This is a genomic window from Mycoplasma sp. 6934, from assembly GCF_055523595.1.
The window spans coordinates 519,043-576,713 of sequence record NZ_JBVFVE010000001.1 but is presented as its reverse complement, the minus strand read 5'-3'; the positions used below and the strand labels follow the sequence as shown (position 1 = coordinate 576,713).

Here is a 57,671-nt window from a genome sequence, read left to right as displayed (position 1 = left end):
CGAAAATGGAGCAGGAAAGACAACCACAATCAAAACAATTATTGGTGCATATATTAACCATACTGGTGAAGTATTTATTAATGGGATTAGCATTAAAGACCATAAAAGCCGCCTTGCACTTGGGTATATTCCTGAAAATGCAATTTTCCCCAAAGAATTAACCGTCTTAGATTACTTAATGTACCTTGGACAATTAAATGGAATTGCAAAAGAAGAATTATTACAAAAAATTGATCAATATTTAGAAGAATTTGAAATTAGTGATTTAAAACGCAAAAAACCATTTAATTTCTCTAGTGGTCAAAAGAAAAAAGTTTTATTAATTCAGGCTTTGCTAAACAACCCTGAAATAATTATTTTAGATGAACCAGCTGCCAACTTAGATCCAACGGCCCGCTACCAATTGTTTAACATACTTCAAAACTTACGTGAAAAAGGAATTACAATTTTTATTAGCTCACACATTTTAAGTGAAATTGATAAATTTGTTAATACTTTAACCTTAATTCATAAAGGTAGAATTGTATATTCAGGTGAAAAATATGCAAGCCTTGAAGAAATTTTTTATGAAAAAGTTATTAAGGTTTAATTTATTAACAGTAAGTTTTGTAAGTATGCCTTTAATTATTTCATGTTCAGAACATAATAAGCCAACAACTTCTCCTTACCAAGATTTAATCCAAGAAGATTACCAAATTAATGAAATTATTGAAAAGTTTGTTAAAGATAATTTAAAGCAAGATGATCCAAAAAGATTAAAGAGTTTTTTTAATGAACAATTAAGAGTGGAAGAAAAATTTAAATCAGAATTGAATATGTCTTTAACTTTTGCACCTTTATTTATACCTAAAATTGAGGAAATTGCAGAACGTTGAAAATTAAAAACAGCTCTTAATTCAGTTAAAATAATATCCTCAACCTTGAATGATCGTTGGTTTTGGTATTTACAAAATATTGGTAATTTTACATATGTTTTTAATAATTGAATGCCAAATTTTAAAGAACATAGAGCCCAATACCAAGAGGAATATTTGAAAAACCAATCAAGTTTTGAAGCATATTATGCAAACCAAAAAACATTAAGCAAAACATTTAAAGATTACCAAATAGTTGAATTTAGCAACTCATTTAGTTTATGACAAAATCCAACAAATAAATTTTTTAATCATAAAATTACTTTTTTAAGATTGAAAAACAAACAAGATCATAACATTCTAATTCCTATTTTTCTTTTTGAAAAAACTAATAATAGTTCACAAAGAGAAATCTTTTTAACTGGGGAAATATTTACTTTTCAAAATACGATAAATAATTTTGAAATGTTATATCAAACTTTATCATCATATATTTCAAAAGGAATGGAGTTTTATCCACAAAAAGAATTAGATTATTACCAAAAACTTAATTCTAATAATAATTTTAATCCTAATCCAATTTTAAGTGAGTTTAATGATGAATATTTTTTAAATCATTATCATAAAAATAATTATGCAAATGCATTTTATTATGCAAATGAATTATTTGATAAAGAAATACCAAATAATAAAATGTATCGCTATACCTGGGGGTTTATCGATGAGAAATAAGAAATTTAAATATCTTTTTTTTACTTTAAGTATGTTACCTTTTGCTACAGTTTCATGTGTAAATTATTCAAAGCAACCAGAATTAAATAAAATAATTAATAACGTTGATGCAATAACTTCAGTTTCAGATGATAATAAAAACAAAACTCACAAAACTATTATCGATACAATTTTAAATAATGCCTACCGGTTTGATTTTATTAAAATTCAAGAATATGTTAATTCCCAAACATCCCCTGATAGTTACCAAAATTTAGTTAATCAATTTAAAGAAATTACAAATAACTTTAAAAATAGCAACGATAAGAAAAAATACGCCTTAGAGCAAAATGACTTTTTTAGTAAAAATTGGTATTTTATATTAAATAATCTTGATAAAATTGAACTTACTTTTGTTGAATTTGTTACTGTTGACTTAGCTAAAAATTATTCAACTAGTGAAGAATACAAAGAAGAAATCATACCTAAAACTAACAGAATAAAAAATGGCATTGATAGAGGAACTTGGGAATTTGAAAATCACTTTTTGGAAGCAATTAGAGAAGGTATTGAATCAACTGAACTAGGTGATGTGGTGGTTTATTATATACGTAAAAATAAGCTTATCTTTAGGGTGATTATTAATAATCTTCGGGCTGAAAATACTCAACCTGAAGTACAATTACGTCCAATTAATTGATATTTTGGTGAATCTAAAGCAAATACAATTTCACCTTCACTAATTTCAAATGTAGTACATCAATTATTTATTCATGGATACGAGCGCGGGCGTCAAGAATTTGAAGTTGAAATGGTAAAAAAACAAAAGTATGGCTCACCAAGCTTTGTGTTCCTAACTTGGAAAGATAAAAATGTTTAGAAAATTAAAAAAATATTTATTTGTATCACCTTTAATGTTAATTACATTTGGGTTAGCTGCGAGCTGTTCTTCAAATAGCCTTGACCAAAAAAATCAAGAAATTAAATCAATTAAAATATCTAACCAATCAAAAGTTGACCAAAATTGAGAAAACTTTATTAACCGTAATTACATCCAAGTAATCTTAAAGTCAATTTATAAAGATGATTTAGAAAATCAAAATAAATACATTCAAACACAAAAAACTTTAAGCCAAGATTATTTTGCAGAATTACGTACCAAGATACGATATTCCAATAATATAATTTATCCATATTTTAATAAAGAAGAAGAAAAATATAAAAATAATCAAGCACATTATGCTGCTTTAAGTGGTAATAATGCTATTGTTGATTTATATACTAAAAATTGATTATTCTTTTTATTTAATTTAGATAAATTTACTTTCTTACAATATACTGAATTGCAAGCTTCTGATGAATCACAAAATGATTTAATTGATGAAATTGAAACTAACAATTTAATTTACGATGCTTTTTATACTCCAGCAAGTAACGAAATAATTGATTTTGTAGTTCAAAAATATTATAGCGAGAAAATTCAAGTAAGCGATTCACAAAATACTAGTGAACCTTATGAAATCAGAATTTACTTATTAACTAAAGATGGACGAATCTTACATTTTGATATCAGCGGAGATCATTCAAATAATTCAATCTCTGAAAGTTCGCCACCTGCTTTGCATAGTTATTTATACTCATATCCCAAACTAATTACTAGTAAAGATAAATTACGTGATTTTGATTTAAAAAAATACGTCGAAGTAGCAGCTGAATGAGATGATGAAAACTACACTTATAGCGATATAAATAAAACTTTATTTACTGATGAATATGGTGCAAAAGAATTTCGTTACATATTAATAAATATCAAAGGATAATATTATGAAAAAATGACTTTTAACTTTAAATATTTTACCAATAATGAGTGTTATCTCATGTACTAACAAAGAGCCCCAATCTGGCAATGCAAATACTAGAGACATTGATTTATCTAATCCTCAAGCAGTTGCAAGAAATGTTAAAAATATTGCCGATAAATTAGGAATTGAGGACCTTGCTGCTTCTGTTAATAACACAAATTTAAAATGAAATGAGTTTACTAAAAGGTTTGATACTTTAAACTATACTGATAGTGATTATGAAACAAAGTTAAATGATTTATTAAATGAAAATTGGGCTTTGTTTCTTTCGAATTTAGATTATTTTGCTTACTATAAATATCCAAATACTAAGTGATTTTTATATCCAGAAAAACCTAATGCAAAATATTCTGATATATATAAACATAGTATTGGATTAATAAAAATTGAAAACGAAGCCATCCCACATAACCACATTAAACAAGTTGATAAAGTTGTCGGTTTTAAATCCTTTAGCGATATATCTGAAAGTTTTACCTCTAAAATAACAAATAATACTAGAGTATATGTTTCGCTGGGTAGAGTAATTATGCAACTTGAAAAAGTTGATAATAAAGTAAAAATTATGCCTCAATTATTGTATTTTATTAATGAACCAGGATCTTATTCAGGAGCGATTAATGGAAATTACTGGGAAGTTGTCAAAGAAGTTTTAAATGTACATCCTGATAATTTTACTGAAACATTAGGCGCAATTATCGATCGCACTACTAAAGAAATTGGTTATCCTGCATATGTCTATTTGGGGAAAAAATAATTTTGGAAAAACCACCTATAAATTTATAGGTGGTTTTGTAATGCTTTTAAATATTAAAGTATTTATATCTTGAATTATCTTTTATGTAAGAAACCATCTTTTAATGAGTCTAATAATATATCAGTATTTGCACGTCCTGTATATCTATCGTTGTAGCCAACACGGTAGTAAACATAGGCTAATAATTGATCTGATCAATAGTTTCAATGACGTGTACTTGAAGCACGGTTTCCTATTATAAAATCGGTATTATAAGATCTAATGCCATATCACGAAGAATAACCACCCATAGCTTCTAATTCTTTATTAGATAGTTGCTTAAACTTATCTGGATAAGTATCTCTAGCATCACCAAAAGCCATGCTTAGAGAATTAACCACCATGGAAACAGCATCTAAACCGATATTTCAGAACCATCCGCCAAGTTCAGCTTTGTCTTTTAAGAATCATAATACAAGTGCTGTTATACGATAAGCAGCATGATATTCTGGATTACCTTTAGGATTATTTATATTATATGTTTTATTTGACAATTTAACTAACATTTGTCTAAAAATTGGACGGTAGAATATTCTTAATAAATCTGCAACTCGATCCCTAATTGTAAGTACACTGTAATCTTGGTAAAAACCATAACCTTCTTCTGTATCAATTGGTGCTTCAGGTGGTGTTGGAGTAGGAGATGGACTAGGAGTAATTGGTTTACCAGGATCCACTGGTGGTTTAGGTGGATCAATTGGTTTACCTGGTTTTTCGTGTTCTCATTCTCCATTCATTAATGTATTTTTTATAAATCCGTAAATACCAGTCATTTTAGTGCGGTCACTTGCTTCAAAAATACGGTTAATAAATCTAACATAATTATCATCCCCTAAACTATCAATTAAAGCCTTTAAAAAGGGAATATTCTCATAAATTTTGCTAAGTTGGAATGTTTTATAATCTCATGCTAATAGAAAGTGGAATGCTCCATCAGTAATTGCACGAATTACGATTTTTGGATCATCACGTTTTAGTTTTGAAAAATCAATTAACCTAATTCTTTCATAGATTTTATCAATCATACCCTTTAATTCGTTGCGGTCAGCAATAAATTTAAAGAAATTACCAACCATGTTATTAACCATCGTGGCATCTTGGCCTGTAAAACTAAACATAACATTTGAATCTCTTAGTTTTGAAATTAAAACTTGTGCAGCACCTTTAACTAACCTTTGATCAGGATTTTTTAAGGTTGCTTTTATTCAATTATAGAAATTATCTTTTAATTTACTTGAAGTTTCTGTAGGAGCATTTAACAAGGTGTTTAGAGCCGTTAATCAACTGTTATTTTTTTGGTATTCATTGATTCTAGTTATAAAATCACTAATTGAAGTATTTAATGCTTGCCGTAAATCAGGGTTATTAATTGCAAGTATTAACATGTCTTTGACAAGTATTTTATCAATATCTGGATAACTTGCTGTTATTAATTCTACAATGCCAAATTCATCAATTGCAGCCCTTATTCTATTTTGATCATTAATAAAGTTACTAATTGCTTCAAATGCAAAATCAATAATTAATTTTGAATTCTTTTGAATTAATTCATCTTTTAAGAGTTTTTTAATTGTATTAAATTCAGATATCTTTAAATTGCCACTTAATGCATTTGCGATTACGCTAGGAATTTGTTTAAGATTATTTGCACGTGATACTGTTTCAAAAACAGCATTTAGTGCATTTGTAAAGATTTCCTGGCGTACTAAAAAACCACCAAATCCATCAGCAAACTTACGTTTTAGTTCATTTGCTTGCGAAGTATTACGAATATTGAAGAATTTAATTCCTTTGTCAAAAACAGCTATAATAGAATTTTTGGCGTTAGTTTTCTTAAATCCATTTTGTAAAATTTTAACAATTTTAGCTTGGAAGTTTTGTTTGTTATTTGGGTTATTAAAGTAAATTTTAAAGATATCAACTAAGCTGTTAATATTAGAAAATTGTGATTTATTGTTGATAATATAAACCATAATTTCACCAACAACTTCTTTAATTGAACTTGGATCTAAAATATCATCAATAACACCGGTAAAGTGTGTTTTATCAATGAAATTACGGGTAATAAATGCTCTTGAACTACTTGGTAATAAACTTCAAACGAGTTCTCCAAGTTGCACATCTTTTATTAAGATAGTAGTAGCATTTTCAACCACAACAGTTAAATCTAACTTAGCAATTTCAAAAGCAGAATTATTTAAAACTTCTTTAAATAATTGTGCAGCTCTTAAGTCAAAATTATCTTGACTTATAAAGTTATTGACACTTTTTACTAAACTATTAATAATTGAGTTAATTGTAAGTGGGTCTTTTGATTTTTTGAGATCCAAAATTAAATTATCAACTAAGTTATCAGTAAGTTTTAAATTCTTATTAAAAATATTGACAAGTGAAAATGAGTTTTTAACAAAATTTTCAGAATTTGACAATCTGTCAAAGATTTGACTATATTTAGTATTCTTAACTTCATTAACCGTTATTTTACTAATAATGTTGTGAAAATTAGTATTGATTAAAAGTTTGTTTAAGATAGTTTTTAATAAATTTGCAGAACTATTTGAAAAAGAAGAATCTTGCAATAATCTATTTAATAAATCTCAAAAATCATTTGCTGATTTAAATGCATTTCAATTATTAACTGAAGCTCCAAATAGATCTTTAAAATTATTTAGAATCTGGTTATCACTTAAAATAGCTTTTAAAACGCTTTCTAAATCAGTCTCAGGAATTTGGTATTTAACTAATACATTGCTTTGACTTGCAGTATTTACAAAAGATTTAAGTAATTCATTATTTTGGCCAATATTAGTCAAAACACTGTTGAAAATTTGTTTTAAATCATTTTTATTATTACTTAAATTTTCAAAATGAATAAAGAATTTTTTATATGTTTGATATGAACCAAGATTTAACTTGCTAGAAATTCAATCTTGTAACCTACTTATAGCTTGCTCAGTATTAATTGATGAAGTAATTGAATCAAGAGTTTGAGTAAATAAGTTAGGTAATAATTGAATATCTTTTAAATAATTGTTAAGATTATTTAAAAGAGCAGATACTAATGCAGTTTTATTAATTCCATTTAGGTTAATTTGGTAATTTTTAGCTAAATTATCAATTAATCTTAAAGCTATTTCAAGCACCTTAGGATTGCTAGATAATGAATTTGCAAAAGTATTTAAATATGAAATAATTGCATTTTTAACAGGTGCTTTTGTTAAAGCTGTTTTAAGTAATTCAAAAAGATTATTTGTATGATTTAGCCAGTTTGTATCATTAATAAGTTCAGGGACAATACTGGTTAAGGCATTATTTAAACTAGTATTATCTAAAGCTATTTGCCCTAATAATTTTAAGGTTTGTTTATCTATTAAGGTTAAAAATGCTGTATTTTGCTCAATATTATCAACTACTTGGTTAAAAATATTTGCTAAAACACCTTTATTTTTTAAACCAATTAATAGTTGCGAGATTGCTTTTGCTAAAGTTGCTTTGTCATTTTTTAAAAAGCTAAGGTTTAAAATCTTATCGACAAATTGTTTTGGATTATCCTTTAATTTTGATTGAATAATTAATGAAACATCGTTAGTTAATGCTTTAAATTCATCAAGCATTCCAGTTAAATTAGTTTGAGAACTTGCTGATTTAATTCTAATAAAGAATTTATCAATAATTGGTTTTAAAATATCAGCAGCTTCAACTAGTTGATCTAAATTATTACTTATATTCGTAATTAAATTTTTAATTTTTGCATCAGTAACTGAAACCCCATAAGTAGTGAAAGTTTGCATTAAAAAGTCATTAATTGCCTGCTTAACTTCAGTTGAATTTTTTAATAAGTCATTTATTAATCCATTAACGTCGGTTTCAAGTTTGTTTGTATCAATGATACTTAATGTTTTCTTTAAAACATCAAAATATGAAGTAACATCTTTAAATTCGTTGATTCTGGTTATAAAGTTATATACAGTATTATTGAAAATTGAGTTGAAGTGTTGGTTTGCCAGAATGTAATTAAATAATGTTTTAAGGGAACTTAATGGTATAAATTTAGCAATAGTGCTTTTAGCACTTTGAGGTAAGGCATCAAGAGCATTATCAAAAGTACCTTGTGTTTTTAAAATATTTATGATATTAGAAAGTAATTTAGTTAAATCATCTTTATTTTCTGCAAATAATTTTGAATTAGCTAACTCTTTAATTAAAGCAATAACTTTGCTTTCTTGGTTGGTTGAGTCTCCTAAATGTTTTTGTAGTCCATTAAGAATTACATTTGCAGTTTTAGTTATGTTAACTTGGGAACCATAAGTTGCTAAGGCATCAAAAATTGTATTGAAGATCAATTGGCTAAAGTTTAGATGTTTATCAATTATGTTATAAACATCTAAAACATTATCAACAATTCTTTGTTTATTTTCTATTCCTTTGAAGTATTCTGTAAAAGAAGGATTATTCAATAAGTTAGTAAGCAATTCTCTAAATGAAGTTTTAAATTTATCATTTAAGATTGCATCTTTAATAAATTTAACTAAAGGTTGCTCAATTTGTGATTTTAAAGATGGAATTGTAAAAATTGCTTTTACTAAATCATTATATGTTGTTGCTTTTTGTAAATGATTTAAGTTGTCTAACACAGTATTAACAATAGTTTTAAGGATTACTTTAAAATCGTCTTTTACCAAAATATCCGCTAAGGCATTTTTTAAAGTATTGTTAAGAGTTTCAGATCCAAATAAGTTAAGACCAACGTTAGTTAAAATTGGGGTAAGTGTTTCTTTTGTTACAAATTTTTGAATTAATTTTTCAATAATATGTTTTATAAATTCTTTTTCTTTACTTAAAAAGTTTGAATGAATAATTGATTTAATGAAATCATATTCTTGGATATCAACAGCATTAGTAAGATTATTAATTAGTGCTGTTTTTAGAGTCTCTAGATTAGTAATTGATTTAAGTTGCTGGTCACTAAAATTAAGTGTTTTATAAATTAATGAAACATTAGAATCAAAATAAACAACGTCCTGAACAAATTCCTTGAAGTTTTTAAATTGATCTAAGGTAAGTTTTTTACTTTCATCGATAAGTTGTTCACTCACTAGTAATTTATTAAGTGGTTCTAAAAGTAAATTGTAATTATTTAATAATTCTAAACTTGCAAATTCAATAACTTCCAAGAAGTATGTTTTATTTTTAGTAATAACATTAGATTTAACAAATGCCTGTATTATTTGATCAAGCTTAGTTGTTAAATCAGCAAAGATACTATTGGTTAGTTTATTAATACTTAAATCATTATATAAGTCATTAAGATTTTTATGTGAAGAATTTCAAATAGCATTTGAAATATAATCAATAATTTTTTGATTAAAGTTTGCTATTTTATCTATTGCATAATAATCTTTAATTAAGTTTTCAATAAATCCTTCAGTAGTAGATTTTTTGTATATTTTAGGATATTTATTTTCTAAAATTTGTGCTAAAAGTTTAACGATTGAATTGCTTCAAGATGGAGTATTAATCTTACTAAATATATTGGTTAATAATGTTTTTAGTTTAGTATGATCAATTGATTTTAAGGCTGTAAAAATTAAATCTGATAAAGAGTTAATTTGAGCAAGTTTTTGACTATTATTTAAAATTGAGCTAACTAATTCGAAAATGTTATTTTTAACTGCGTTATCACTTAAAACTAAGGTTGTTAAATCTGCAAGGTCTCTTAAGTTTGCATATTCTTGAATTTTTGATTTGATATTTTCGGGTAATATTCCACTAAGCAAGGTTGGGAATTTCTCTTTATCATTAGCAAAATGATTATAAATATTTTTAAAAACTTGTAATATTGCTTGTTTATTTTGTGTTAAATAATTTTGACTTATCGCTTTAATAATTCTAACTAAATTAGTTTCAAGTTTATCAGCTGCAAATTCTTTGAAAAGTTCTTTAATAAAAAATGAGATTAAACTACTAAAATCCAGCGAATCACTACTAATAAATTGTTCTAAGCCACTAAATAAATGTTTAATTAAATTAAGGTTGGTTAACTCACTAATTAAAGTATCATAAGTATTATTTAAAAATGTTTGTTTATCATTAACATTTTCTAATACTCAACTATATGAAGGCTGGTTTAAGAATCCTTGCAATAAGTTAACAACAACTTTTTTAATTGTGTGGTCTTTATGAACTCCACTAACAAAACTTGCTATTTCAGTTCCCAAGCTTTGTAAATTAGTTTTATCATTTAAAACCACTTTTAAAGCTTGAATTAGGGAAGTTGCATTTTTTAGGTTATCAAGGTTATTAAATAATAAATCAATTGCTAAATTAAGGGCTTTATGCAAGTTTTCATTATTGTAAATTAATGAAATAGTTGTTTTTATTTCATCCTTAGTTATATTATAAGGTAAACTTTCAGGTAATAAAGAATTAATAAATTCAGGGAATTGCGGTGATTTTATCTTTGTTAAGAAATCATTTAAAAATTCTTTTAATAAGTCTTTAGTTTCTAAAACTATTGGAGATGTTAAGATAACTTTATAAAGATTTAAATCTTTAAAATCAAAGAAGTCTTTAAATTTATCAAATAAATTAGAGGCAATTTGATCAATACTATTTGCCTCAGATAGCGTATTAAAAATTAAACTAAAGAATTGCTCATATTTATTGGTTGATTTTAAAATATGTTTAATACTTGGAATAACATTATGAATTAATGATTGATATTTTTTATCAATTGCTAAAAAACTATCTTTTGATATTTCAACTAAGGTTTTCGCTAAGGTTTTATTCAGTGAAATATCATTAAAAAGATCAATGCTAATATTTTTTAGGCTATTTTTAATTAACTTTTTAACATCAGCTTTTACTAATAATGTATTAATTAAATCATTCGTATCATTTAGTTTATCTAGTAAATTAGGATCATTAATAATTACTGTAATTGCACTATAAATAATGTTTTGTGTTTCAGGGTTATTAATTAGTGTAATAAATAATTTTTTGATTTCATCTTGGTCAAGGTATTTAGATACATTTGCATTTTCAAGCAATGTAGACAAATTATTGTTCACCAAGTTAACTAATAATCCATTTGCATTTAAATCAGCATAGACAATTTTGGCAATTGTCCCAATAAAATCAACATTATTTTTAATATATGGTTTATTAATAAGTTTTTTAGCAAAAGCAATAGGATCATTAATTTTTGTTTGGATAACGTTTAAAAGTTTATCTGAAAGACCATTAAGATCGCCAAGGATGTTATCTGAATTTTTAATTTCTTTAAGGTGCTCAAAGAATGTATTAATAACTGGTTCTAAAATATTAATATCATCTAAAGTTGGATTTAAATCATTGATTAATGATTGGATAAATTCATGATCTTTAGTTGTTAATTTAATATTTGCAGAACTTACATAGTTAGTTAATGAACTAATTAAAAATTGTTTAAATTCAGATGAATTACGGATTTTATTTAGGAAGCTTACTAAGTTTGTTTTAAATAAATCTAGGTTAAAATTACTAATTATTTTAAGAATTACTTCATTTAAACTTTGAACATTTTTAAAAGTATCATAGTTTTTTAATGTTGCATCAACTGTTGACAGCAACATTTGTTTGGTTTCAGTTAAATTAAGAACAAATTTAAATACATTATTTAAATCTTGTTCATTGAAAAATTTACTCAATGTTTGGTTGCTTCTTATTGCACTAGTTAAGACCATGCTTACAGAAGAAATATTTTGAGAATCTAAAAGGTTATTTAATAGTTGTGAAAGTAAATCTTGGTGGCTAGCTATAAATTTAGAATTAGCTAAGATTTTAATTACTTTTACTATATTACTTTCATAATCATTATTTAGTAAAAATGATTTAAATGAATCAACAAAAGCTTCTGAAACTACTTGAGTTATATTACCAAGGCCGCGAATTGCAATTTTGTTTAATACATTTGCAATCAAGTTATCAACAATTTTAAATTCAATATTTAATTCTTGTAATAAATCAAAACCATTATTAGTTGCTTGTTTCAGTTGTTCTTTAGTAATATTTTTAGTTAAATTAGCTTTTTCTAGTGAACTATAAACAACATTGGTTACTAAGTTTTGAACACCTTCATTATTAATAAAATATTTAAAATTATTATTAATTAATGATGATAATTCATCGTTATTCTTTTTATCTGCGATAAATGCATTAATAAATTGTGAAAGGTTTGAAAGATCACTAAATTCATCAGAATTGTAGATAAAGATATCGATTAACTTGCTAATTAAAGCAACAAAATCTTTAGAACTAATTAGATTATCAAAAATCTTATTTATATCAGTTTTTTGAATATTGTAGTCTTTCAATACATTATGAATTGGATTAACTAATAAATTACTAATTGAATCTTTAAAGAAGCTTAAAATATTTTGAATAACTTCTTTAATTGCTTTTGATAATTCATCTTTATTAAATTTAACTAATTCACTTCGTGCAATTCCGCTAATTACGTATGCTAAATTATCAAGAGATAGAATATTACTTGTGACAATTCGTTTTAAACTTGCAAAATCTAGGTTTTTATCTTTAGTAGCTAAATCAATTTGAATTTGAATATTAGCTAGAATTTGAGCTATTTTTTGTGAACCAAAAATTTCTGAAGTTAAATTGGCAAAATAAGTATTACCTTTAGTTGAAGTTTTATTAAGTAATGTTTTAAGAACACCGTTTGGATCAATTTGTTCGTAAACTGAGCTATTTGTTAAGAAATCAAGAACATCACCAATGTAATAATCAAAGACATAAGCTAACTCTTTTAAACGGCCCATGAAGTTTAATGGTGTTCTTAATAAATCAATTGAATATTCATAATCACTTGTTGTATTAATATATTCATATGAACTTTTTCCTAAAACGCTTTGATCAGGATTATCAACTTGAATTTGATAACTAGCTGTATTGGCATCTAATTTTAAATATTGATCTGTAAAATTGTAATTATCATAATATTTTTGATTTAAATTTGGCTTTGTGATCTTTAAATATAAATCCATTGCCATTTTTTTGTAACCTTTAGTTCCAGGGTGTATATCAAAGAAAATGGCTGATAGATCTTTTGCATTTTCATTCCAAAATTCATTATTATAAGTATTAACGTAATTTACATCTGCATTAATTGCTACTTCTTTTAATAAATCATTAAGGATTTCTTGCAATAAATCTAAAACTTTTAAACTACCTAAATTACCTATTAAGTTAGTATTAATATATTCATTAAGAACATTGAACAACATTAATAATGGCATTGGATATGAAACAATATTAATATTAGCTTTTGGTGCTAATTCTTTTAATTGCTTTGCAAATGCAATTAAACGCTTTCTCATTTCAGGCAGTGCTTTTTGAAATAAGCGGTTAACAAATTTAATTGCATCACCTAAAATTGGTTTATTATCAAAAAAGTTTTTAATTAAGTCTAAACTTTCGGCATCTCCAATTGTGTCAAATAATAGACCAAAGAAGTCATTTGCTCCCAAAGTAAAGGTAATTAAGTTTGAGTTTTGTAATTCATTAATAATTTGTTGTCGTTTATTATTAAGTGAACTAAAAATAACACTTGGATTTGTGCTAAAGCGTTTATTATCTAGTTCAAAATTTAAAAACTTTATTCAGTCCAGAGTTGTAGCTCCAGAAATTGCATAGTTATTAAATGATTCAACACGATTATTTTGATTTAACATTCGTGCTAAAAATGCAGGATATGATAAACCTGAAACACTATTATTAGCTTCGAGTTTACCTTTATAATCTTTTGGTAAAGTACCATCAAATCCCGCAGTAATCGAATCACCAATTGCAACATATCTAATTTTTTGGTCTGAATAAATGATGTTATTAGATATTTTACGTGGTAAATCACCATCTTGTGGTTTTGCAAGTTTTTGGGTATTATTTCCTGCTTTTGGATCACTTGTTACAAACTTTATTTTATCAAGTGAATCACTTGGTTTTTCATCTTCCTTAGGTTTTGGGTCTTTAGGTTCTTGATCACCTGAACGTCCAATTTGAACTGATGAACCTGGTGCCTTGCAGGCAGTGACTACTGATGTACTGATGCCTAGTGCAAAGAGCACTAAAAATAAACTACGTTTCTTATTTTTTGATTTCATAATGCCTCACTTTTTAAATAATATAATATATTAATATATATTATATAAAATTAAATGAAAAATACAACACTTGTAAATGCCTTTCAATCAGTAAAAATATATTAAAAAACAAGCATTTTAATTTGCTTGTTTTTGTTATAAAAAAGTTCTAAAAGTTGCTCAAATACTAGTTTAAAAATATTATTAAAACTTATTTTATACAGAAAAAGGAGGTACAAATGTAACACAAAACAGGGCAGCAACTATATTTAATATATAGTATTAAATAATAAAAGCATTTAAATAACTAAAAATATGCTTAAATTATAATGTTTAAAAATGTAGCTAATATTTTTAAACAAGTTATAATACTAAGTTAATTTAATTAAGTAATGATTTAATTATTGCCTTAAAATAAATATTTAGTTTATTTTTTTAATAAGTTTATCGTATTAAATGTGCGCACAAATAAACTTTAAGATTTATCATTAGCCCAAAACAAATAACAAAGTTTAATTTAATAATCAGCTAAATTAATTAGATTAAACTAAAATTTTATTTATAATAATTATTAATTGAAAGGAAATTATTTAAATATAAACAATATTTTGATTTACTAAGCAAGTTTTTTGATAACTCTTAATTTTGCACTTTTAGACCTTTTATTTTCGGATAGTTCCGATTTTGAAGGAGTTAGTTGTTTAATCACATATTTTTTTTCCTCTTGAATCGGCATCTTATGAGGTAAATTTGAATATGTGATTTTTTTAATAAATTGCTTTACAATGCGATCTTCTAAGGAGTGAAATGTAATAATCGCTAGGGTGCCATTATTATTAAGTAACTCTAATGCATCGTTAAGCATAGTTTTTAACGAATCTAGTTCGTTATTTACTTCAATCCTTAAGGCTTGGAAAACTTGTTTGGCGGGGTTTTTTTTGCGTAAAAGTGCTGCAGGGTATGCTTTTTTGATAATCTCTACTAATTCAAGTGTAGTTGTAATTGGACGGTTTATTATGATGGCCTTAGCAACTTTTTGTCAAAGCCTTACATCAGCGTAATCACGTAAGATTCGTTCTAAACTAGCTTGTGAATAAGTATTAATTAATTCAAGAGCAGAAAATTGTTGCTCTTGGTCCATACGCATATCCAAGGTAGCATCTTTGTTATAACTAAAACCACGGCTTGCTTGATCAACTTGAGGTGAAGAAAATCCTAAATCAGCAATAATACCATCTACTTTCTCGATATTCAATTCCCTTAATTTTGATTTTATATTTTTGAAATCACTTTTAATTAAGGTGTAATTGAGACTTACTTGTTTTAACTTAAAATCAGATGCCCTTATGGCAAATGAATCTTTATCAAAACAATATAAATGTCCATTCGTTATTTTTTCGAGGATTTTAGCTGAATGACCTCCTAGACCTAATGTTAAGTCAACATAAATACCATCAGGCTTAATATCAAGAGAATCAATAGTTTCATTAAGCATAACTGAATAGTGTAATTTATCCATTATGTTTTTCAGAAAGTTCTTGTGCGATTAAAGCAATATCATCAAGAGTGTGTTCATTAACAAAACTATTGTATTTCTCTGCTGATCATAATTCTACTAGTGTTCCAGCGCCAATAAAAATTATTTCTTTTTGGATAGCAAGTTGTTCGACCATTTGTTTTGGTAAACTAATGCGATTCATATTATCTAAGCTTACTTCAAAACTATTTCCTAAAATAGAGCGTGTAATAATCCGGGCTTTTTTATCAAATACACTTTGATTTTCTAACATTTTAATGTATTTTTTAAATTCTTCCTTACTGCGTAAGTCAGCATTCCCATCAAAGCCAATTGAAATCATAAAATTCGTGCCTAAATACTCTTTTATATTAGATGGTAAAACAACTCGGTTTTTTCCATCCATGTTTCGTGAGTGTGTTCCGTAGATAATATTTGACATTTTTTCCCACCATCCTATAATATTTTACCACTTATCGACCTTCTTACCAAGAAAATAGTAATAAAAAATGAGTTTTTTCAAACTCATTTTTTGCTTTAATGAATAATTATTCTTGTTGGAGTCATTCAAATGCTAGGCTGACATCTGAAATATCTCCAATTAAGGTAACTGTATCATTATAATGTAATAATGTTGAACCAGTTGGGCGAATGCTTTTACCATTATTTTTTACTAAAACTAAACTTACACCCCGCTTGTTAAAATCAACATCTTTAACTAATTTATTATTAAGTGAGTGGTTTTTTATTGTAGTTGTACCAATTACAAAATCATCACCAATTTCTTGAAAATTTTCACTATATTTTAAAAAGTTGCTATTAGCAGCTATTAATGCAGTTCGTTTCCCTGATTCATTTTCGGGACTAACAATTAAATCAACACCAATTTGTCTAAGAACACGGCTGTGTCTTGGTGTAGTTGAGCGTGCAATAATGTTTTTAGTTCCTAATTCTAATAATGCGGCAACAATCTCGATATTTTCAGGAACTGCTACAACAACTGTGCCAACTGAACTAATTTTATTAGCTTTTAGTAAACGAGTATCAGCGGCATCACCCAAAATTAAATTATCTATATCATCTTTATAACGTTTTAGCAATTCTTCATTACTATCAATAATAGTTATTTTTTTATTTAGTTTTAAAAGTTCATCTACAATTGATTGACCAAATCGACCAAGCCCAATAATAACTATGTCATCTGAATAACTAAATTTCATATTTTCCTAACCTATAACTATGTCAGTAGTTATATATTCATAATGTCTCTTATTACTTTTTTTCCTATTTCAAACAAGTAGTGATGAAGAAATTCCAAATTGACCAATAAACATCACAAAAATTAGTGCAATTTTAGAAACAATATTAAGATCTCTTGTAATACCTGTCGATAAGCCAGCTGTTCCAAAGGCACTAGCGACTTCAAAGAAGATATGCTCAGACTCATAAGAGGTAATATGAGCTTCAAATGTTTTACTTAATAATGCCTGATCTGTATTAACATTTCCACCATAAATATCAAAGGAAGTAAATAAGACAAAGGAAGCCATTAGCAATATTACTAAACCAATAATAAATACCTGGCCAGCCATAAATACATTTTCAGGGTTGATGCTGCGCTTAAAAACTCTAACCCTTGAACGTTTCAAGATAACTGAAAGAATTGTTAAAGAAACAATTGCAAAGGTAGTTGTTCTAATTCCTCCACCAGTTGAGGATGGTGCTGCGCCTATAACCATCATAATTAATAAAACAAAAAAACTTGTTCGTGAAAAATCTCTCATGTTAACAGTAGCAAAGCCAGCACTACGAGTTGATAAAGAAGTAAATACTAAAGCGAAAACTTTATCAAAAGTACCGCCATACATTTGACCTTGGTTTAAAAACTCTTTTAAGGTGCCATTTTTATACCCAATTAACATACCATTCTGATCAAAAAATTTAATAATATTAAGGTGGTTTTTATTTAAAATATTAAATCATTCTTTAGCACTATCTGTTGTTAAAGCTGAACTATCATTAAGGCTTGTTAATGATCTTAGTTCTTGATAAATTAGCTTACCTTGCTGAGTTGGATTTTCTGAATAAAAACTTAAAGTATAAAGCCAATTATTATAATCATTTTTCATAGCATCTGGAATGTAGACTTTATTTCAAAAGGTATTTGCATTAATTGAAAAAAATTCAAAACCAAACAACATTGCCAAACCAACTAAAAAAATTAAAAGATATGTAATTGTTGATACTTTGGTAAATAATAAGAAACGATATTTATTTTTTTTACGTTTAAGTTTATGTTTAAAATAACGGTTTATATCATAAATAACCGGGAAGCCTAGACCCCCTAAAACCAGCAAAATAATAAATCAAAATTGCAAAGCAAAATTTTGATAATAAGGCATTAAGGATCGACCTGAAATTAAATCAAAACCAGCATTATTAATAGCTGATATTGTATGAAAAAAACCAAACCTAAATGCTAGTGACCAATTTCCCTGTGGATTAACATATCCATCAAGAGTTTGTTGGATGCCAAAAGTATGCTCAGGATTAGCATAATAAAAATAAAAACTCATGGCAAAACCAGAAACCAAAATGACAGATAAAATAAATGTTACTGAAGAAGTTAATAAATTTCCAATTTTATTTACTTCAGTATGGTTTCTTTCATATTGGATCATTTTGTAAACATTCATAGATTTTATATTTCGTTTAAAAATAAAGTTAAAAATGTAAAATTTTAAAACAAAAATCCCTAAACCGCCACAGATAATTAAGATTGCCAAAATAATTTGGCCTAGAATATTTCAATGTAGGTGTGTGTCGTAAAGAACTAATCCTGTGTTACTAAAAGCACTTGAAACTGTAAAAAGAGAATTTAAATAGCTCTTTGCACTATATCAATCTTTCTCTGGATTAGTTTGAGTAATTGGGCTTCATAAAAATAAACTTGCAATAATCAGAATTAATAAATAAACAAATAGTAAATACTTTAATTTAGAGAGTCTTTTCCACCTTTGATAAAAATTATTAAATAATTTAAAGAGTGGATTTTTTTTAAATTTAGATTTTAATATCATTATTTTCATATTAATTGAACTTTCTGAAAAAATGCAAAAAATAAAAAACATTATTATTAAATAATGATTTAATATTTATTAAATTAGTTATCTTTTGCATTTTGCATAGAACGCATGATTTGGCGGATTTGTGTTTCGCTTGCTTTTCTACCCATTTGATTAAACATCACACGTAACATTTTTTCATTTACCGGTGGGTTTTCACGCAATTGTTTTTCAAAGAATTTTTTAGTTAGCATAAAAGTAACAAATGCAGCTGCAGCTACCGCTCCAATTACTACTAATATAATCATTAAAATAAATATTCCAGTAGTCATTTCTACCATAATTTTGCCTCCAATTTTTTATTAATTCTAATAATTTAAATTAATTATACTATATTTTACTTAAAAACAATATTTTGATATGTCTCATTATCAAAATCTTCTAAGAACTTTATAATTAAATTAGCAGTTGCCATTAAATCACTTATGGCACAAACTCCAATAGGGCTATGTAAATATCGTTGTGCTAATGAAAGAGTTAAAGTTGCAGCCCCGCCATTAGGAGAGTATTGTAACTCAGCAGCATCAGTTCCGCCACCTGCAGCTACAAACTTATATGCTGGTATATTGTATTTTTTTGAAATATCTATAAAACATTTAATAAGTTTTGGGTCCATAAGTGTCCCACCATCTTTCACCCTTAAAGCAGCACCTTTAAATAATGCAGTAGTTCCAGGTATTGTACCAATTGTATCATGGGTTGATGTTGTATCTAATGCTATAGCAATATCTGGTTTTATAATAGATACTGAGGTTCTAGCGCCCCTTGTTCCTACTTCTTCTTGAACAGTTCCAACTAAATATAAATCTACATTTAAATCTTTGTTTGATAGATCTTTTGCAATTTTTTCCAAAATAGTCACCCCAGCACGATTATCCATTGCTTTCCCACCAAGTAAATCTGGATTATCAAAGTATATTGTTTCGCCCGAGATAAAAATCGGATCTCCTATTTCAACACCATTATCTAGAGCTTCTTGCTCACTTTTGAAACCAAAATCAGCGTACAATTCATCATTAGTTAATGCTTTTGCAACTTTTTCACGTTCCATGATGTGAATGCTAGTATGTCCAAAAACACCTATGAATTCTTTACCAGCTCCTACTTTTAAAATAGCTTTTGTCCCAATAATAGTTGAAGCTCAAATTCCGCCAATTGCTGATAGTAAAAGTTGCCCTTGTTTTGAAATTGATCTAACAATGTAACCAACTTCATCCATATGGGCTGCAATCATTACTTTTGGAGCATTTTCAACTTTTGACTTTTTGTAAAAAATTACTGAGCCAAGTTTATCCCGTGAAACCTCATAAATGCTTGGAATATTTGCTTTTAGTTCGTCAACAATCGGTTCCTCATATCGTGACATTGCTTTGATTTCTAAATATTTTGTTAATCTTTGTTTAAAATTATTTTTCATTTTCTTCCTTTCAATTATAGCGAGCAATTAAAAAATTAATATTTTTACCTTGATTTGCTCATTTTGTTTCATAGCCTGTTTGATAATTGTTAAGATTATAATTAGATTTGTGTAAATCAGTAGTGATATCTGTAATTATTCAGTTGTTTTCTTGTAATGATTCAACTGAGTAATTAAATAATTTATCATTATCTGTTTTAAATCACAAACTACCATTTTTAACAAGTAAATTTTTGTATAAATCTAAATAAGTTTTGTAAGTTAAACGGCGTTTCTCGTGAGCATTTTTTGGTCAAGGGTCAGAAAAGGTTAATCAAATTTGCTCTACTTTTCCAATAAAAATGTCGTTTAATTCTTTTGCATCTTTAGTAATAATAAATAAATTCTCTAGATTATATTGTTTTATCTTAGTCAAAATTTTATTAGCAACAGTTTGATATTTTTCTAATGCATAATATTTTATATTAGGATTATTTATCGCAAGTTGCACAATCATTTCCCCTTTTCCTGCTCCAATTTCAATGACATCATTTTTGGATACTTGAATTGGAAAAGTTTGCAGATAAAATTTAGAATTATTAAGTTTGCCCTGTGCTGTATTATCAAAACGTAATCTCATAATTACATATTATAAATAATTATTGCATTTATAAACTAACTTATTTATAAATTATTTGATTATTTAATATAAAAACACCTTAATTATAAGGTGTTTGATTCTCATCGTGTTTTTGAGTATTATTAATATTTTTTAAAACTTCCACCGCAACAATTTGATCTTTATTACGTAAATTAATAACTTTTACACCTTTAGTATTTCTTGCAGTTTGGTTAAATTGATCAACTTTAATTCTAATTGTATTGCCATTTGAAGTAATTATTAATAATTCATCTTCTTGATTAACAAATGAAGCAAAGACTAAATGCCCAGATTTTTCTGGATTAATACCTGTAACTCCTTTAGCCCCACGTCTTGTAACTCTATATTCAGATTCATGAGTAATTTTTCCAAATCCTTTAGCTCCTAATGAAAAAATTAAATCTCCATCTTTATTTGAAGAACCATTAATTACATATTGGCCTTCTACAAGTTTTATTGCTTTAACACCAAGTGAGTTGCGACCCAAAGTACGTACTGAATCAATATCAAATAGTGCAATATTTTTATAGTTATTAGCAACAAGGACATTATCGCCAGATGTAGCGATAAATGCTCTGACTAATTGATCTTCATCTTGTAATTTAAAAGCTAAAATACCTGAGCGGCGTACATTACTAAATAATGAAAGAGGTGTTTTTTTGAAAATACCTTTTTTTGTGATGGTTGCTAAAAATAAATCATCAGCAAATTCATCAACAGAAATTATTGAAATAATCTTCTCATCTTCTTTAACGTTTAAGTTTTCTAAAATGTTAATAAAAGGTTGCCCTTTACTTTGTTTTGACACTTCTGGAATTTGATATCCTTTTAAGGCATATGCTTTACCAAAATTTGAAAAAAGTAGTAAGTTGGAGTGTGTTGAGGATTTTAAAATTAATGAAATATCATCATCATCATAAGTCTTCATACTTGTTGAACCTGCACCTCCGCGGCGTTGCGTAGTATATTGATCTAAATTAATTCTTTTCACATAGCCATTAATGGATGCAGTAATTACAATTTCTTTACGTGGAATTAAATCTTCATCATTAATTTTTCCCACTCCATAATAATCAATGCTAGTGCGGCGATTATCACCATATTTATCCCGAACTATTTCTAATTCTTCAATAATTAGATTAACAAGTTTTTCTTCGCTAGCTAAAATTTCTTGATATCCTTTTATTTCAATATATAGTTGGTTAATTTCACCAACCATCTTTTCATAATTTAAAGCAGTTAACCGACGTAGGTTCATATCTAAGATTGCTTTAGTTTGGCGTTCAGTAAATTCAAAGCGAGCAATTAAATTATCTTGTGCAATTTGATCAGTTTTAGAACTTTTAATAATTTTAATAACTTCGTCAATATTTAAAATTGCAACCTTTAACCCTTCTAAAATATGAACTTTTTCTTGTGCTTTAGTTAAATCATAATTAAGTCTACGAGTAAAAACATCCTTTTGATGATCTAAATAAACATTTAATGCTTGTTTTAAACTTAATGTTTTAGGTTCTCCATTAACTAGAGCAACTAAATTTGAATTAAATGTAGTTTGTAAATCTGATTTTTGGAATAATTGATTTAGTATAATACTTGGACTATATCCTTTTTTAATATCAAAAACAATTCTAATTCCGTTAAGGTTTGTTTCATCCCTAATATCAGCAATTCCATCAATAACTTTTTCTTTAACAAGTTCAACAATTTTTTTAATAATTGTACTGGTTTTAATTGCATAAGGAATTTCAGTAACGATAATTTTTGATTTAGCGTTAGCTTTTTCGATAATTTGTGTTTTAGATCTAACGATAATGCTACCACGTCCTGTTTCATAAGTATCAAGAACTCCTTTAGTACCTAAAATTATTCCTCCAGTAGGAAAATCAGGTCCTTTGACACTTTGCATTAATTCCATAGTTGTAATCTGAGGGTTTTTAGCTAATGCTATCGTGGCATTAATTATTTCTGTGAGGTTGTGTGGCGGAATTGAAGTAGCCATACCTACAGCAATACCTGAGGAACCACTAACTAGTAAATTTGGAAATTTAGCAGGTAAGACAACTGGTTCTTGCTCTGTTGCATCATAGTTATCGACAAAATCAACAGTGTCTTTTTTAATTCCTTCAAGGAGTTCACTTGAGAGTTTTGTCATTCTTGCTTCAGTGTAACGCATTGCCGCAGCTTGATCACCATCAATTGAGCCAAAGTTTCCATGTCCGTCAACTAATGGATAACGCATAGAGAAATCTTGTGCCATACGCACCATTGCTTCATAAACTGATGAATCACCATGAGGGTGATATTTACCTAAAACATCCCCAACAATTCTTGCACTTTTACGGTGTTGAGAACTTGGGGTAATTCCGAGTTCAAACATATCATATAGAATTCTTCGGTGTACTGGTTTTAGACCATCACGCGCATCAGGCAAAGCTCTGGAAACAATAACACTCATTGCATATTCTAAAAATGATGTTTTCATTTCGTCATCCACAATAACTGGCTTAAGTCCACCTTGTGGTTCTGTAATTAAACTAGGTTTTACTAAATAATCATCGTTATCTTGAGGGATTATTTCTTCAACATTATCATCATTAGTGGATTCTATATCATCTTTAAAAACTACTCTTTTATCTTCTTCATATTCATATTCAGGTTCCAAAGTTTGTTTCTTGTTATCTTCATTATCTAAATTAAATATCATTTTTTGCTCCTTTGATTGTTAAAATTCAACAAAATTATTATAAATAATAATTTTATTATATCACAAAAGTGAATTTTTAAGCTCTTACATAGTCTATATTTAAAACTTAGTTTAACTTAGATTAATGAAAGATAAAAGCAACAAAGTTTACTTTGTTGCTTTTACAAATATTATTTATAACACTTTCAAAACATTTAATTATTTTATTCAATCATATTCCATTTTTAAATTAATCTCATTTGAATCTGTTACTTTTGTCTTATTGAGTATAAGAAAATAACTTCTATATCAACTATTAGAACCTATTGCTTTATCATTAATTCAATTACTAGAATCAGAAATTCAAAAATATTTCTTCATTTTATAGTTTTTAGTTCATTCTAATTTAAGAGTATTTGTAACATAATTATATTTATAATTTTTTATATCCCAGCCTATTTTCCTGCGATCACCACGACTTGGCATTGATGGACTATAATAATTATTTAATAAAATTAAATCATGTGTTTCAAAATTGATGTTATCTAATAGTTCTTTAAATTTTTTAATAATAAAATCTTCATTTGGATATAAATGAATTTCAGTACTAACACGTCTAAACAAGTTTATAAAATCTTGTTTTGTTTTAAAAATATATGTAGTATTTTTAAAATTATTACTTGAATAAACTCATGGTGAGTTTTGGTTGTTCTCGTCAAGTCGGACATCCATGTTACTATATTTCCATGGTTCATAATAATCATATTCACTTTTTATAGTTACCGGGCGATTGGGATCTTTTATAAATAAACTTGGATACCCCGATTCTAAAGTTAGAAGTGTTCTATCTTTATTCCAATAAGAACTACCACCTTTTTCACTGTCTTTTTGTCATTGATTATGTTCAATTCGATATCAAGCATATAATGATGATGATATTATTAAAACAGAAGAACCTAAAAATAAAAGTGCATACTTAAGAATTTTTCTCATTTTTCAAGCCATTATTAGTTATTCTCTTCCTTAACATATGTAATTGCTACTTGAACAGGGTTTGTGTTTTTTGAATATCTATATGCCTCAAATCTATAAAAACCTGAATTCGGAACAGTGAATTCAACAACTTCAATATTTTTATTACCAGATGAAGAGGAAGCGATTAAGTTACCGGATGTATCTTTAATTAGAAAATCTATATCTGTTTTGTCGTTGGTGCCATTATATAAAAATGCTAAAGAAGCACGAATTTTATCACCTTTAGATAAATATACCTGGCGGGAATTTTTTGATCAATCATTACTTTTATCGGTTTTTGGTAAAATAATTAAGGACTGAATTGCTTGTTCTATTTTTTTATAATTTGGAATACCATAGCCAGTTTCATTTGTGTAAATTGAACTTATATTATTGGGTTTGCGTGAACCAGTAATAAGCGATGATTTGAAAATAATTGAATCAAATTCCTGTTCAAAATAAGATTTGTATTTTTGTTTTAGCATCCCTGCTATGGCTGTAATAACCGGGGTAGAAAAACTAGTACCGGAATTGTTGTATCCAGCTGTTATTAATGTTCCGGTTTTATCTATGTACTGAGTTCTATCGGTGAACCGATAATCACCTCCGAGAGCAACAACAGAAAGATAATTTAAGTCATTACCTATTTGACTGTAATATGCTTTTCTTTCATTATTGTAAGCATCCGTAGCTCCAACTATAATACTATTTCTAGATAAAGCGATTTCAAAAATATCATTCTTTTTAGAATAAACATTTCCTGCCGCTATTATATTGATTAATTCAGGATTTTTATATATAATATCATCAAAGTACTTAGAAGCTCAATTATATGTGAGTATATCTTTCGGTATGTCTTCTGCTTTATCTGAATTATATCCAGGTAAACCTCAACTATTGTTAATTATATTTGTATAATTTAGTAGGTAGTTTAATTCACCAGAAATACCATTTCAATTTTCTGTATCTACTTGAACCGATACAATACTTGCCGTAGGGTTAATGCCCTTTTTACCGGCAATTAATTCTGCAACTTGTGTCGCATGTCTAGAGTATTTTTCAGTATAAAACCAAGCATTTCTTCATCAAAGACCGTTGCCATATTTACGATTTCATTCAAAAGCTTCACTATGGGTTTCGGCAACACCTCATTCTAAAACTCCTAAATTTAATTTATTATTAATAAAATTGTTAAAATGTCTGACCCTTGTTTCTTTATCCAAACCAACAAAAGAAAAAATTCTGTCATTTTCTAATTCAGTTTCAAGGTTACTGTTATAGTATCTACTATTTTGTATACTTTTATTCAATTTAATTGAATCGCTTCGAAGACCAATTAAGAAATCTTTATAATATATTCCTGTTGTAAAGCTATATATTTTTCTATATAATGTATTTTTATTATTAAAAAAAACATTTATAAAATCTTAAACTGGGAAATTTTTTTCGGACGGTTTTACCTTCCCCAACCATACCATTTGGCTAAGCCAAACGGAATGCTTTGGGAAGGTTTTTTATCTTATTCTTTTATAATTATATCAGTTTATAAATTCTTTGATTTTTTGTGATAATTCAATAAAAGTAAGCCTTTTACAGGTTTGATCAAAATTTGGAAAAATCTCACTTTTAAGAATTGAAAAGAAATATTCAATTTCACGGTTGTCTAGACTGTTGCCAATTCTTGACATTGATATTTTACCTTTTAGCAATTCTATTTTTTTAGTATATTCAACAGACGAATAAGCAGATCCATGGTCAGAATGTAAAATAAAATTTTTTTTGAATTTTGTATTACTGATATTATTTAAAATTAGTTCAGTATCATTTCTAAGAGATAATTCATAGGTCACAAACTTAGTTTTATGGTCGATAATTGCGGATAAATAAATATGATTTTGCTCAATGTCTTTTGGTGCTGGTATGTAGGTCACGTCTGTTGCATATATATTATTGTTGATTGAATTATAATCTCGTTTTACTAAATCAGGCACTTTAACACAAGTATTTTTAGATTCTTTGTTTTTACGTTTTTGTCTAACAAATGTTTTTAAATTAAGTTTTTTCATATAATTCCCAAGGGTTCTAGGATTTATTTGAATATTATATTCTTGGAAAATATATTTAGCAAGCCTCCTTCGTCCATACCTTTCTTTATTTTCGACAAAACTTTTAAAAATTATTTCTTTGTGTTTGACATTTATCTCTTTAGCTTTGTTGTTATCTTTCAATTTCTCATAATATGTGGATCTTGCTATTAAAAAAATTTTTGCCTTGTATTTTGATGAAAGATTTTCAATTTCTTTAATATTTTTAATATCTGCATCAATATTATTTTCATTAAAAATTCGATAGTAGTATTTTATAACTGCATCTTTTTCATCATCTTTAAGAGTATTAATTCATGTATAATCGAGAACTTTCTTTTTCTTTCTCCCAACACCTTTATCTTTCTTGGGTGATTTACCGCTTTGTGATTCTATGTTCATATTTAAATTATACAGTTTTCTTTTCTTTAACATATTTTTCATTGATTCTTTATTTCAGTATGCTTTTCTGATGTCAAAACAGAAATTTTCAAATTCTGCTTTGGTTATTCCCAGGTTCAAGTATTTATCATATAAGTCAAAAATTTTAACTCATTCTTTAGTCGTTAAATGTCTCATAAATACCTCTTTTTCTCTATATTAAAAATATTCGGATTTTAAACATGGACAGCAAAATTTAACATTTTAGTTATTTATAATTCCATAGCAAATTGCTGTGGAGTTTTTCAGTTTAAGTTTGATTGAATTCGGTCATTGTTGTACCAAATTACATATTCTTGTATCATATCATTAAGTTCATTAAATGTTATTTTTGAATAATCTAAATCATTTAATAATTCAGTTTTAATGATTCCAAACCAATATTCAATTTCTCGATTATCAAGAGAATTTCCCACTCTTGATAACGAAATAATACCACCATGATTTTTAACTTCTTTAATATATTGATGATGTGTATATTGAAAGCCATGATCTGAGTGAATGATAAAATTTTTGGATTTGTATTGCTTTAATGAATTTAAATTGTCTAAAACTAGTTCTAGATTATTACTTTTTGATAATTTAAAACCAATAATTTGTTTAGTTTTATGAGACAAAATTGCAGACAAATAAACGTGTGATTCTAACACATCTTTTGGCGCTTTTATATATGAAACATCAGTTGCATAAATATTTCGATTGTTTTGATCATTATAATCACGATTTACGAAGTTATCAATCTGAGTAGATAGATTTTTAATTTCTTTTCGTTTTGATTTTTGTCTAAGCTTACATTTTAGGCCTAAAAGGTTCATATATCTCCCTAATGAACGTTCGTTTATATCTATTTTGTATTTTTTAGATATGTAAACACTTAGTTTTAACCTTCCATATCTTGACTTTGTTTCTGCGAACGATTTTTCGATTACATCACTATATTTAGGGAGTTTTTGTGCAATTTTAATATTTTGAATTTTAGAAATTGTTTGTCTACAAATGCCAAAAACTTCTGCAAGCTTAACATAACTTATACTAAAACTTTTAGATTCAATAACTTTCTTACTTTTAGGTAATTCGTTGGTAATTTCATAATATCTTTTAGCTATTTGTAACAAATCATCACGATCAAAAATATCTCAATTTGGTTCTCTTTTCGTCTTAGGTTTGCCGCTTCCTTTTTTGCGGCTTTCACCTTTCTTTGTCTGCAATAGGTCTTCCATACCTAAATTATAATACTTAATTATTTTATTAATTCTAACTTTTACACTATTTCTTTGTAAGTTTTTTGTTTCTGGTGATATTTGGTAAATAGCTTGGAAAGCACCTGGTAAACCTGATTTTTGATATTCTTCATATATTTTTGCAAATTCTTCTTTTGTTTTTTGGAAAAGTCACTTGCGAGATGTTAACAAAATAATTGTCTTTTAATTTTAACATAATTTTTAGATAAAAAAATGTATGAGAAAACAGAAAACACGGCAGTGTTTTCTCGTCGGTTTTGCTTACTTTTGTCAAAAGTAAGGCCCCTTTGATTGCAATCAAAGGCGGGGGATTAAAAAAAATTTTAGGTTATCTTATATTTCCGGACAACTTGTCGATAATTATTTATTTTTTCCATCATATAATCAATTTCTTGCTGAGAGTATTTATCTAAGCTTTTTCCTTTGGGAATGTAATACCTAATTAAGCGGTGCATATTTTCTATTGAACCTTTTTGTCATGAACTATATGGTTGGCATTTAAATAATCTTTCAGTTGGAATTACCTCGTGCAATAAGACATTTTCACTACCATTATCAACTGTTAAAGTTTTAATGTCTAAGTTATGTTTCTTGATTAGTTTGACAAGAGTTTGTTTTATAGCTTTGGAGTTGCGTTTTGAGAGCATAGCATAAGACATTCTGGTTTGCCGTTCAATTATCGTCACAATACAATATGTATCATTGATTTTACCAATAACGGTGTCTAATTCAAAATGGCCGTGTTCAGAGCGATCATTAATATAAGCTGGACGTTTTGAAATTTCTGTTGCATATTTTAATGTTTTAGGTTTGGTTTGCTTATTCTTCCTTATGCCGTATTTTCCTTCAGATTTTTTAACAATGTGGTCAAATTCAAGGAAATAAGGGTATTTTTTAATTATTTTATAAATTGTACTAGGCGAAGGAGCAAATTCATCAGGGGATAATTTTTTAAAAGAATTAACAAGATAGGTAACTGATTTCTTAACTTCTTTTTGCTGCAAATTCTTTTTGTTTCTATTTTTATTGTATGTATTAAGCTCACTATACCAATACTTTCTGTAGGCCTTTCATTTCTCTTTAATTGCATCACTTACAAAAAAGAGTCGCGAAAATGAATAGCCTAATAAATGTTCGTATAGTTTGGTAAAATTAAGGGTTTTAACCCGCATTACTCTTTTTGAACACTTAGGACAAACATAGCGATTTTGTTTATCTAAACTAAGTGGTCTGCGATTTGTAATAATTTCGATTTTGCTTTTTATACTTCGAATGTCTCTATCAAATATCTTGGCTACTTCTTGGATTGAGAAGCCTTCAGTAAGTTCTTGTAAAATATTATAAAGTTGCTCTAGATCAATTTGGTTTGATCGTAATTTTCGATGCGACTCAAGAGCTCCTTGCATTTTCAAGATAGTATTATGATTCTCTTCGATTTTAAAATGTTGATATTTATTTTCTTTTCGATATTTGTCAAAAACACAAATATATTTTTCTAAATTTTTCATATAATTTTAAAGTCTCCTTTCATTTTTTTAAAATTTATTAATACAACTATTTTATTACAAGGCAGACAAAAACAATGTCACATGCAAAAAAACTTGCATGTGACATTTCCAATTAATATATATATCATACTTCATAATTTATTTTTTATAAAATTAATCAATTAAGAAATTTGTAAACAAAAAGTTTAGAAAATAAACTTGGAAATTTACTATGACAGTTTTTATGTCATATATAGCTAAAATATTAGTAAGTAAAAAATCAAGCCAAATAGACTTGATTTTAAAATTATTTATCGATTTTAATTTTTACACTTGGTCCCATTGAAGCAGAAACTGTTAAGTTCAACATATAAGTCCCTTTAACTGCAGCAGGTTTTAGTTTCTTAATTAAAGAAATAAGAACCTTTGCATTTTCTGCTAATGCTTGTGTTGACATTGACTGTTTACCAATTAATGAGTGGACAATACCTGCTTTATCTGTACGGTAGTTTGCTTTACCTTTTTTAAGTTCTTCAACTGCTTTTTCAGGAGTTGGTGTAACTGTACCAGTTTTAGGGTTAGGCATTAAACCTTTAGGTCCTAGTTTTTTACCATATTTTCCTAATAAAGGCATCATAGCAGGATCAGCAACCATTACATCAAAATCAAATTCATCTTCTTTTATTTTTTGTTCAAGAGCTGGTCCATCCACTACGATATCTGCGCCTGCTTCTTTAGCCGCTTTTGATTTTTCAGGGCTATTTGTCGCAACTAAAACTCTAATTGTTTTACCTGTACCATTTGGTAATAATACAGATCCACGAAGTTGTTGATCAGCCTTACGTACATCAAGGTTTAAGTTAAATGCTAAATCAATTGAAGCATCAAATTTTGCATATGAAGTTTTTTTAGCTAATTCTATTGCTTCTTCTAAATCATAAGCAACAGTTCTATCAAATTGCTCACGAGCATTTTTGAGATTTTTAGATAAATGTCTAGCCATTATTCAACTCCTTCATTAGCTTTTTCTTCATCACTAATAGTTGTAACTTCAATACCTTGTCCTTTAGTTTCAGCTAAGTTTGCCAAGTCAGCTTCTAAAGCCGCGGCTTTCAATTCAGCAAGTGCGGCTGATTTGGCAGCAGCTTTTGCTGCAGCTTTTGCTTTAAAAATATCATCATAACCTTCAACTAAAACACCCATTTGTTTTGCTGTACCAGCAATTGTAGCCATTGCAGCATCAATATCATTTGTGTTTAAGTCAGGTAATTTATATTCAGCAATTTCTCTTAGTTGATCTTTAGAAATTGTAGCAACAATAGTAGTTTTAGCATTTTTTGACCCTTGTTGAATCTTAGCAGCTTGTTTAATTTTGTATGATGCAGGCGCTGTGAATAATTTAAATTCAAATGTCTTGTCTTTGTAAACAGTAATTAAGACAGGAACTGGTTCATCACCTCTGTCTCTGGTTGCATCGTTAAATGCTTTAGTAAATTCTGGCATGTTAACACCTACACCAGCAAGAGCTGGCCCAGGCTTTGCTTTTCCGGCTAGGAATTGCAATTTAGCAACACGTTGTATTTCTTTTTTTGCCATGTTAGTATCCTTTCGATATTGTGGTCTAGCGATATTTTGATATCTCCCACTAGTAAGAGGCAATAATTAAATATTGCTTTTCTATTATAATAAAAAAAATAATTTTTAAAAGTTATTTTTTGTTTGTTTTTTTGGATGTTTTTCGACAGAATACTAAATTAAAGGCAACCAAAATAATATATAAAAAAACCTTTCAAGTTTATTTTGCTTTTTCAAAATATTGAAAGGTTTTTAGTTTGTTTAATTACCTTTAACTTCTTGTAAGAATCAAGGCAAATCAACTTCAGCAGGTTTTTTAAGATGTCATCTTAAAATTTGAGCTGCTACTGAATTTGTGTTTTTAATACTTAAAGCTTCTTGGCCAGGTTTATTAACTCCTAAATAGTTATAAGCAGATGTTTCATAGTTTCAAGCTAATAATTCAGTTAAAGGAACTCCAGAATTAATTGTTGAAATATATGAATTATTTGGTCCTAAAATTCCCGTTCCAGAATTTCCTGAATTAAAGAATGATTGCACATAACCATTTTGTCTAAATAAACTTATTACACTTGAGCTAGTTTGCGCTCGATTAACAAAGTATCCAGCTTGTTTTCCATATGGAAAACCGTTAATAGCAAATTGTTTGACATTTGGTCCAAATTGAACTCCATCTTCAGAACCAAAATAGTTCATATCCATATTTGGTAATTTATATCAATTTTCAAATCAAGCAACTAAGTCAAATTTTCCTTCTTTACGAGCCGCTTCAATTAAGGGTTTAATATCTACTGCAAAGACTGTTATGTCAACTTGCATACCAGTTGCTTTTTCGCCTTTTTCATTAATTTGATCGACACCTGATCAAATTACTTCAATAGGTACTTTATTAGCAACATTTAAGCCACCTCAATATGAAAATCCATCATCAACATCATTCCCAAAATTATTAGATGCTTTAGTTAAATAACTACTTTCATGTTTTTTGCCTAAATTCTCGCCTTCAACTTCGCTAAAGTTTGAAATATGTTGCACGTGGTTATTAGTTATAACGTAAAATCTTCCGTCAGAAAGGTCTTTCGATACCTTAGCTAACATAGTTGCTGAACCACGGTTATAAGCAAAACTACGAGCCCTTACATTATCAACAAGGTCAATTCCTTCTCAAGAACTATGCATATATTCTTGGTCTAGTTTATAACCTTCGTGTAATTTATAACTAACATTTTGGTTTGGGTTATATTCATTTGATTTAATTATTTCTTCTGAGTTATAGAATAAAATCGGTTGATTTTCTTGAGTATAATCTAACTTTTGGTAGTTAAATTGATTTGTTTCTAAATTACTAAAAGTTTCTTTTTGAAGTGAGTTGGTATATTGTATTGTTACATTAGCCCCAGCTGTATTAATTAAAAAGGCTTTGTTTTTATCAAAATTACCAAATTTAGAACTATCTAATGTTTCTTTATAAGTAATAGCTTCTTTATATGGATTAGCTACTAATACTTTATATTGATTATCATCAACAGCAACCTTAAAAATAACACCTTTACCAGCTTCATACTTGGCACTTAAAGTATAGTTAAATTGTGGATAATTGCCACCACTTAATTTTGAATATAATTTCGTTTGCCGTGAAACTGATAAAGTTTGACCTGCAAATAGTTGCTCAAAGTCAAATTCATAAGGGGTATGTTTATAAGTTTCTTCACCTTCACCACTAATTCTTTTTAACCTATGATCATCTTGAATTAATTGGTTAGCAAATAATGTGACTGTTAATTTTCTTTGAGTTGCATTATTTGCTAACAGAGTTTTTGAGATATATTTTTCAGCTAAAGTCCATGATGCTGAATTAGTTTTAGCATCATAAGTTCAGAGCAGATCTTCAAAATATGGTTCAATTTCCCTAGTTCTAGTTATGCTTGAACTTGAGTCGAAAACTGTTTGCAATGTTGTAGTTTTAAAAGTTAAGTTTTCTTTAGTTGTAGCTCCTGATCTAAAACCTGTTATTTTATATCAAGTATTAGCAACGTATGATAAATTAGTTGTTGGATTTGCAGCTTTAAACTTAACATAAACTGAATTATTATCACCTGGCTTTACTTCTTCAATGCTAAATTGATCTTTGCTAAGAGTAAAGTTTTTATAGGTTTGATCGTTTTTTACACTAACATAAGATTTTAAAGTAGTTTTATCTTTACTAATAAATTCTTGTGCTGATAATGAACTAATGTTAGCAATTGTTAAATCATCATAAGTTAAAGCATTTACTATTATTTCAGGATATAAGTTTTCTTTATAATCATTTCTAAGGTTTTTAAGAGTAATAACCTTAGAAGAATTAGTATATCTTTTAGTAGTATCAGTTTTGTTAATAAATCCCAGTTTAAAACTTAGTTCATTTGAATTATTACTTACAACATCGTAATAATAAACAAAGTAATTTTTTTGGATTTCAGTTAAGTTTATTGAATTACTTTGATCACTTGTATTAGCAATGCTTGCTGAAGAAGATCATAAACTTTCTTGTTGCTTACTATTTTCAATTTTCTTATCATCTGATGCTTGTGTTTTAGCTGGATTTTTAAATTCATTATTTTTTGAGCTATCTTCACTTGTTGCATTAGCCTTTAATTTAAGTAAATAATTAAGTTTATTAGCGGCATTTTGAGCTACGATATCTTTTGGATCTATAATTGCATAATTTGTATCTTTAGCTACGTTAGCTTTACGTAATTCAAAGTTAGTTGAATTAATTTGATCAATAATACTTTTATGATTTTGATCAATATTAGCAGCACTAAAATCTGATGCAGTGAATCAACTATTAGAATTAGCGGGTTTAATATCTAAATATGTTAAAGGTTTAAAGTATTTAATTGTTTTAGAGTATTCTGAAAGACTTTGATAATTGATTAAAAATCTGTTAGCAGTTTTATCAACCATAGTTCCATTTTCTTTAATTCAGAATTTAACTTTTGCACTTCCTCCAACGCTAGAATCTACATAATTTTTAGATTCAGTTAATTCATCAGCATATATTTGGAATTTACCTGCTTTTGGTAATTCATAATATTCATTAAATGCATTAACCGCATCTTTAGAATTAACTTGATTATGAGTTTTCTTAGGATCATTAACCTTTGTTAATTCTAAAATTTTGGAAGCATCATCTTTAGTCTCTGTTTTAATTAAATTTAACAGATAATTAAAATCATTTTGATCTTGGTTAGTTGATTTATCATTTTTTTCATTTGCTAATTCAACATCAATAATTTGTTCTTTATCACCTTGTTTAACTTTAAATTTAAAAATAGCAACATCTTTATTAGAATCATTAACATGGAAAATATCAGTTTCATTATAGTTAATTAATTCTCAATTTACTCCTGAAGGAACATTAACTGTAAAGATTTGTTTTAGTTGATTTTCTTTAATTTTTGCATGAACTTGCTTGATTTCTTCGGGTGTTAAAGCATTTTCATTATTCTGGTTATTTACAGTTGGATTAACTAAATTAACAACCGACTTAAGTTCTTTACTTTTTAAACTTTCGATTTTGTCCTTTTCAGTATTGAAAATATCAAGAGCAAATCACGTTAAAATATTAGAAGATTTTTGTGACACAAAAAATAGATACCTTTTTGAAAAATTAGGATCATTAGTAGGTAATTGTCATGATCCAGGCTCTTTATAGAATTTTTGTTGCTTAAATCATTCACTTGGGGTTATACTTACTCCTTTTAACCATTCTTCTTTAAAAGTAACATTATTTTGAGTTGATAATTTCGAAGTTTTAACAACTCTTTCGTTAACTAAAAATTCCAGTTCTGCTGCAACTTTAGAATTTTCATATTTAAAACTTCCTGCCTTAAATCTAAATTTAAAATAGCTATGCAAAATATTATTTTTGGCATTAAAGTTTTCTTTAATGTTAGCTTCATTAGCACTTAAATCACTTTGGTAATAATTTTTTAAATTTTCATAGTTTACAGTGAAAATTTCATCTAAATTAGTATAATTAAGTAAATTTAATTTAGTATTAAAATCATTCGTAAAAGTATATGTTTTTTCTACGTCGGTTACTAGCGATGCTTCGCTTGTACTTTTAGCTGTATAAACAAAGGTAAGCTGGTTAATATTGCTTTCAACAGTTTTAATTGCTTTTAAAGTTAAGATGGCCCCATCTATTTTTGGATTAGCTAAAAAGAGATTTTTATTTTGTTCAGTAATGTTTATACTATATACTTCACTAGCTAAATTATATTTTGTTAAATTCTCAGATAATTGTGGTGTAAGTTTGCTTTCAATATCTGTTTTAAATTGTTGAATTTCAGCACTTGAAGCATTACCGTTTAAATTACTTTGAGCTTCAGATAAATTATTTAAAATGTTGTTGATAGAATTAATATTTGAAGCTGAATTAACGTATTCGGCTTTATTAATCAATAAGTTATTTTGTAATAAATTAGATGCTTCTGATAAATATCTATCAAAATCAGATTTATTAGAAGCATTATTGTATTTACTTGTTGCTTTAACTTTATTAGCTTCATTAATTGCAGCTAAAATATCTGTAACTTTATTATTGTATAAATTAGCATTGTTTTTAGTTTCATTAATTAATGATTCAATATTTAAAGTGTCAATATGAGCTCCAAATGCATTTTTAAGTTCATTACTTAAATTATTTAAACTATTAATATTTGTTTTTGCTTGAGTTCTTAAATTATTTAAATTCTCCTGGTTTTGAGAATTTTTACTAATTTCGTTAGCTTGATTAATAAAAGTATCTAATTGGCTAACCAAGTTAGGATCAGATAATTTAGCATTATTAATAAATTCTCCATTGTAATATGAACTTACTGAATTAATAAAATCATTAGTTGCTGCATCTTTATTAGTTTTAGCTACAAAAGCTTTATAAATAGTTTTTAAACTTAAAGCTTTTGTATTAATAGATGAATATTTATTAATAGACTTTAATAAATTATTATTGGTTTTATAATCATTAACTGCTTCTAAATTTAATAAAGAAGTTTTAACTTCAGAATTAAAAATTGAATTTTCTTGGTTAAAAATCTTAACTATTTCATTAAAATCATTTAAGATTTTTTCACCATTTGCCTTAAAAATTACAAAACTAGTTTCAAGCTCTTGAAGTTTTGGTAATTCATTTGTTAAATTTGTTAAAATTTCTTGGTTGTTTGAACTAATTAAAGTAATACTATTTTGATATTGAGTAAGTAATGAATTATAGTTTTTGTCTAAAACTTTTTCTAAAAAGTTTTGATATTCACTTACATAATTTTTTGTTTGATAAGCAGAAGAATTACTATTAATAGTTAATAAGGTATTAACAAAGTTCGTTAAGGTGTCAACACTAACTTCTTGCAGGTATGTTTCATTATTTAAGATAGTATCAAATATTGAAATAACACCAGTTGGTAAACTAGCTGCGCTTTGTTTAATAGCATTAATTTTGTCTTGTTTAACACTTAATTCATTTTGTTTTGTAGGTTCATTTGGTTTATTTGGATCGCTTGGACCAGGGTTTGGATTTTGTGTTTGGTTATTTTGAGTGTCTTTAAGTTCACGTATTTTTACACTCAATTGATCTAATAATGTTTTTTGGCTTGTTAAAGCGTTTTTAATATCTAAATTTAAATTATTATAATCATTTAAAGCAGCATTTAATTTAGATTCATCTGCTAGGGCAATATTACTTGGAATTTTAGCTAGAATTTCTGCATGAGTAGTTGTAAAATTCTTTACACTACTTTGAATTGGGTCAATTGGATTTGCAGGCTTTTCTGGTTCTTTATTACATGCAATGGCAGCAACAGAGCCAAGTGGCAAAGCTATAATGTTTGTTAGTAATATAAATGTTTTCTTTGTTTTTTTCATATAGTCAATTCCTTTCTTTGTTTGAATTTATATTTTAAAAATAATAAACATTCCAGAAAATGAAATATTTACTATAAATATATTATATAATATATTTGTGAAATCACAACAAACTATAATTAATTTCATAAATAAAATTAAAGCGCCAACAGTTTTTGAAACTGAGTTGTACGAAATTTTAAAAAATTTTATTAATTATTTTGATCTACATGACAAACAAACAATTATTTTAGATGTCACAATTGTTTCGCGAAATGAAATTAAAAAATTGAATAAAACCTACCGTAATAAAGACTATATTACTGATATCTTATCATTTGATTTTCGTGATCAAGAATTATATGATAAATTACCCTTGCTCCATTTAGGAGAATTGGTGATTTGTTGAGATCGAGTAAAGCGCCAAGCAATTAAATTTAATCATTCTCTAAAACGAGAATTTTGTTACTTATTTACCCATGGCCTAGTACATTTATTTGGTTATGATCATGAAGAAGAAAACGAAAGAATTGAAATGAACAAAATTGTTGATGCTATATTTAACCCATTAAATATTACACGTGAAGGATAACAATATTATGAACATTGAAAAATTAAGAAATTTATTAACTAAATCATATGCCCCATATTCAAATTTCCAAGTAGCCGCTATTGCTATTGATGAATCAGGCAACGAATACCCTGGCGTTAACGTTGAAAATGCTGCTTACCCATCTGGTTTATGTGCTGAGCGCAGTGCCTTATTTGGCTCAGTTGCTTACGGAGCAAAAGTAGGGAGTTTTAAAGAAATCCACATCATTTCTAAAAAAGAAGATGAAATAAGTCCTTGTGCTGGGTGTCGCCAAGTAATGAGTGAATTTATGCCACAAGATGCACTAATTTACCAATATTCAAATGATGGACATAAAGTGCGAATCAACAAATTGTCTGAATTAGTGCCATTCCCAATTACACCAAAAGATATTAATTAATGAAAATTTGTTTTGCTAGTATTTTAGGAAGGCCAAATGTTGGTAAGAGCAGTTTAGTAAATGCAATTATTGGCTATGATATCGCAATTGTAACAGATACTGCCCAAACAACAAGGGACCAAATAACTGGTATTTATACTGATGAAGATTTCCAACTTATTTTTACTGATACACCTGGAATACATAAAGCTGAAAATAAACTTGGAGAAAGTTTAAATAAATCTGCTTACGAGTCAATTAAAAATGTGGATGTAGTTTTATTTTTAACCCCTGCTGACGAAAAAATTGGCAAAGGTGATAAATTAATTTTAGAGAAAATTACTAATCAAACTCATAAAATTGCAGTTATTTCCAAAGTCAATAAAATTAAAGGAAACCCGGAATTATTAACATCCAAAATATCTGAATTACAATCATATAACTTTGATTACATTATATCTACTGATATAAGTAATCAAAGTTCAATAGATTATTTACTTAAATTAATTAAAGATAATTTTGCCTATGAAGATACTTTGCAATATGACTCAGATTACATTACCGATAAATCTATACGTTTTATAGCTAAAGAAATCATAAGGGAAAGTGCTATTAATTTACTGTATGAAGAATTGCCTCATTCAATAGCAGTTGAAGTAACAGAATTTAATGAATCAAATCCTGAACATATTTATATTGATGCATATATTTATGTTAAAAAAGATTCACAAAAAGGTATGGTAATTGGTAAAAATGCGTCTAAAATTAAACAAATAAGTCAAAATGCAAGACATAAAATAGCCCACCAATTGCAAACCAAAGTTACCTTAACATTAAAAGTTAAAGTAGCCAAAAAATGAAATGATAATGAACAACAATTATCAAAATTTGGATATTAAACTAGAACTTAAAAGACATATGTATTTATATAGTGAGCCCATAAAATTGGACTAAAATTAATTTAAGGATTGATGCCTATATCCTAAAGGTGTCAGTCCTTTTAATTTTGTGATAATTCGTTTTTTGTTGTAATAATTTATATACTTGCGCATCGCTTTTTCTAAGTCTTCAAGAGTTTTGAATTCTTTTTCATGACCATAAAACATTTCGTTTTTCATGGTTCCAAAAAATATTTCAACAACACAATTATCATAGCAATTCTCTTTCGCGACATACTTTGTTTAATACCTCTTTTACTTAATTTGTCACGATATTGTTTCATTTGATATTGCCATCCCTGGTCAGAATGTAAAATTAATCCATTAAGATTTTTATACTTTTTAAAAGCTTTATTTAGCATTTGATTCACTTGTTCAAAATTAGGACTTTTTGAAATTGTGTATGAAACTACTTCACGGTTATGCACATCTATAATTGGTGATAAATATAGTTTTCCACTTGCTATTTTGAATTCAGATACATCAGTACTTCAAGTTTGATTCAATTTTGTAGTTTTGAAATTTCGCTCGTAATAAGTATTATGATTCTTTTTGTCAACAATCCTTGTAAGGAGTAAGTTATTACAAACCTTCCCAATTTCACCTTTATATGATTTATATTTTGATTTTGGCTGTAGACCAAATAAATTAAGTAATTTCATCAATCTTTTAACCCTTTTATGGTTAATAATATAACCTCTATTTCTTAGTTCTAAACAAATTCTTCGATATCCATAACGGGATTTATTCTCATTAAAAATATTCGCTATTGCTTGTTTTAAATCAAAATCTTTGTCATCTTTTGAAAAACTTTGAACAATATAAAAGTATGTTGACTTTGCTAATTGGAAAAAGTCTAGCATTAATCTTAATTTATATTTATGCCTTGATTCAAATATTACTTTTGCTTTTTCTTGTTTGGTTGCTCTGTCCTTTGTTGAACCAAGGCTCTCAATTTTTTTAAGAGGTCTACCTCCATTTCAAGTTGGGCATTTCTTTCTTCGAGTTCTTTAATTCTAGATAATGTTTTATCTTGTTTTGGGTTATTATTCTTTGGCATGGTCATTGGTATTTTACCTTTCTTTTTATTTATAAGACCATTATACCCAAATAATTTAAATTTTTTCACTCATGAATTAATTAATAGTTCTGCTTCCAAAGAGCGGATGGGTTTACCATTTAATACTTGCTTAACAATTTCTAATTTAAAGTTAGGACTGAAGTTTCGTCGTTTATTTCTTTCTGTAAATATGTCTAATCCGTGGAGGTTGTGCAAAAGCTTTATAAACTGAATTGTACGCATATTTACATTAAAAATTTCTGCAATTTGTTTGCTACTCTTACCAGCTTTATATAGTTTTATAATCTTTAGTTTATCTTCTAATTTTAGCTTCATAATAAAAACCCCTAAGTTTACCAATTGATTTGGCCCAACTTGTGGGGTTCACTATATTAATGTTCTTAATGGTTTAATTTATTTTGCTTTAGTATTATAAGGAATTTTCTTATCTTGTTCTTTTTCATATCTAGCATTAAAACCAGCATCTTTTATTGATTGAAATAAACTAGTTTCGCCCTCTTGAACAATAATAACACTATATTCATCAAAAATACCTTCATTATATTTTAATAAATGTCTTAGTTCAGCTATTCCATTATAATTTAGACGCTCATAATTATTTGGTTTTTCTACAACTATCCTAATTTCCTTAGTTGCTTTGCCGTTACTAAAGGTAATTTTAGTTGGTACATTATTAAAATTATCACCGACTAAAATATCACTAAATTGACCTTTATTCATATCTTGAGCAGAAATTGTTCAAATAGATTGATTGTTATAGAGTTTAATTTTGTTTAAATTTCTTTCATTACTGTTTCGATCTTTAAGCTCTAAACCTGCTAAGTTTTTTATGCTTGGTACATTAGAAAAATCAAGACCAAGTGGTCATGATGCAACAAAATTACGACCATTATTATCCTTAAGACTATAAGTTCGATTTAATCCTTGGAAGAATTTTTCATTATTTCTGGTTCAATAAAACATTTTTAAAGCCTTGTTTACTTTATACAAATCAAATTCACCAGCAATATAAACATCTTCTTCATCAAATGATAAGTTGTCAAATTTAATCACATCATATGATCTAGTTTTATTAGTATTGTCATTTAGATTTAAATTTTTGACTTTAGTTAAAACAAGCGGATTAATTGATCAATTTTCAATATTAGATCCAGTGTTTAAGTTTGGGTCAGTGTAAAAGTTTAATTCTTTAATTTCCTTATCTTTTAACTTTTTCATTACATTTGTATTAGTTGAAGCGAAAAATAATTCTAATAAAGGTAATTTATCAGGTAATGCATCAAAGATTTCATCCATATTTTGGTTACGGTTACTTTTACCAATATTTTTAAGACGGTAACCAGTTACTTTATATTTAGGATCATTGTTTAACTTTGCAATAAAAGCCTTAGCATTTTGGTATGCATTTTGTTGAGAAGCATCTATTTCAATGATAATAGCATATTGATATTCATTATCAACTTGTTTAATAGTTTTATATTTAGTTGCACTAATTCCATCTACATCACCAATTAAACTTCGATATCCATTTGATTCAAGTTCATACTTAATATTTTGAAGGCTTCAATTTTTCTGGTAATTTTGTAAACTGAAATAATCTAGTCTGTGTTGCTCAACATCTAGTGTATCAAAATCAAGAACGTTATTTGCATCACTAGTATAATTAGTGTTTTGGTAACTTGGAGTTTGTGTATCTGTATTTGGGTTATTTGGTTCTAGATTTTTATCACTTTGTTGTGAACCTTGGTTTGCTTGTTTTAAACTTGCTATTTTTTTATTTAAATTATCAAGAAGGTTAATTTCAGCTTGCAAGCTTCTTTTGGTCTCGCTATCTAAGCTATAATATGCATTTACAGCGTTTTTAACTTTAGTTTCATCATCTATTGTAATGTTGTTAGTATTTTTACGTAAGGCCTCAGCATGAGCATTTTTATAATTATTTACTTTAGTATTAATATTTTTTTGGTTTTGGTCAACACGCTTTAAATCACTTATTGTATCTTGTAAATTTAATAATATATTATAGTAATATTCTAATTTACTTTTAACGTTATTGCTTAAGGATTGATAATCACTAAGTGCAGAATTTAATCTAGCTTCATCAGCTAGAGATACATTGCTAACAGTCTTATTCAAAATAACATTATGAGTATTTCTAAAATTATTTATTTGGCGATTTTCTAAACTAACTATTTCTTTTAAAAGGGAGTCTAAGTGGTTTTTTTGTGGTTGCAATTTAGTTTTAACTTCTTTGCTTAAATTACTATACTCATTGATTGCACTTCTTACTTTTGGTGCATCAGCTATGCTAATATTATCAACATTTTTATCTAAAACGGTTTTATGAGAATTTTTATAATTAGTTTCTTCTTGAGTTTGTTGTTGTATGTTAAGTAAATTGTTATTTATAGTATTATTTAGTAATACATCAACACCTTTTTTAAATTCTGGATCTTTTAAACTAATTTTAAAAGCTTCTCGCATAGCTTCTTTTTGCTCACTACTAATAAGGTGTTTTGAATCTGCAAAAAGTTTGTCAAAATATTTTTCGAATTGTTCATCTTCAGGAGAAGAACATGATACTACAGATAAAGTTGTTAGACTTGTAAAGGTAGTTAAAAGTATTATTTTTTTTAATTTCATGGTTTCTTTCCTTTATTTAATTTATTATGTTATTTGTCATTAACTTATTATAATATATATATATATATATATATAACTAAAAAGTATAAAAACTTGTAATATTGATTTGACTATATAAGAATATAAAAATTAAAAGTTAAAAAAACCTGACTATAATTAGTCTGGTTTATTAATTTAATATTTTATTACGTTGTAATTAGCTACTTAACTATATTTTTGAAAATAAATACTATGATTTGCAAATTTTGATTAAAAACCCAAAAAAGTTTTTCATAAAAGATAATACTAATACATTATGTAGAATAACTACTTTTTTGCACTACTTTTTTAATTTTCTGCCCAGACTGTTGGGGTTAATCATTTTTTTACTTTTTGATTTATATTATGATGCTTTTGTTGCAAAAAAAAGATAATGAAAAAACAAACCAAAAAAATTTTTTTCTTCTTTGGCAACTAAATTGGAAAATTTATATATTTTTTGATGTTTTTACTGTCTAAAAAATCAGAACATAATTATTTATATCATTACATTAACTACAAAATTTCAAAATGAAGCAAAAAGATTTTTAACCCCCCGCCCTTGATTGCAATCAAGGGGGCCTTACTTTTGAAAAAGTAAGCAAAACTCCCAGAAAACACGTGCCCGTGTTTTCTATTTTTATTATTCTCTTTTTTATTAAAAAATATTAAAATTAATAGACAGGGAAGAAATATTCGGACAAAATCCGAATATTTTTAATATAAAGAAAAAGAGGTAGTTATGAGACATTTAAAGACTAAAGAATGAGTTAAAATTTTTGACTTATACGATAAATACTTGAACCTGGTAATAACCAAAGCAGAATTTGAAAATTTCTGTTTTGACATCAGAAAAGCATACTGAAATAAAGAATCAATGAAAAATATGTTAAAGAAAAGAAAACTGTATAATTTAAATATGAACATAGAATCACAAAGCGGTAAATCACCCAAGAAAGATAAAGGTGTTGGGAGAAAGAAAAAGAAAGTTCTCGATTATACATGAATTAATACTCTTAAAGATGATGAAAAAGATGCAGTTATAAAATACTACTATCGAATTTTTAATGAAAATAATATTGATGCAGATATTAAAAATATTAAAGAAATTGAAAATCTTTCATCAAAATACAAGGCAAAAATTTTTTTAATAGCAAGATCCACATATTATGAGAAATTGAAAGATAACAACAAAGCTAAAGAGATAAATGTCAAACACAAAGAAATAATTTTTAAAAGTTTTGTCGAAAATAAAGAAAGGTATGGACGAAGGAGGCTTGCTAAATATATTTTCCAAGAATATAATATTCAAATAAATCCTAGAACCCTTGGGAATTATATGAAAAAACTTAATTTAAAAACATTTGTTAGACAAAAACGTAAAAACAAAGAATCTAAAAATACTTGTGTTAAAGTGCCTGATTTAGTAAAACGAGATTATAATTCAATCAACAATAATATATATGCAACAGACGTGACCTACATACCAGCACCAAAAGACATTGAGCAAAATCATATTTATTTATCCGCAATTATCGACCATAAAACTAAGTTTGTGACCTATGAATTATCACTTAGAAATGATACCGAACTAATTTTGAATAATATCAGTAATACAAAATTCAAAAAAAATTTTATTTTACATTCTGACCATGGATCTGCTTATTCGTCGGTTGAATATACTAAAAAAATAGAATTGCTAAAAGGTAAAATATCAATGTCAAGAATTGGCAATAGTCTAGACAACCGTGAAATTGAATATTTCTTTTCAATTCTTAAAAGCGAGATTTTTCCAAATTTTGATCAAACCTGTAAAAGGCTTACTTTTATTGAATTATCACAAAAAATCAAAGAATTTATAAACTGATATAATTATAAAAGAATAAGATAAAAAAAACCTTCCCAAAGCATTCCGTTTGGCTTAGCCAAATGGTATGGTTGGGGAAGGTAAAACCGTCCGAAAAAAATTTCCCAGTTTATTAATATGCATCAATTTTTATTTCATCATTGATGCTTCTGTGTAATGTTCGAAGTATCTCTAAATACTCAGCCATAATCTTATTGGCTTCAAGGTTATTTCCTTGTGCATTCACAGAGACACTATTAAACTTTGAGATGTATAATTCAAGAGTTTTAAAAAATGAGTTTGTTTTCTTATGGATAAATGCTAGTTTTCCAACGGCAGGGATAGAATAGTCTAAACCTTTCTCAAGAGCTCACATTTCTGTAAAGCTTAGATATTTTCCATTAGGTTCTTTGGCAAAGTATTTTTTTCCATTATATTTAAAATACAAATTATCATCAGAAGAATGTACTAACACAACATCAGAATTATAAGGAAATATAATCCTTTTATCATGCATATCGAAAGCTGCAAGGTTTTTACCTTGGTATCTAACAACACCATTTAAAACTTTTCTATTAATCTCTAAATCAACGGCTCAATTAAACATGGACAGCAAAATTTAACATTTTAGTTATTTATAATTCCATAGCAAATTGCTGTGGAGTTTTTCAGTTTAAGTTTGATTGAATTCGGTCATTGTTGTACCAAATTACATATTCTTGTATCATATCATTAAGTTCATTAAATGTTATTTTTGAATAATCTAAATCATTTAATAATTCAGTTTTAATGATTCCAAACCAATATTCAATTTCTCGATTATCAAGAGAATTTCCCACTCTTGATAACGAAATAATACCACCAAGATTTTTAACTTCTTTAATATATTGATGATGTGTATATTGAAAGCCATGATCTGAGTGAATGATAAAATTTTTGGATTTGTATTGCTTTAATGAATTTAAATTGTCTAAAACTAGTTCTAGATTATTACTTTTTGATAATTTAAAACCAATAATTTGTTTAGTTTTATGAGACAAAATTGCAGACAAATAAACGTGTGATTCTAACACATCTTTTGGCGCTTTTATATATGAAACATCAGTTGCATAAATATTTCGATTGTTTTGATCATTATAATCACGATTTACGAAGTTATCAATCTGAGTAGATAGATTTTTAATTTCTTTTCGTTTTGATTTTTGTCTAAGCTTACATTTTAGGCCTAAAAGGTTCATATATCTCCCTAAAGAACGTTCGTTTATATCTATTTTGTATTTTTTAGATATGTAAACACTTAGTTTTAACCTTCCATATCTTGACTTTGTTTCTGCGAACGATTTTTCGATTACATCACTATATTTAGGGAGTTTTTGTGCAATTTTAATATTTTGAGTTTTAGAAATTGTTTGTCTAGAAATGCCAAAAACTTCTGCAAGCTTAACATAACTTATACTAAAACTTTTAGATTCAATAACTTTCTTACTTTTAGGTAATTCGTTGGTAATTTCATAATATCTTTTAGCTATTTGTAACAAATCATCACGATCAAAAATATCTCAATTTGGTTCTCTTTTCGTCTTAGGTTTGCCGCTTCCTTTTTTACGGTTTTCACCTTTCTTTGTCTGCAATAAGTCTTCCATACCTAAATTATAATACTTAATTATTTTATTAATTCTAACTTTTACACTATTTCTTTGTAAGTTTTTTGTTTCTGGTGATATTTGGTAAATAGCCCGAAAAGCACCTGGGAAACCTGACTTTTGATATTCTTCATATATTTTTGCAAATTCTTCTTTCTTTAAATGTCTTGACATAATTTATCCTTTCAAAAAAATTCTTCGTTGGTACCAACGAATGGTAACAGAAAAGCTAACATTTACATGTTAACTTTTCTGTCCGGATTTATAATAATACAATAAATATTAAGTTTGAACATCGAGAACAGATTTTCTCTCACAAAATTAGAAAAATATTTTAATAAATAACTAAAAGAATAAATTAAAACTATATAATTTAATTATGATTATAAAAAAACAAAACAAGAAATCACCTAAGACTAACAAAATTGCCACCAAAAAGAAAAAGAAAGTTCTTGATTATTCTTGAATTAGTACTTTAAAAAAGGATGAGAAAGATGCGGTAATAATGTTCTACGACAGAATTTTTAAAGAAAATAATATTGAAGTTGATATTAACGAAGCATTACAAGCAGAGAAAAATAAGCATTAGACCTTAGTGTTTAATATTCATTAGTTGTTTATCTAAAATTAATGTATTAGTATTATCTTTTATGAAAAACTTTTTTGTGTCCAATGACAACTATTTAGGCCCATATGTAAATCCCTCCGAAAATGAACTAATTTAATTAAAATATGGTATAAATTATTTATGAGAATCAAACATAACATAGATAAGTACAAAAACTTAACGAACTACGAACTAAAAAAACAGCAATCTCTCATATTAATTGCTGCTAATATTGAAAAATCTTTATCTCAACTTAGTTTAATTACAAAGCTCAGTGTATCAACTGTAAAAAGATATAAAAAAATAATAAAAAGTAATCAAGAAATTGTCATCAGTCATAAAAATAAAAATCAAAAAAGAAGTTGCAAAGTTACCGATTCAGAAATTGAATTAGTGTTTAAAGATTATTTAAAAACATGTGAAATTATTTTAAATAGCGTTCTAACAAATAACCAACTTTCGTTTAAAAGTTATTATTATTCAGAATATGGTTTTTTATAAGGCAAAAAATTTCTTACAAAACTTTGGTAAGAAGATTCAACTAATTAGGATTATTTAATATACATACAACCAAAAGAGGAAGAAAAATAGCAAAATTATCAAAGAAGAAAACTTCACAAGAGACAACATTGCTATTAAAAAAATATTATAAACAAATTAAACAAAATGAAAAACAAAGACAAGTTTTGGGTCTAAAGAAAAATTTAGAATTTGGTGAAATTGTTGAAATCGATGCTCAGCTTGAACCATATTTAAAAAATAATAAACCATTCTATCTTTATCATGCAATTGATGTTGCCACTGGAACACTATTAGCAGCATGATTTGAGGAACGAGAAACAACATTAGGATATCAAAGACTGTTGGAAATAGTATTTAAGAAATATGGATTTCCAAAGAAAATTTATACTGATAAAAGAAGAACTTTTTGGGGAAATGAAAACACACAAACAATTTTTGAAAAAGATTTAAATAAAAAAGGAATAGAAGTACTCAGTTCTTCTAATCCTAAACATAAACCACACGTTGAGAGATCTTTTAGAACATCATTAGACCAATACCCATTATTAATTCATGAAAACGGATATAAAGATATTAATGATTTAAAGCAACATAACGAAGTATTTCAAAATTATTACAACACGAGGAATAAAAAAATAATTTCTAAACATAATGTCTTTCAAAAAGAAGGAAAGAAAAACGGCAATTGAGCCGTTGATTTAGAGATTAATAGAAAAGTTTTAAATGGTGTTGTTAGATACCAAGGTAAGAACCTTGCAGCTTTCGATATGCATGACAAAAGGATTATATTTCCTTATAATTCTGATGTTGTGTTAGTACATTCTTCTGATGATAATTTGTATTTTAAATATAATGGAAAAAAATACTTTGCCAAAGAACCTAATGGAAAATATCTAAGCTTTACAGAAATGTGAGCTCTTGAGAAAGGTTTAGATTATTCTATCCCTGCCGTTGGAAAACTAGCATTTATCCATAAGAAAACAAACTCATTTTTTAAAACTCTTGAATTATACATCTCAAAGTTTAATAGTGTCTCTGTGAATGCACAAGGAAATAACCTTGAAGCCAATAAGATTATGGCCGAGTATTTAGAGATACTTCGAACATTACACAGAAGCATCAATGATGAAATAAAAATTGATGCATATTAATTTTAATATTTTTTAATAAAAAAGAGAATAATAAAAATAGAAAACACGGGCACGTGTTTTCTGGAAGTTTTGCTTACTTTTTCAAAAGTAAGGCTCCCTTGATTGCAATCAAGGGCGGGGGGTTTAAAAATCTTTTTGCATCATTTTGAAATTTTATAGTTAATTTAATAATATACATAATTATGTCTTGATTTTTTAGACAGTAAAAATATCAAAAAATATATAAATTTTCCAATTTAGTTGCCAAAGAAGAAAAAAATTTTTTTTCTTTGTTTTTTCGTTATCTTTTTTTGCAACAAAGGAATCCATAATATAAATCAAAAAATAAAAAAATGATTAACCCCAACAGTCTGGGCAAAAAATTAAAAAAGTAGTGCAAAAAAGTAGTTATTCTACAGTATTTATAATAAAATTATATATATAATAAAAGATATTTATAAACAATAAACATATACTAAGGGGAAATATCATGAAATTACGTAAATTTTTATTAGTAACAACTAACTTAGTTGCTATTTCAACAATTACTGCTGTATCATGTACAGCGCCCAAGCCCCAAAAAAGACAATTTATTATTCAAAATGTTAGTTCAATTACAGTAACTCAAACAAGTGCTGAATTCACCGCCAAAATTACTGGTCTACAAGGAAATGACCAACTTAATGTAAAAATTAATGATATAGTTCATAATTTTATAGTTTCAAGTTTAAACAAACCAGCTGATAATGAATATAAAATTACTATTAGTGGATTAACTAAAGGAACTACATATTTATTAGATACCATTAAGGTAAACAATGACACATTATTTAATGTCAAACGTTCATTTACAACATTAAACGATATAGTAGCTGCAAACCCGCCTATTGAAAATAGAGAACAAGAAGAACCAGTAAATCCTAATCCACCAAGAGAAGAAAATACATCTTCTAACCCAGGGACAAAAGAGCCAGTAACAGAAGATCCTAAAACTGTCACGAAGCAACCAGAATCAGAAAAACCCAACAATAGTACTGATAATAAACCAAGTGGTTTAGATAATTCAGAAAAAGTGGATCAACAACCTAAACCACCTAATAATAGTGGATCTGATGCACAAGAAGGTTCAAAACCAAATGATAATAAATCCGGGAGTAAAACCCAAACTAGTGATAGCGATTCAACTAATACTAATCAAATTGATACTGAAAATGAACCAACTGGTGACAACACCATTGATAATAATGCATATAAGGGCCAAGAAGAATCGAAGGATCCTTATAAACCAATACATGAAGCAAAACCACTAGTTCCATTACATAACTTTTTACCTATTTCAGAAAATGAAGTATTTTTAACTGCTAATATTACTAATGAAGAAAAACAACAATCCTTAGCAAAACTAAATGAAAGCATTTATACAAGCCTTGATAAAGTAGAAGAAAGAACAAGGGATAAACAGCCCTTTCTAGAATATTTTGATCCTGAGACTGAACTTATCTTTCGAGAATATAGTTATACAAATGATGATGGAAAAACATATAATTATCTACTTGGTAAACAAGGTTTGCTAATATTAGTTCATGAATTTAAACGTAAAATTCCTTATGGTCAAGAAATCAAAGATTTACAGGCACTAATATTAAATGATTATAAAGTTATTGATGAAAATGCCAATGGATTATACATGCCTGATTCCCGTAGAATTTTTGTGAATGGTTCAGGGGCTCAAAATAAGCAATTTGATTTATATGAAATTATTGGTTTTTTAATGCCAACTATCTTCCATGAATACATGCACCACTGGGCAAGTGTTTATGCTGAAATAGGACTAATCGAAGATCCTAAAATAGATGTGAAAAATGAAGTAGCAAAAGACTTAAATAAGCGCCAAACAACAGAAATATATTATAATCCTCCACAAAATAATACAAATGATGGACATTCACACGGAGCAAGGCAATTTTGAAATTCGTATTTTACTAGTTATTTTTATAGTTTATTAAATTATGATATAGATAAAAAAGGTTACATTGATCCAGAGATATTGAAAAAATTTGGTATTCCTAATGAAATAAAAGACTATTTACTTTTCCAAAATTTATCTGTAAATGATCTTTGGCGTTTAGCAAATGAATTAGAAACTCCAAACCATTTAAAAAATTATCCAACTTCTGAAACTCCACTATTCTTTTCGCCCCGTGGTTCATTTTACACATATACCCCAAGATTAAAATATACCTTTTCCTTAACTGAATTAGTGCCTCGCGAATACACTAAGTATGCTTATGAATCATACTTTTCTATTAACGATCAAAATAAATCATATATGAATGAAGAAACCAAACCAAATTCAGTGAATTGGTTTGGTGCTTGATATTTCAATATAGATTCTAGTGGTTATGTTTCTGGTTCTTTTTCACCATCAGGGAATGCTGAAGATTGATCCCATACTTATTTGAACAATTTTGATTCACCAATCAGGCAAGGTTGATTTCAAAACGGTGAAGGTGTTAATCTTTACGATAATTCTCCTAAGTTTAATGCCACTGCTATGCCTAATTCTATATTTGATATTAATAAATTTAGGTATCTAAATGAGATAAATCAAATCACTGAATTACCACCTGAAAAAACTAAAAATAGAGCTAATGAATTTTATAAATTATTCTTAGAAACCATGGGATATGGTAAAACAATAAGTCAAATTTATACTTATAGTGAAACCTCAAATAGCGAACAAGGCTTAGAAATGACAAGTACTAGCTACCCTACATTGCTTAGATTTAGTGGTTTTATTGACTCTAGTAAAAAAGTAGATGGTTTAGTTTTAAAAACAAATGATCAGATTTATAACCAGGTTAAATTTGACTATAGCAATGCTTTTAACTTTTTTGGTAAGTCTAATTATGATGAAGGTGCTTCTCTTTATGAAATAGCAGATGATCAAAATTTAAAAATTACAAAAGACCGCCAAACTCAAATTAATAAACGTATTTATCCTGATGATGTTGGATATAGTGCAAATTATTTAAGTTATATAACTAAAGAATTTATTGATGTTAAAGATAATTCAACTATCCATTTATGAATTGATAAGAATAATGATGGTAAAGCAACCAATGATGAATTAATTGATCAAGAAATAACTCTCCCAACCCAAAGAGCGGTAACAACTCAAAGGGCTACAAATGCTACTTATAGTAAATTTGAAAAATTCTTAATTCAAAATGAAAATGGATTAACTACTTTAAAACAAATTAAGCAATAATAGATATTAAAACATTTGCAATTTTAATTGCAAATGTTTTTTATAGAATCACTATTATTAATAATATTTTATAAATTCCTCCCTGTATCATTTATTGAGTTTTTCGTAATATTCATTCGCTTTTTCAAGGGGCATACTATGGGTAAATTTATTATCAATAAAATAAGTATTTAGCTTAAAATTTTGTTTCTTTGGTAAACTAAAAACTTTTCATGCTTGAGCACTTTTTCTGATGGTATTTACATAACCTGAAAGATTATTAATAAGTAATGTTAATTCTACTGAATCTTCAGTTATAAATGGAGCAGCAAGATAGTAAAATGCACCGCTATGATGAGCATATAAAATATAAAGATCATTATTTTCAAGATGTTGATAAACATTTTTATAATTTAAAAAAGATTTTTCAAATTCAGATATAATTTCTGCCTCTGTAGGCTTATAGTTTTCTAGAGTATGTAAATCTTGATATCTTTTTATAATTAGATTCTCAAATTCATCTTTTGTAGATATTTTAATAAGTTTACTTGTATCTTGTGTGCCATAAAGTGGGTTAGTTACATGGTTAAAAAACTTAAATTCATATCCAGAGCCATTTTTTTCATCAATTTTTTGTTTATAAGAAGATATTGATGGTACATATAAACTATTAACAGAACCTATGGTGTTTAGTTTTGCTCGAACTTGGCCATGAATTTCATACACTTTATTTTCTAACTAAGTTTTAAACATGTTATGATCTTCTTGAGTATTGGGTTCTGAATCAATGGATGAACAAGATAAAGAACTAAGAGGAAATACAATGCCACTGGCTGAAATTAATATTTTTTTGATTTTAGTCATTTCTTACTCCTATTTGTTACAAAAATAAACATGTAACTATTTTTTAAAATTTTTATACCTTTATATTTATTTAATACATGTACAAGTGTACTTGCAAGCACATAAATTTATTAAATCTCATAAACATAATTTAATTCTTTATGTATAAATAGTTATTAACTATTATTCAAAACTGCTATATTATAATTTTACTATATAAAAGCCTATAATGGTAAAAAATAATATATATTAATAGTAAGTTTTACGTAAATTATTTTCTTAATATATAAAGCGGCATCATAGATTACTAAAATTTCATAATGTTTATTAAACCTATAAATATTTGTATAAAAAATAATCAACAATTAAGTTATTGATTGTTGATTATTTAATTGTTATTTTTACTATATTTTGCTCTTAATTTATTAATATTTTCAAAGGTTGCTAAATATTTTACAAGGCCAAAGATAAAAATATAAATTGCAAAAACTGTAATAATATCATATTTATATCAAGTTCAAATTAGTATCGGTTCTTTGTCAGTTGGTTTGTATAAGGGCATTCAAAATAATGTCATTGTAACGCCAATTATAAAAGCAATAATTTGTAAATAAATAACTTTTAATTTATTGTAGTAAGCGAGTAGAAAACTGCTTACTAAAAAGCCCGCTGTATACAAAAAACTAAGTAGAATACGATAAGGAATTTTTAATTCATAACTAGAATTAAAAATTATTTGTCAAGGAATTAATTTGTCACTTATTAATAAAGTAGCAATTGTCATTAAAAAAAAGGTAACAAAAAATATTTTATTTAAAAGTTTTTGTGGATTTGTTTTTTTTAACATTATTTTTTATTTACCTTTAAATCAGTAATATAACTTATAAATTCATTTAATGGGAGTGTAGTAGAATTATCTTTGCCATATTCGCGATAATTTACAGTGTTATATAATCGTTCCTTTTCACCTAAAATAAGTTGGATTTTTGATTTAGAAATTTGTGCTTCTCTAATTTTTTTATTTAAACGTTCCGCAGATAAATTTACTTTTGACCTAAATCCAAGGCTAAAGAGTTTAGTATTAATTAACTTAGCATAGTGAACATCTTCATCAAAGTTTGTGGCTGGAATTATCGTAATTTGCTTTGGTGCAAGTCAAAATGGTAATACACCTTTAGTTTGTTCTAATAAAATAGCAACAAATCTTTCATAAGTTCCAATTAAGCCACGATGAATTAATACTGGTGTTTCTTCTTGGTTATTTTTATTTATAAAACTCATGGCGAATTTTTTAGGTAATAAAAAGTCTAATTGTAAGGTTGAAACTGTAATTTCATGTCCTAAGGCAGTATAAATTTGAATATCCATTTTAGGACCATAAAAAGCTGCTTCACCTAATTTTGCTTCATATTTTACATTTAATTCATCTAATACATTGCGAAGTTGTGTTTCAGCTTCGTTTCACATCGTTTCATCATCATAATACTTATCTTTATTTTCTGGATCTCTTAATGATAAAGAAACATAACTAATTTGGATGTTAAAAGATTCTAAAGTTTCTTTAATAAGTTGATACATTGATTTAAATTCTTCAGAAATTTGGTCTTTTCGTACAAATAAGTGCCCTTCAGTTAACAGCATACCACGCACTCTTTCAAGACCAGTTAAAGCACCTGATTTTTCATAGCGATATAGCTGGGACTGTTCAGAGTAACGAATTGGCAGATCACGGTATGAACGCTTTTCACTTTTATAACATAAAATATGGTGTGGGCATGTCATCGGACGAGGAATTAACCTTTCATTTTCAACCACAATAGGTTTAAACATATCATCTTTATAATGAGCTAAATGACCTGAAATTTGGTAAAGTTCTTCTTCTCCAAAATGAGGTGTTAAAACTTCAGTAAAACCATATTCACGATCTTTTTGTAATACTAGGTTTTTAATTTCATTATGAATGTACATCCCATCTTCTAACCAAAAAGGTAAACCTTGTCCACCTAACTTATTAAAGGTAAATAACTTCATTTCTTTACCAATTTTACGGTGATCTCGTTCCTTGCGATCTTTTAAAATTGCTAAAAATTCTTCTAATTCAGCATTTGATTCTCAAGAAGTTCCATAAATTCTAGTTAATTGAATATTATCAGAATTGCCACGTCAATATGCTCCAGCTAAATGAAGTAATTTAAAATGTTTAATATTCTTGGTATCTTGAACATGATCCCCAGCACACAGATCTGTGAAAATAACTTCATTATTTTGTGGATCTACTAGTGAATAAAAAGTAATGGTTTTATTTTGCTTTACTAATTCATCATATAATTCTTTTTTATATGGTTTATTTTCAAAACTATATTTATCAATGCTTACTTGTTTCATAACTAAATTACGTAAAGCAAGTTTTTTCATTAATTTTTCAATTTTAGTTAGTTCTGTATCACTAAGTGGATCAATAAATTCAAAATCATAGTAAAAACCTTCTTCAGTTGCTGGTCCAAATCCCAGTTTTACACCAGGATATAATCTTTCAATAGCAGCAGCTAGTAAATGTGATGTAGTATGGTTTAATTGTTTATTTGCTTTCATTTTCACCTCCGTAAAGTCCAATTTTGTTTTGTAAATTATTTATAGTTTGTTTTGCGATTTTTTGAGCTTTTAAAGCTCCTAATTTAGTAATATGGTTAACTTGTTGTAAATAAATTTGGTATTTGCTTTGAATTTGGCTTAATAAATCTTTAACACTTTGGGCAACTGCTTCTTTAAAGTCTTTGTAATTAGCATCTTTAAATTTCTCTTCAGCTTCTGCTAAAGATAAATCATTAAGTGAAGCATAAATATTTAATAAATTTAAAATACCTGGTTTAGCTTCCGAAATATAGATCTTATTTTCTGAATCAGTAACAGATTTTAAAATTTTATTATAAGCGCTTTGGGGATCTTCTAATAAATAAATAGTTGATTTAGTGCCCCTTTCACTTTTTGACATTTTTGTATTTGGGTCAGTTAAGGATTTAATTTTGGCACCAATTTTAGGCAAAATTGCTTGAGGAATTTTTAGGTTCGTTTTGTAATTCTTATTCAATCTTTGTGCAATATTTCGGGTCAATTCTAAATGCTGAATTTGATCTTCTCCAACTGGTACAACATCAGGATTATACAGTAGGATATCAGCAGCCATTAAAACTGGGTATGTTAATAAACCTGTTGGGATTTTTTCAGTACCATTAGCTTGCTTTAATTTTGAGGCTTGATCTTTGAATTGTGTCATACGCTTTAATTCACCTAAAGTAGTTTCAGAGCTACATAACCATTGCATTTGAGCATGTTCTAAAATTTGTGATTGGTAAAAAATTACATTTTTTTCATAATCTAGGCCACAAGCTGCATATAAAGCGACTATGGCTTCTCGAGTGCCCTTTAATTCATTAGGGTTAACTTTACCAGTTGTTAAAGCATGTAAATCAGCAACAAAGATGTAGGATTCGTACTCATTTTGCAATTTTACAAAGTTTTTAATAGCCCCAATATAGTTACCTAATGTTAGGGATCCAGTTGGCTTAATACCACTTACTAATCGTTTCATAATCCTCCATATTAAAAAGTTTTTTAATAATAAAATATTTTAAGTATATTTTGAAGCAATTAAAATCATTGCTTCAATTACACTATGTAAAATAATATTGGTTAAGTTGAATTTTTGAAAATATTTTAAATCACCACCAGTATAAAAAACTGGCAAATTTATTCTATTTATATCATTTATCAAACCGATAATACCGTAATAATTACCATTAATTATACCAATTGATAATGCATCTTTAGTATTAGTAGCTAATGATTTTGCTATTTGATAATTTAAATCTTGCTTATTTATTAATGAAATATTTTCAAAGAATGATTTTACACCTTGCTTAATACCCGGAAGTAAGATTACTCCTTCAAGAGTTTTATCAATAATTTGGGTAATAACAGTTGCGCTGCCAAGCGAAACTAAAATAGCAGATTGATACTTATTGGCAATTAAATAAGTATTTAATAAAATATCAATTCCTACTTCTTTAAATTTAATTAAAGGGTTTAATTCTAAAGTAAGGTTTTTAAATATAAATTGATGGTTAATTAACTGAATCTTAATTTTTAGTCGTGTTATAATGTTTATTAATTTATTTGTATATTTTAAATTTACACTACATAATCATGCTTTTTTTATTTTATGACTAAAATTATCCAAGATTTCTTTAATTAATTTATATGAAATTAATTTAACATTTAAAACCTTCACAATTGTTTTATTATCTTGTGTTTGAAAACCTATTTTTAAAGTTGTATTACCTAAATCTAAATAAATCATTATTGATTAAACATTAAAAATAATAATTTTACCTTTAATAAATTCTTTGTGTTTAATTTCTTTGCCTTCTATAAATTTTTGTACATTTGGATGGTTTTGAGCTAAAGCAATAATTTGCTGATCATCTATATCTGCAGTTTTTTCAATAATAGCCCGAACTTTTCCATTAACTTGCACAACTACTTTAACTATTGATTCTTTGATTAGTGATTGATTATATAAAGGCCAAATTTGGTCTTTTATTTGTTTTTTGTCTAAAAGTTCTAATAATTCTTCAGAAATATGTGGAGCTAGTGTTGAAAGCATAATCAAGAAATCAACTAAAGGTTGAAGGTTATTTAATTTTGT

General features: G+C 27.1%; 43 protein-coding genes (2 of these 43 only partly in view). 13 read left to right on the top strand and 30 right to left on the bottom strand.

The genetic code is table 4. From position 1 onward, the window contains the following. The 5 genes in view from AC0B4S_RS02510 to AC0B4S_RS02490 are tightly spaced (at most 4 nt apart) and all read left to right on the top strand, a layout consistent with a single transcriptional unit that may run on beyond the window. Positions 1-589 carry the 3' portion of an ABC transporter ATP-binding protein gene (locus tag AC0B4S_RS02510; protein WP_465101543.1) on the top strand. Its footprint begins 122 nt before the window's first position, so only the last 589 of its 711 coding nucleotides appear in the window; its start codon lies off the left edge, out of view; it ends in the stop codon at positions 587-589. Then, entirely contained in the window at positions 567-1,586 is a 1,020-nt protein-coding gene (locus AC0B4S_RS02505) for an aromatic motif membrane protein (RefSeq protein WP_465101542.1), read from the top strand. The genes AC0B4S_RS02510 and AC0B4S_RS02505 overlap by 23 nt, the downstream gene beginning before the upstream one ends. Then, positions 1,576-2,445, top strand: coding sequence for an aromatic motif membrane protein (locus AC0B4S_RS02500; RefSeq protein WP_465101541.1), 870 nt, complete (start codon positions 1,576-1,578; stop codon positions 2,443-2,445). Before AC0B4S_RS02505 ends, AC0B4S_RS02500 begins: the two co-directional genes overlap by 11 nt. Next, positions 2,438-3,385 (top strand): aromatic motif membrane protein, encoded by a 948-nt coding sequence (locus AC0B4S_RS02495; RefSeq protein WP_465101540.1) that lies wholly within the window; start codon positions 2,438-2,440, stop codon positions 3,383-3,385. Before AC0B4S_RS02500 ends, AC0B4S_RS02495 begins: the two co-directional genes overlap by 8 nt. A 4-nt stretch (positions 3,386-3,389) precedes the next feature. Further along, a complete protein-coding gene (locus tag AC0B4S_RS02490; RefSeq protein WP_465101539.1) occupies positions 3,390-4,184 on the top strand; it encodes a hypothetical protein in 795 nt (264 codons plus the stop codon). A 74-nt stretch (positions 4,185-4,258) separates the two neighbouring features. Here AC0B4S_RS02490 and AC0B4S_RS02485 read toward each other — a convergent pair whose 3' ends face one another. From AC0B4S_RS02485 to AC0B4S_RS02405, 17 genes are all read right to left on the bottom strand, one after another. After that, positions 4,259-14,380 carry an SGNH/GDSL hydrolase family protein gene (locus AC0B4S_RS02485; protein WP_465101538.1) on the bottom strand — a complete coding sequence of 3,374 codons (10,122 nt, stop codon included), beginning with the start codon at positions 14,378-14,380 and terminating at the stop codon, positions 4,259-4,261. A gap of 595 nt (positions 14,381-14,975) precedes the next feature. After that, entirely contained in the window at positions 14,976-15,878 is a 903-nt protein-coding gene (rsmH, locus tag AC0B4S_RS02480; protein WP_465101537.1) for a 16S rRNA (cytosine(1402)-N(4))-methyltransferase RsmH, read from the bottom strand. After that, positions 15,871-16,317 (bottom strand): division/cell wall cluster transcriptional repressor MraZ, encoded by a 447-nt coding sequence (locus tag AC0B4S_RS02475; RefSeq protein WP_465101536.1) that lies wholly within the window; start codon positions 16,315-16,317, stop codon positions 15,871-15,873. The genes rsmH and AC0B4S_RS02475 overlap by 8 nt, the downstream gene beginning before the upstream one ends. A gap of 106 nt (positions 16,318-16,423) precedes the next feature. Then, positions 16,424-17,095: a potassium channel family protein gene (locus tag AC0B4S_RS02470; protein ID WP_465101535.1), complete on the bottom strand. Its 672-nt coding sequence runs from the start codon at positions 17,093-17,095 to the stop codon at positions 16,424-16,426. 6 nt (positions 17,096-17,101) lie between these two features. Continuing rightward, positions 17,102-18,955, bottom strand: coding sequence for a potassium transporter TrkG (locus AC0B4S_RS02465; RefSeq protein WP_465101534.1), 1,854 nt, complete (start codon positions 18,953-18,955; stop codon positions 17,102-17,104). An 83-nt stretch (positions 18,956-19,038) separates the two neighbouring features. Continuing rightward, entirely contained in the window at positions 19,039-19,281 is a 243-nt protein-coding gene (locus tag AC0B4S_RS02460) for a YneF family protein (protein ID WP_465101533.1), read from the bottom strand. 56 nt (positions 19,282-19,337) lie between these two features. Further along, complete coding sequence (locus AC0B4S_RS02455; protein ID WP_465101532.1) at positions 19,338-20,417, bottom strand: zinc-binding metallopeptidase family protein; 1,080 nt, start codon at positions 20,415-20,417, stop codon at positions 19,338-19,340. Further along, a complete protein-coding gene (trmB, locus tag AC0B4S_RS02450; RefSeq protein WP_465101531.1) occupies positions 20,407-21,036 on the bottom strand; it encodes a tRNA (guanosine(46)-N7)-methyltransferase TrmB in 630 nt (209 codons plus the stop codon). Before trmB ends, AC0B4S_RS02455 begins: the two co-directional genes overlap by 11 nt. 79 nt (positions 21,037-21,115) lie before the next feature. Next, positions 21,116-23,764, bottom strand: coding sequence for a DNA gyrase subunit A (gene gyrA, locus AC0B4S_RS02445; protein WP_465101530.1), 2,649 nt, complete (start codon positions 23,762-23,764; stop codon positions 21,116-21,118). A 198-nt stretch (positions 23,765-23,962) separates the two neighbouring features. Further along, a complete protein-coding gene (locus tag AC0B4S_RS02440; RefSeq protein ID WP_465101529.1) occupies positions 23,963-24,748 on the bottom strand; it encodes a hypothetical protein in 786 nt (261 codons plus the stop codon). 2 nt (positions 24,749-24,750) lie between these two features. After that, a complete protein-coding gene (locus AC0B4S_RS02435) occupies positions 24,751-26,067 on the bottom strand; it encodes a S8 family serine peptidase (RefSeq protein WP_465101528.1) in 1,317 nt (438 codons plus the stop codon). Positions 26,068-26,271: 204 nt separating this feature from the next. Next, positions 26,272-27,420 (bottom strand): IS3 family transposase, encoded by a 1,149-nt coding sequence (locus AC0B4S_RS02430; RefSeq protein ID WP_465101126.1) that lies wholly within the window; start codon positions 27,418-27,420, stop codon positions 26,272-26,274. Between the two features lie 74 nt (positions 27,421-27,494). After that, entirely contained in the window at positions 27,495-28,694 is a 1,200-nt protein-coding gene (locus AC0B4S_RS02425) for an IS3 family transposase (protein WP_465101527.1), read from the bottom strand. A gap of 152 nt (positions 28,695-28,846) precedes the next feature. After that, entirely contained in the window at positions 28,847-30,031 is a 1,185-nt protein-coding gene (locus AC0B4S_RS02420; protein ID WP_465101526.1) for an IS30 family transposase, read from the bottom strand. 286 nt (positions 30,032-30,317) lie between these two features. Then, a complete protein-coding gene (rplA, locus tag AC0B4S_RS02415; protein ID WP_465101525.1) occupies positions 30,318-31,013 on the bottom strand; it encodes a 50S ribosomal protein L1 in 696 nt (231 codons plus the stop codon). Beyond that, a complete protein-coding gene (gene rplK, locus AC0B4S_RS02410) occupies positions 31,013-31,606 on the bottom strand; it encodes a 50S ribosomal protein L11 (protein WP_465101524.1) in 594 nt (197 codons plus the stop codon). The genes rplA and rplK overlap by 1 nt, the downstream gene beginning before the upstream one ends. 240 nt (positions 31,607-31,846) lie before the next feature. Continuing rightward, entirely contained in the window at positions 31,847-37,495 is a 5,649-nt protein-coding gene (locus AC0B4S_RS02405; RefSeq protein WP_465101523.1) for an MGA_1079 family surface serine endopeptidase, read from the bottom strand. 97 nt (positions 37,496-37,592) lie between these two features. Between AC0B4S_RS02405 and ybeY the strand changes: the two genes are divergently transcribed. From ybeY to era, 3 genes are read left to right on the top strand one after another with little or no spacing between them, the layout of a single operon-like run. Next, on the top strand, positions 37,593-38,066 hold the full coding sequence (gene ybeY, locus AC0B4S_RS02400; RefSeq protein ID WP_465101522.1) for an rRNA maturation RNase YbeY: 474 nt from the start codon (positions 37,593-37,595) through the stop codon (positions 38,064-38,066). Positions 38,067-38,073: 7 nt separating this feature from the next. Next, complete coding sequence (cdd, locus tag AC0B4S_RS02395; RefSeq protein ID WP_465101521.1) at positions 38,074-38,466, top strand: cytidine deaminase; 393 nt, start codon at positions 38,074-38,076, stop codon at positions 38,464-38,466. Continuing rightward, positions 38,466-39,344 (top strand): GTPase Era, encoded by an 879-nt coding sequence (gene era / locus AC0B4S_RS02390; protein WP_465101520.1) that lies wholly within the window; start codon positions 38,466-38,468, stop codon positions 39,342-39,344. The genes cdd and era overlap by 1 nt, the downstream gene beginning before the upstream one ends. Before the next feature lie 57 nt (positions 39,345-39,401). Here era and AC0B4S_RS02385 read toward each other — a convergent pair whose 3' ends face one another. From AC0B4S_RS02385 to AC0B4S_RS02370, 4 genes are all read right to left on the bottom strand, one after another. Continuing rightward, on the bottom strand, positions 39,402-39,563 hold the full coding sequence (locus AC0B4S_RS02385) for an IS3 family transposase (protein ID WP_465101519.1): 162 nt from the start codon (positions 39,561-39,563) through the stop codon (positions 39,402-39,404). Further along, on the bottom strand, positions 39,506-40,339 hold the full coding sequence (locus tag AC0B4S_RS02380) for an IS3 family transposase (protein ID WP_465101885.1): 834 nt from the start codon (positions 40,337-40,339) through the stop codon (positions 39,506-39,508). The genes AC0B4S_RS02385 and AC0B4S_RS02380 overlap by 58 nt, the downstream gene beginning before the upstream one ends. Then, a complete protein-coding gene (locus tag AC0B4S_RS02375; protein ID WP_465101518.1) occupies positions 40,282-40,779 on the bottom strand; it encodes a helix-turn-helix domain-containing protein in 498 nt (165 codons plus the stop codon). Before AC0B4S_RS02375 ends, AC0B4S_RS02380 begins: the two co-directional genes overlap by 58 nt. A 78-nt stretch (positions 40,780-40,857) precedes the next feature. Continuing rightward, positions 40,858-43,107 carry a putative immunoglobulin-blocking virulence protein gene (locus AC0B4S_RS02370; RefSeq protein WP_465101517.1) on the bottom strand — a complete coding sequence of 750 codons (2,250 nt, stop codon included), beginning with the start codon at positions 43,105-43,107 and terminating at the stop codon, positions 40,858-40,860. Positions 43,108-43,867: 760 nt separating this feature from the next. Here AC0B4S_RS02370 and AC0B4S_RS02365 point away from each other — a divergent pair. Then, complete coding sequence (locus AC0B4S_RS02365) at positions 43,868-45,016, top strand: IS3 family transposase (protein ID WP_465101219.1); 1,149 nt, start codon at positions 43,868-43,870, stop codon at positions 45,014-45,016. 88 nt (positions 45,017-45,104) lie between these two features. On the opposite strand, the gene AC0B4S_RS02360 is transcribed toward AC0B4S_RS02365, so the two are convergent. Next, on the bottom strand, positions 45,105-45,578 hold the full coding sequence (locus AC0B4S_RS02360; RefSeq protein ID WP_465101516.1) for a hypothetical protein: 474 nt from the start codon (positions 45,576-45,578) through the stop codon (positions 45,105-45,107). Positions 45,579-45,606: 28 nt separating this feature from the next. After that, a complete protein-coding gene (locus AC0B4S_RS02355; RefSeq protein WP_465101127.1) occupies positions 45,607-46,788 on the bottom strand; it encodes an IS3 family transposase in 1,182 nt (393 codons plus the stop codon). 205 nt (positions 46,789-46,993) lie between these two features. Between AC0B4S_RS02355 and AC0B4S_RS02350 the strand changes: the two genes are divergently transcribed. The 4 genes from AC0B4S_RS02350 (at position 46,994) to AC0B4S_RS02335 (ending at position 52,144) form a co-directional block, all read left to right on the top strand. After that, positions 46,994-47,203, top strand: coding sequence for a hypothetical protein (locus AC0B4S_RS02350; RefSeq protein WP_465101515.1), 210 nt, complete (start codon positions 46,994-46,996; stop codon positions 47,201-47,203). A 159-nt stretch (positions 47,204-47,362) separates the two neighbouring features. Beyond that, a complete protein-coding gene (locus tag AC0B4S_RS02345) occupies positions 47,363-47,722 on the top strand; it encodes a hypothetical protein (protein ID WP_465101514.1) in 360 nt (119 codons plus the stop codon). A gap of 128 nt (positions 47,723-47,850) precedes the next feature. Then, a complete protein-coding gene (locus AC0B4S_RS02340; RefSeq protein WP_465101513.1) occupies positions 47,851-48,894 on the top strand; it encodes a transposase family protein in 1,044 nt (347 codons plus the stop codon). A gap of 469 nt (positions 48,895-49,363) precedes the next feature. Continuing rightward, complete coding sequence (locus AC0B4S_RS02335) at positions 49,364-52,144, top strand: MYPU_1760 family metalloprotease (protein WP_465101512.1); 2,781 nt, start codon at positions 49,364-49,366, stop codon at positions 52,142-52,144. A 57-nt stretch (positions 52,145-52,201) separates the two neighbouring features. On the opposite strand, the gene AC0B4S_RS02330 is transcribed toward AC0B4S_RS02335, so the two are convergent. The 7 genes from AC0B4S_RS02330 to leuS form a co-directional block, all read right to left on the bottom strand. Then, positions 52,202-52,849, bottom strand: coding sequence for a hypothetical protein (locus AC0B4S_RS02330; RefSeq protein ID WP_465101511.1), 648 nt, complete (start codon positions 52,847-52,849; stop codon positions 52,202-52,204). 12 nt (positions 52,850-52,861) lie between these two features. Beyond that, a complete protein-coding gene (locus AC0B4S_RS02325) occupies positions 52,862-52,987 on the bottom strand; it encodes a hypothetical protein (protein WP_465101510.1) in 126 nt (41 codons plus the stop codon). Between the two features lie 367 nt (positions 52,988-53,354). Continuing rightward, positions 53,355-53,813: a hypothetical protein gene (locus AC0B4S_RS02320; protein ID WP_465101509.1), complete on the bottom strand. Its 459-nt coding sequence runs from the start codon at positions 53,811-53,813 to the stop codon at positions 53,355-53,357. Next, positions 53,813-55,558 carry a threonine--tRNA ligase gene (gene thrS, locus AC0B4S_RS02315; RefSeq protein ID WP_465101508.1) on the bottom strand — a complete coding sequence of 582 codons (1,746 nt, stop codon included), beginning with the start codon at positions 55,556-55,558 and terminating at the stop codon, positions 53,813-53,815. The genes AC0B4S_RS02320 and thrS overlap by 1 nt, the downstream gene beginning before the upstream one ends. Further along, positions 55,545-56,555 carry a tryptophan--tRNA ligase gene (gene trpS / locus AC0B4S_RS02310; RefSeq protein ID WP_465101507.1) on the bottom strand — a complete coding sequence of 337 codons (1,011 nt, stop codon included), beginning with the start codon at positions 56,553-56,555 and terminating at the stop codon, positions 55,545-55,547. The genes thrS and trpS overlap by 14 nt, the downstream gene beginning before the upstream one ends. Before the next feature lie 39 nt (positions 56,556-56,594). Next, positions 56,595-57,323 (bottom strand): type III pantothenate kinase, encoded by a 729-nt coding sequence (locus tag AC0B4S_RS02305; protein ID WP_465101506.1) that lies wholly within the window; start codon positions 57,321-57,323, stop codon positions 56,595-56,597. Between the two features lie 6 nt (positions 57,324-57,329). Then, on the bottom strand, positions 57,330-57,671 hold the 3' end of the coding sequence (leuS, locus tag AC0B4S_RS02300) for a leucine--tRNA ligase (protein WP_465101505.1). It continues 2,046 nt past the right edge of the window; 342 of the gene's 2,388 nt are visible here — the last part of the coding sequence; its start codon lies beyond the right edge, outside the window — the gene reads right to left on this strand; its stop codon occupies positions 57,330-57,332.